At 55.9% G+C, this 54,326-nt stretch carries 62 protein-coding genes and 12 pseudogenes (1 of these 74 running past the window's edge); 45 read left to right on the plus strand and 29 right to left on the minus strand.

Features of this window, described 5'->3' with window-relative positions:
* The 6 genes and pseudogenes from repA (at position 1) to QUE74_RS28635 (ending at position 2,912) form a co-directional block, all read left to right on the plus strand.
* Positions 1-873, plus strand: coding sequence for an incFII family plasmid replication initiator RepA (gene repA / locus QUE74_RS28615; protein ID WP_000729440.1), 873 nt, complete (start codon positions 1-3; stop codon positions 871-873).
* Between the two features lie 459 nt (positions 874-1,332).
* Positions 1,333-1,592: pseudogene (locus QUE74_RS29750) on the plus strand (replication-associated protein RepA4); the annotation flags it as partial.
* The gene (locus QUE74_RS28620) at positions 1,568-1,735 is read left to right on the plus strand and encodes a hypothetical protein (RefSeq protein WP_000841010.1); all 168 of its coding nucleotides are present in this window, start codon (positions 1,568-1,570) and stop codon (positions 1,733-1,735) included. The pseudogene QUE74_RS29750 and the gene QUE74_RS28620, both read left to right, overlap by 25 nt.
* Positions 1,736-1,821: 86 nt before the next feature.
* A complete protein-coding gene (locus tag QUE74_RS28625; protein ID WP_001139207.1) occupies positions 1,822-2,073 on the plus strand; it encodes a type II toxin-antitoxin system Phd/YefM family antitoxin in 252 nt (83 codons plus the stop codon).
* Complete coding sequence (locus tag QUE74_RS28630) at positions 2,070-2,357, plus strand: type II toxin-antitoxin system RelE family toxin (protein WP_000222775.1); 288 nt, start codon at positions 2,070-2,072, stop codon at positions 2,355-2,357. Before QUE74_RS28625 ends, QUE74_RS28630 begins: the two co-directional genes overlap by 4 nt.
* 9 nt (positions 2,358-2,366) lie before the next feature.
* Positions 2,367-2,912, plus strand: a complete 546-nt coding sequence (locus QUE74_RS28635) for a hypothetical protein (RefSeq protein ID WP_000926984.1) — start codon at positions 2,367-2,369, stop codon at positions 2,910-2,912.
* A gap of 651 nt (positions 2,913-3,563) precedes the next feature.
* On the opposite strand, the gene QUE74_RS28640 is transcribed toward QUE74_RS28635, so the two are convergent.
* Complete coding sequence (locus QUE74_RS28640; protein WP_000517694.1) at positions 3,564-4,166, minus strand: ProQ/FINO family protein; 603 nt, start codon at positions 4,164-4,166, stop codon at positions 3,564-3,566.
* A gap of 353 nt (positions 4,167-4,519) precedes the next feature.
* Between QUE74_RS28640 and QUE74_RS28645 the strand changes: the two are divergent.
* Positions 4,520-4,795, plus strand: a pseudogene (locus QUE74_RS28645) (DUF8534 domain-containing protein); the annotation flags it as partial.
* Here QUE74_RS28645 and QUE74_RS28650 read toward each other — a convergent pair.
* From QUE74_RS28650 to QUE74_RS28670, 5 genes and pseudogenes are all read right to left on the minus strand, one after another.
* Positions 4,794-7,472 (minus strand): annotated as a pseudogene (locus QUE74_RS28650) (Tn3-like element TnAs3 family transposase); the annotation flags it as partial. The pseudogenes QUE74_RS28645 and QUE74_RS28650 overlap by 2 nt on opposite strands.
* 42 nt (positions 7,473-7,514) lie before the next feature.
* Positions 7,515-8,219 (minus strand): IS6-like element IS26 family transposase, encoded by a 705-nt coding sequence (locus QUE74_RS28655; protein WP_001067855.1) that lies wholly within the window; start codon positions 8,217-8,219, stop codon positions 7,515-7,517.
* A gap of 169 nt (positions 8,220-8,388) precedes the next feature.
* A pseudogene (locus QUE74_RS28660) lies at positions 8,389-8,658 on the minus strand (IS91 family transposase); the annotation flags it as partial.
* A gap of 158 nt (positions 8,659-8,816) precedes the next feature.
* The gene (locus QUE74_RS28665; protein ID WP_000027057.1) at positions 8,817-9,677 is read right to left on the minus strand and encodes a broad-spectrum class A beta-lactamase TEM-1; all 861 of its coding nucleotides are present in this window, start codon (positions 9,675-9,677) and stop codon (positions 8,817-8,819) included.
* A gap of 182 nt (positions 9,678-9,859) precedes the next feature.
* Positions 9,860-10,198 (minus strand): annotated as a pseudogene (locus QUE74_RS28670) (recombinase family protein); the annotation flags it as partial.
* Positions 10,199-10,261: 63 nt separating this feature from the next.
* Between QUE74_RS28670 and QUE74_RS28675 the strand changes: the two are divergent.
* The 6 genes and pseudogenes from QUE74_RS28675 (at position 10,262) to QUE74_RS28700 (ending at position 15,396) form a co-directional block, all read left to right on the plus strand.
* Positions 10,262-10,966, plus strand: a complete 705-nt coding sequence (locus tag QUE74_RS28675; RefSeq protein ID WP_001067855.1) for an IS6-like element IS26 family transposase — start codon at positions 10,262-10,264, stop codon at positions 10,964-10,966.
* Positions 10,967-11,015: 49 nt separating this feature from the next.
* Positions 11,016-11,735: pseudogene (locus tag QUE74_RS28680) on the plus strand (helicase RepA family protein); the annotation flags it as partial.
* Positions 11,722-12,573: a replication protein C, IncQ-type gene (gene repC / locus QUE74_RS28685; protein ID WP_000240536.1), complete on the plus strand. Its 852-nt coding sequence runs from the start codon at positions 11,722-11,724 to the stop codon at positions 12,571-12,573. The pseudogene QUE74_RS28680 and the gene repC, both read left to right, overlap by 14 nt.
* Positions 12,574-12,880: 307 nt before the next feature.
* Positions 12,881-13,696 (plus strand): sulfonamide-resistant dihydropteroate synthase Sul2, encoded by an 816-nt coding sequence (gene sul2, locus QUE74_RS28690; RefSeq protein ID WP_001043265.1) that lies wholly within the window; start codon positions 12,881-12,883, stop codon positions 13,694-13,696.
* 60 nt (positions 13,697-13,756) lie between these two features.
* Complete coding sequence (gene aph(3'')-Ib, locus QUE74_RS28695; RefSeq protein ID WP_001082319.1) at positions 13,757-14,560, plus strand: aminoglycoside O-phosphotransferase APH(3'')-Ib; 804 nt, start codon at positions 13,757-13,759, stop codon at positions 14,558-14,560.
* Positions 14,560-15,396 (plus strand): aminoglycoside O-phosphotransferase APH(6)-Id, encoded by an 837-nt coding sequence (locus QUE74_RS28700; protein WP_000480968.1) that lies wholly within the window; start codon positions 14,560-14,562, stop codon positions 15,394-15,396. The genes aph(3'')-Ib and QUE74_RS28700 overlap by 1 nt, the downstream gene beginning before the upstream one ends.
* 60 nt (positions 15,397-15,456) lie before the next feature.
* Here QUE74_RS28700 and QUE74_RS28705 read toward each other — a convergent pair whose 3' ends face one another.
* Positions 15,457-16,161 carry an IS6-like element IS26 family transposase gene (locus tag QUE74_RS28705; protein WP_001067855.1) on the minus strand — a complete coding sequence of 235 codons (705 nt, stop codon included), beginning with the start codon at positions 16,159-16,161 and terminating at the stop codon, positions 15,457-15,459.
* Between the two features lie 150 nt (positions 16,162-16,311).
* Between QUE74_RS28705 and aph(3')-Ia the strand changes: the two genes are divergently transcribed.
* Complete coding sequence (gene aph(3')-Ia / locus QUE74_RS28710) at positions 16,312-17,127, plus strand: aminoglycoside O-phosphotransferase APH(3')-Ia (protein ID WP_000018329.1); 816 nt, start codon at positions 16,312-16,314, stop codon at positions 17,125-17,127.
* 189 nt (positions 17,128-17,316) lie between these two features.
* Here aph(3')-Ia and QUE74_RS28715 read toward each other — a convergent pair whose 3' ends face one another.
* Positions 17,317-18,021 carry an IS6-like element IS26 family transposase gene (locus tag QUE74_RS28715; protein ID WP_001067855.1) on the minus strand — a complete coding sequence of 235 codons (705 nt, stop codon included), beginning with the start codon at positions 18,019-18,021 and terminating at the stop codon, positions 17,317-17,319.
* A 64-nt stretch (positions 18,022-18,085) separates the two neighbouring features.
* Positions 18,086-19,336, minus strand: a pseudogene (locus QUE74_RS28720) (TnsB C-terminal domain-containing protein); the annotation flags it as partial.
* A gap of 44 nt (positions 19,337-19,380) precedes the next feature.
* Here QUE74_RS28720 and QUE74_RS29755 point away from each other — a divergent pair.
* A pseudogene (locus QUE74_RS29755) lies at positions 19,381-19,476 on the plus strand (NTP-binding protein); the annotation flags it as partial.
* Here QUE74_RS29755 and QUE74_RS28725 read toward each other — a convergent pair.
* From QUE74_RS28725 to QUE74_RS28755, 7 genes and pseudogenes are all read right to left on the minus strand, one after another.
* A pseudogene (locus QUE74_RS28725) lies at positions 19,471-20,118 on the minus strand (EAL domain-containing protein); the annotation flags it as partial. The pseudogenes QUE74_RS29755 and QUE74_RS28725 sit on opposite strands and share 6 nt — an antisense overlap.
* Entirely contained in the window at positions 20,115-20,351 is a 237-nt protein-coding gene (gene merE, locus QUE74_RS28730) for a broad-spectrum mercury transporter MerE (protein ID WP_000993386.1), read from the minus strand. The gene merE and the pseudogene QUE74_RS28725, both read right to left, overlap by 4 nt.
* Complete coding sequence (gene merD, locus QUE74_RS28735; RefSeq protein WP_001277456.1) at positions 20,348-20,710, minus strand: mercury resistance co-regulator MerD; 363 nt, start codon at positions 20,708-20,710, stop codon at positions 20,348-20,350. Before merD ends, merE begins: the two co-directional genes overlap by 4 nt.
* Before the next feature lie 17 nt (positions 20,711-20,727).
* Positions 20,728-22,422, minus strand: a complete 1,695-nt coding sequence (gene merA / locus QUE74_RS28740; RefSeq protein ID WP_000105636.1) for a mercury(II) reductase — start codon at positions 22,420-22,422, stop codon at positions 20,728-20,730.
* Between the two features lie 51 nt (positions 22,423-22,473).
* Positions 22,474-22,896 (minus strand): organomercurial transporter MerC, encoded by a 423-nt coding sequence (gene merC / locus QUE74_RS28745; RefSeq protein ID WP_001340589.1) that lies wholly within the window; start codon positions 22,894-22,896, stop codon positions 22,474-22,476.
* A 35-nt stretch (positions 22,897-22,931) separates the two neighbouring features.
* Positions 22,932-23,207: a mercury resistance system periplasmic binding protein MerP gene (gene merP, locus QUE74_RS28750; RefSeq protein WP_000732292.1), complete on the minus strand. Its 276-nt coding sequence runs from the start codon at positions 23,205-23,207 to the stop codon at positions 22,932-22,934.
* Between the two features lie 13 nt (positions 23,208-23,220).
* Positions 23,221-23,571: a mercuric transport protein MerT gene (locus QUE74_RS28755; protein ID WP_001294663.1), complete on the minus strand. Its 351-nt coding sequence runs from the start codon at positions 23,569-23,571 to the stop codon at positions 23,221-23,223.
* Positions 23,572-23,642: 71 nt separating this feature from the next.
* On the opposite strand from QUE74_RS28755, the gene merR reads away from it, so the two are divergent.
* Entirely contained in the window at positions 23,643-24,077 is a 435-nt protein-coding gene (gene merR / locus QUE74_RS28760) for a mercury resistance transcriptional regulator MerR (protein WP_000429836.1), read from the plus strand.
* Between the two features lie 1,002 nt (positions 24,078-25,079).
* Positions 25,080-25,322 (plus strand): transposase, encoded by a 243-nt coding sequence (locus QUE74_RS28765; protein ID WP_000844627.1) that lies wholly within the window; start codon positions 25,080-25,082, stop codon positions 25,320-25,322.
* 31 nt (positions 25,323-25,353) lie between these two features.
* On the opposite strand, the gene tetR(A) is transcribed toward QUE74_RS28765, so the two are convergent.
* Positions 25,354-26,004 (minus strand): tetracycline resistance transcriptional repressor TetR(A), encoded by a 651-nt coding sequence (tetR(A), locus tag QUE74_RS28770; RefSeq protein WP_000164043.1) that lies wholly within the window; start codon positions 26,002-26,004, stop codon positions 25,354-25,356.
* A gap of 105 nt (positions 26,005-26,109) precedes the next feature.
* Here tetR(A) and tet(A) point away from each other — a divergent pair, with 105 nt between their 5' ends.
* Entirely contained in the window at positions 26,110-27,309 is a 1,200-nt protein-coding gene (tet(A), locus tag QUE74_RS28775) for a tetracycline efflux MFS transporter Tet(A) (protein WP_000804064.1), read from the plus strand.
* Between the two features lie 31 nt (positions 27,310-27,340).
* Here the strand turns inward: tet(A) and QUE74_RS28780 are convergent, their stop codons facing one another.
* Complete coding sequence (locus QUE74_RS28780) at positions 27,341-28,225, minus strand: DMT family transporter (protein ID WP_000058717.1); 885 nt, start codon at positions 28,223-28,225, stop codon at positions 27,341-27,343.
* 137 nt (positions 28,226-28,362) lie between these two features.
* Positions 28,363-28,755, minus strand: coding sequence for a cysteine hydrolase family protein (locus QUE74_RS28785; RefSeq protein ID WP_001351729.1), 393 nt, complete (start codon positions 28,753-28,755; stop codon positions 28,363-28,365).
* Between the two features lie 3 nt (positions 28,756-28,758).
* On the opposite strand from QUE74_RS28785, the pseudogene QUE74_RS28790 reads away from it, so the two are divergent.
* Both QUE74_RS28790 and QUE74_RS28795 read left to right on the plus strand, forming a co-directional pair.
* Positions 28,759-30,510 (plus strand): annotated as a pseudogene (locus QUE74_RS28790) (Tn3-like element TnAs1 family transposase); the annotation flags it as partial.
* 465 nt (positions 30,511-30,975) lie between these two features.
* Positions 30,976-32,250 (plus strand): colicin Ia central receptor-binding domain-containing protein, encoded by a 1,275-nt coding sequence (locus QUE74_RS28795; RefSeq protein WP_024174015.1) that lies wholly within the window; start codon positions 30,976-30,978, stop codon positions 32,248-32,250.
* Positions 32,251-32,267: 17 nt separating this feature from the next.
* Here the strand turns inward: QUE74_RS28795 and QUE74_RS28800 are convergent, their stop codons facing one another.
* Positions 32,268-32,615, minus strand: coding sequence for a colicin E1 family microcin immunity protein (locus tag QUE74_RS28800; protein WP_000762572.1), 348 nt, complete (start codon positions 32,613-32,615; stop codon positions 32,268-32,270).
* A 118-nt stretch (positions 32,616-32,733) separates the two neighbouring features.
* Here QUE74_RS28800 and QUE74_RS28805 point away from each other — a divergent pair, with 118 nt between their 5' ends.
* Positions 32,734-33,081: a DUF6404 family protein gene (locus QUE74_RS28805; protein ID WP_000142445.1), complete on the plus strand. Its 348-nt coding sequence runs from the start codon at positions 32,734-32,736 to the stop codon at positions 33,079-33,081.
* 19 nt (positions 33,082-33,100) lie between these two features.
* Here QUE74_RS28805 and QUE74_RS28810 read toward each other — a convergent pair.
* The 6 genes and pseudogenes from QUE74_RS28810 to QUE74_RS28835 form a co-directional block, all read right to left on the minus strand.
* Positions 33,101-33,286: pseudogene (locus tag QUE74_RS28810) on the minus strand (hypothetical protein); the annotation flags it as partial.
* Between the two features lie 406 nt (positions 33,287-33,692).
* A complete protein-coding gene (locus QUE74_RS28815; protein WP_001245884.1) occupies positions 33,693-33,995 on the minus strand; it encodes a hypothetical protein in 303 nt (100 codons plus the stop codon).
* The gene (locus tag QUE74_RS28820; RefSeq protein WP_000587689.1) at positions 33,992-34,618 is read right to left on the minus strand and encodes a ParA family plasmid-partitioning AAA ATPase; all 627 of its coding nucleotides are present in this window, start codon (positions 34,616-34,618) and stop codon (positions 33,992-33,994) included. The genes QUE74_RS28815 and QUE74_RS28820 overlap by 4 nt, the downstream gene beginning before the upstream one ends.
* A 187-nt stretch (positions 34,619-34,805) precedes the next feature.
* Positions 34,806-36,077 carry a Y-family DNA polymerase gene (locus QUE74_RS28825; RefSeq protein ID WP_100031419.1) on the minus strand — a complete coding sequence of 424 codons (1,272 nt, stop codon included), beginning with the start codon at positions 36,075-36,077 and terminating at the stop codon, positions 34,806-34,808.
* Complete coding sequence (gene umuD / locus QUE74_RS28830; protein ID WP_000109071.1) at positions 36,077-36,514, minus strand: translesion error-prone DNA polymerase V autoproteolytic subunit; 438 nt, start codon at positions 36,512-36,514, stop codon at positions 36,077-36,079. The genes QUE74_RS28825 and umuD overlap by 1 nt, the downstream gene beginning before the upstream one ends.
* The gene (locus tag QUE74_RS28835) at positions 36,511-36,759 is read right to left on the minus strand and encodes a DinI-like family protein (RefSeq protein ID WP_000618110.1); all 249 of its coding nucleotides are present in this window, start codon (positions 36,757-36,759) and stop codon (positions 36,511-36,513) included. Before QUE74_RS28835 ends, umuD begins: the two co-directional genes overlap by 4 nt.
* 393 nt (positions 36,760-37,152) lie before the next feature.
* On the opposite strand from QUE74_RS28835, the gene QUE74_RS28840 reads away from it, so the two are divergent.
* The 22 genes from QUE74_RS28840 (at position 37,153) to QUE74_RS28945 (ending at position 51,738) form a co-directional block, all read left to right on the plus strand.
* Positions 37,153-38,079: a DUF1281 domain-containing protein gene (locus QUE74_RS28840; protein WP_023352048.1), complete on the plus strand. Its 927-nt coding sequence runs from the start codon at positions 37,153-37,155 to the stop codon at positions 38,077-38,079.
* Positions 38,076-38,387, plus strand: a complete 312-nt coding sequence (locus tag QUE74_RS28845; protein WP_014640311.1) for a hypothetical protein — start codon at positions 38,076-38,078, stop codon at positions 38,385-38,387. Before QUE74_RS28840 ends, QUE74_RS28845 begins: the two co-directional genes overlap by 4 nt.
* Positions 38,388-38,462: 75 nt before the next feature.
* The gene (locus QUE74_RS28850) at positions 38,463-39,146 is read left to right on the plus strand and encodes a DNA methylase (RefSeq protein WP_023352049.1); all 684 of its coding nucleotides are present in this window, start codon (positions 38,463-38,465) and stop codon (positions 39,144-39,146) included.
* Positions 39,147-39,368, plus strand: coding sequence for a YubE family protein (locus QUE74_RS28855; RefSeq protein ID WP_001104879.1), 222 nt, complete (start codon positions 39,147-39,149; stop codon positions 39,366-39,368).
* 13 nt (positions 39,369-39,381) lie between these two features.
* On the plus strand, positions 39,382-39,816 hold the full coding sequence (locus QUE74_RS28860; protein WP_097427763.1) for a DUF1380 family protein: 435 nt from the start codon (positions 39,382-39,384) through the stop codon (positions 39,814-39,816).
* Between the two features lie 44 nt (positions 39,817-39,860).
* On the plus strand, positions 39,861-40,631 hold the full coding sequence (locus QUE74_RS28865) for a YubG family protein (protein WP_137463357.1): 771 nt from the start codon (positions 39,861-39,863) through the stop codon (positions 40,629-40,631).
* Between the two features lie 411 nt (positions 40,632-41,042).
* Entirely contained in the window at positions 41,043-41,468 is a 426-nt protein-coding gene (locus QUE74_RS28870; protein ID WP_001482475.1) for an antirestriction protein, read from the plus strand.
* A 46-nt stretch (positions 41,469-41,514) separates the two neighbouring features.
* Positions 41,515-41,937: a hypothetical protein gene (locus tag QUE74_RS28875; protein WP_286332281.1), complete on the plus strand. Its 423-nt coding sequence runs from the start codon at positions 41,515-41,517 to the stop codon at positions 41,935-41,937.
* Positions 41,934-42,125 (plus strand): hypothetical protein, encoded by a 192-nt coding sequence (locus tag QUE74_RS28880; RefSeq protein WP_001027500.1) that lies wholly within the window; start codon positions 41,934-41,936, stop codon positions 42,123-42,125. Before QUE74_RS28875 ends, QUE74_RS28880 begins: the two co-directional genes overlap by 4 nt.
* A gap of 71 nt (positions 42,126-42,196) precedes the next feature.
* Positions 42,197-42,511, plus strand: coding sequence for a hypothetical protein (locus tag QUE74_RS28885; protein ID WP_001434357.1), 315 nt, complete (start codon positions 42,197-42,199; stop codon positions 42,509-42,511).
* 383 nt (positions 42,512-42,894) lie between these two features.
* Positions 42,895-43,422 carry a single-stranded DNA-binding protein gene (locus QUE74_RS28890; RefSeq protein WP_001276114.1) on the plus strand — a complete coding sequence of 176 codons (528 nt, stop codon included), beginning with the start codon at positions 42,895-42,897 and terminating at the stop codon, positions 43,420-43,422.
* Positions 43,423-43,479: 57 nt separating this feature from the next.
* Positions 43,480-43,713 carry a DUF905 domain-containing protein gene (locus QUE74_RS28895; RefSeq protein WP_000006025.1) on the plus strand — a complete coding sequence of 78 codons (234 nt, stop codon included), beginning with the start codon at positions 43,480-43,482 and terminating at the stop codon, positions 43,711-43,713.
* Positions 43,714-43,771: 58 nt separating this feature from the next.
* Complete coding sequence (locus tag QUE74_RS28900) at positions 43,772-45,730, plus strand: ParB/RepB/Spo0J family partition protein (RefSeq protein ID WP_100031421.1); 1,959 nt, start codon at positions 43,772-43,774, stop codon at positions 45,728-45,730.
* Between the two features lie 54 nt (positions 45,731-45,784).
* Entirely contained in the window at positions 45,785-46,219 is a 435-nt protein-coding gene (gene psiB / locus QUE74_RS28905) for a conjugation system SOS inhibitor PsiB (protein ID WP_000845897.1), read from the plus strand.
* Positions 46,216-46,935, plus strand: a complete 720-nt coding sequence (locus tag QUE74_RS28910; protein WP_001276263.1) for a plasmid SOS inhibition protein A — start codon at positions 46,216-46,218, stop codon at positions 46,933-46,935. The genes psiB and QUE74_RS28910 overlap by 4 nt, the downstream gene beginning before the upstream one ends.
* A complete protein-coding gene (locus QUE74_RS28915; protein WP_000978012.1) occupies positions 46,932-47,528 on the plus strand; it encodes a hypothetical protein in 597 nt (198 codons plus the stop codon). Before QUE74_RS28910 ends, QUE74_RS28915 begins: the two co-directional genes overlap by 4 nt.
* Before the next feature lie 462 nt (positions 47,529-47,990).
* Positions 47,991-48,491: an antirestriction protein ArdA gene (locus QUE74_RS28920; RefSeq protein WP_000117622.1), complete on the plus strand. Its 501-nt coding sequence runs from the start codon at positions 47,991-47,993 to the stop codon at positions 48,489-48,491.
* A 729-nt stretch (positions 48,492-49,220) separates the two neighbouring features.
* Complete coding sequence (locus QUE74_RS28925) at positions 49,221-49,655, plus strand: hypothetical protein (protein ID WP_000218850.1); 435 nt, start codon at positions 49,221-49,223, stop codon at positions 49,653-49,655.
* Positions 49,656-49,747: 92 nt separating this feature from the next.
* Positions 49,748-50,014 carry a hypothetical protein gene (locus tag QUE74_RS28930; protein WP_001247861.1) on the plus strand — a complete coding sequence of 89 codons (267 nt, stop codon included), beginning with the start codon at positions 49,748-49,750 and terminating at the stop codon, positions 50,012-50,014.
* Between the two features lie 190 nt (positions 50,015-50,204).
* The gene (locus QUE74_RS28935) at positions 50,205-50,594 is read left to right on the plus strand and encodes a hypothetical protein (RefSeq protein WP_001317525.1); all 390 of its coding nucleotides are present in this window, start codon (positions 50,205-50,207) and stop codon (positions 50,592-50,594) included.
* On the plus strand, positions 50,591-51,517 hold the full coding sequence (locus QUE74_RS28940) for an Rpn family recombination-promoting nuclease/putative transposase (protein ID WP_000038345.1): 927 nt from the start codon (positions 50,591-50,593) through the stop codon (positions 51,515-51,517). The genes QUE74_RS28935 and QUE74_RS28940 overlap by 4 nt, the downstream gene beginning before the upstream one ends.
* Positions 51,517-51,738 (plus strand): hypothetical protein, encoded by a 222-nt coding sequence (locus QUE74_RS28945; RefSeq protein WP_009453089.1) that lies wholly within the window; start codon positions 51,517-51,519, stop codon positions 51,736-51,738. The genes QUE74_RS28940 and QUE74_RS28945 overlap by 1 nt, the downstream gene beginning before the upstream one ends.
* Positions 51,739-51,768: 30 nt before the next feature.
* Here QUE74_RS28945 and QUE74_RS28950 read toward each other — a convergent pair whose 3' ends face one another.
* Positions 51,769-52,020 (minus strand): helix-turn-helix domain-containing protein, encoded by a 252-nt coding sequence (locus tag QUE74_RS28950; RefSeq protein ID WP_000148285.1) that lies wholly within the window; start codon positions 52,018-52,020, stop codon positions 51,769-51,771.
* Positions 52,021-52,053: 33 nt separating this feature from the next.
* Positions 52,054-52,251, minus strand: a pseudogene (locus QUE74_RS29760) (hypothetical protein).
* 347 nt (positions 52,252-52,598) lie between these two features.
* Between QUE74_RS29760 and QUE74_RS28955 the strand changes: the two are divergent.
* Positions 52,599-53,447: a DUF4942 domain-containing protein gene (locus tag QUE74_RS28955; RefSeq protein ID WP_001077046.1), complete on the plus strand. Its 849-nt coding sequence runs from the start codon at positions 52,599-52,601 to the stop codon at positions 53,445-53,447.
* An 84-nt stretch (positions 53,448-53,531) separates the two neighbouring features.
* Here QUE74_RS28955 and QUE74_RS28960 read toward each other — a convergent pair whose 3' ends face one another.
* Entirely contained in the window at positions 53,532-53,867 is a 336-nt protein-coding gene (locus QUE74_RS28960) for a hypothetical protein (protein ID WP_000157096.1), read from the minus strand.
* 232 nt (positions 53,868-54,099) lie between these two features.
* On the opposite strand from QUE74_RS28960, the gene mobA reads away from it, so the two are divergent.
* Positions 54,100-54,326, plus strand: the 5' portion of a protein-coding gene (gene mobA / locus QUE74_RS28965; protein ID WP_001291058.1) for a plasmid mobilization protein MobA. Its footprint extends 106 nt past the window's final position; only the first 227 of its 333 coding nucleotides appear in the window; its start codon is at positions 54,100-54,102; its stop codon lies beyond the right edge, outside the window.

Here is a 54,326-nt window from a genome sequence, read left to right on the forward strand (position 1 = left end):
GTGGCGGCCCTGAACCAGACCTCATTTACTGAAAGCACATACCGTCAGGTAAAGAACCCGAATCCGGTGTTCACACCCCGTGAAGATGCCGGAACGCTGAAGTTCTGCGAAAAACTGATGGAAAAGGCGGTGGGCTTCACCTCCCGTTTTGATTTTGCCGCGCATGTGGCGTATGCCCGTTCGCGCGGCCTGCGCCGGCGTATGCCGCCGGTGCTGCGCCGCCGGGCGATTGATGCGCTGCTGCAGGGGCTGTGTTTCCACTATGATCCGCTGGCCAACCGCGTCCAGTGCTCCATCACCACGCTGGCCATTGAGTGCGGACTGGCGACGGAGTCTGAGGCCGGGAAACTCTCCATCACCCGTGCCACCCGTGCCCTGAAGTTCCTGTCTGAGCTGGGGCTGATAACCTACCAGACGGAATACGACCCGACAATTGGCTGTAACATCCCGACCGACATCACGTTCACGCCGGCACTGTTTTCCTCACTCGATATATCAGAAGAGGCGGTGGCTTCCGCACGCCGCAGCCGCGTGGAATGGGAAAACAAGCTGCGCAAAAAGCAGGGGCTGGATGCGCTGGGTATGGATGAACTGATAGCGAGAGCCTGGCGTTTTGTGCGCGAGCGTTTCCGTAGTTATCAGGCAGAGCTTAAGTCCCACGGCATGAAACGTGCCCGTGCGCGCCGCGATGCAGGCAGGACCCGTCAGGACATTGTCACCCTGGTGAAACGGCAGCTGACACGTGAAATCGCGGAAGGGCGTTTCCGCGGAAGCCTGGAGGCCGTGAAGCGCGAAATCGACCGTCGCGTGAAGGAACGCATGATAATGTCGCGGAACAACAACTACACACGGCTGGCCACTGCCTCACCCTGAGTTTGACCTCATCTGAATAATCCGGCCTGCGCCGGAGGCTTCCGCACGTCTGAAGCCCGGCGACGCACAAAAAAGCAGCACAGCACACAAAAAACAGCCTCATCATCTGCCTTCCGGCTCGCCTTGCTCCCCCTGTTTTTCACGCAAAACACGTCTCACAGACGGGGAATTCTGTTTATCCACATTTAACTGCAAGGGACTTCTCCGTAAGGTTACAACCGTTAATGCTATAAAGCGCCAGCCGCAGGCGTTACAGGGTGCAATGTTTCTTTTAAACCCCAGTACTGTATTTCCTTTAAACTACTTAATTACTTCCATTTGAAAAGAAAACCTATTCAGTGCCTGTCCTGTGGACAAGCAAATATGCACCTCCCACGCTAACGCGCGGGCCCCGAACCTCACCGTTCTGAAACCACAGCAAAAAGACATCAGGAATAAAAACATCACACAAACGCAGCACCGTGCTCACCTCTCATAACTGAAAAGCGAGGCCGCCCCCGCCCGAAGGGCGGGAACAACATCGCTTTTAATTATGAATGTTGTAACTAAACATCATCATCGCTGTTAGTCTTCTGGCTGGACGTACTGAATACACGCTCGTAAGCGGCCCTGACGGCCCGCTAACGCGGAGATACGCCCCGACTTCGGGTAAACCCTCGTCGGGACCACTCCGACCGCGCACAGAAACTCTCTCATGGCTGAAAGCGGGTATGGCTTAGCAGGGCTGGGGATGGGTAAGGTGAAATCTATCAATCAGTACCGGCTGACGCCGGGCTTCGGCGGTTTTACTCCGGTATCATATGAAACAACTGAGTGCCGCCTTATATGCCGCTGGCGCGGCATCAGGATAACTGAAGAGTGACAGTACACATTAACATCAAACAGACTTGTTAAGCAGTCTTTCAGGGTGTAAGGTGAAGACCTGTTAAACAGTCTCAGAGGTGTGTTATGCCCAGTATCATTTTGTCTGACACCAGTGCAAGTGTCAGTGAACTGAAAAAAAATCCAATGGCGACAGTCAGTGCCGGAGAGGGGTATCCTGTTGCCATTCTTAACCGGAATCAGCCTGCATTCTACTGTGTTCCTGCTGAATTGTATGAAAGGATGCTTGATGCTATGGATGACCAGGAGCTGGTGAAACTGGTTACTGAACGCAGCAATCAGCCACTACATGATGTGGACCTGGATAGTTATTTATGACTTATACGGTTAAATTCAGGGATGATGCCCTCAGGGAATGGCTGAAACTGGATAAATCCGTTCAACAACAGTTCGCAAAAAAACTAAAAAAATGCAGCGAAAATCCTCATATACCTTCAGCAAAACTACGAGGATTAAAAGATTGCTACAAAATAAAACTTCGCGCATCAGGTTTTCGTCTGGTCTATCAGGTGATTGATGACATGTTAATTATTGCGGTTGTCGCAGTAGGTAAACGTGAACGTAGTCATGTTTACAATCTCGCCAGCGAGAGAATGAGATAGGGGGTGTAAATGCTTTTAAGTTTTAGTGAGTTAGATGTTCTTATTTATCAGGGGAAGGTTGGGGGTTTATTTCGTGAAAGAAAAAACGAAAGGGTTGCTACAGACATTGATTCCAGAAACAAGTCATCATCAAGCAGTCATGAATATGATTCAGTTTTATCATTTCAATTTATTTGTGATAATGGCAAAGAAATAAATGTGAATTTAACAAATTGGAACATTAACATATTTCCAGGTCAAGAGCTTATTATTTATTTTGTGGAAAACTCAAAGAAAAATAAAAAAATACCATACATGATAAAAAACAAAAGCACATCGGAAGTGACTAATAATGTTCAAGAAATGTATAAAGAGTTTTTTTATACATCATACTTCAAACTGATAATACCTTTCCTGTTAATCATTTCTTACTTTATGTCATCCATATCTGTGGCTATCATGTCATTCGTTTTATATGTCATAATCAGAAGAAGAATAGGAAAAGATTTCTTTTCAGAAATAAAAATGAAAAGGTTAAAAAAAGAAGATATCATGGGGTTAGAGCACGTAATATAGGGGCGACTGGTTCTTATAAGGGACCGTCTAGTTATCGCGGTAGGGTGTACTCCCGCGCTATACGGTGTTTTCAGACCGCCCGTTGAAGCAGGAACCAGACGCTGAGCAATCAGCCGTCACCCACTAATGGGAATCCCCCTCCTGAGTCACGAAGTGCGAAGGTGGGGGAGGATGTCAAGTGTGCAGTATCAAAAAACTGTATCACTGGTATAATCCAGTAAAGAGCATATTGAGAACTTATTATGTCGTCACGCAACTCTGTACATGATTTTATAATGCTGCTCCCGGTGCTACTGTTGGTCGGGTGGGTAGTTTTTGTGATAATTCTCATGTTTCGGGATGATAAATGTGACAAAACTTACCGTGAAGGTTCGTTTCCCGAATTTATTTGTCTCCATTCTGATCGCTCGTCACTTCGAGAAACCGATTCTGAGAAACTCATTGTCAACTATACAGAAATACAGGTATACAATCAGGAGAATAGGTAAAATCCATAATACTATAGCTAAAAAAATATATACGGGGATCAGGCGTCTGTATGCCCGTTCATGTTTATTCAGGATGAATAAAATCTTCTCCGCTTCTGAATCACACATAACATTCTCTTCCCATTTTTTCTGATACGTAATGTCCACCTGTTATCAGGAGTGTTTATTGCCCAGAAATATTCTCCTGCTGTGCCTGCATCCTGAGCCACTTTTGTTCTAATGTCGCCAGTCTGCGACCGGCACTCTGTGCTTCAGAGTCTGAGACCTGCCCTTTGGGGTGACCATCCAGGCCATAACGTGGGACGCCGGCGACAGCTGTCCGCTGCAGATATACGCGGCGGGATGTGATGCAGGACACTGCACAGAGCCATTCGTCCATGGTCAGTTCTGTCTCCGGGTGTTCTGCCAGAAATGCTGAAATATCATTGTTTATGCCAATTTTCAGGGGAATAAATCCACCACCTTCAGCACGAAGATGAGGAAACAGGGCCTTTATTTTTTCCACGCACTCGTGAGTATACTCACGGGTCCAGTGGGAGGGACGTGGAAAACGGTGTCTTTTCTTTTTCTTCTTCCTGGCTGGCGCTTCGGGGATATGTGTTTCGACGGCAGATGAATTTATTCCGGCGGGGGCTGATTCTGCCGTCTGTTCAGTAAATACAGGTGCGATAATATCTGTTTTTTCGGATAAGGACGGTGGCGAAAAAGTACGACGTTTTTTCACCACAATGACGGGAGTTTTCCTTTCTTCCTGATTTTTTCCCATAAATACCTCGGCTGGCTGGTTTTACTCTTTAATAATATCACAATTCATAAATTAGTAAATTTCCCATCAGGTGATTTTTCATGGCTAATAAGTCCGTTCTCTGAGTATTTATACTCGAGGTAGTAACAGTTATGGCGTGACAGTCGAATTGATATTCTACTGAACCCTGACAGAAACATGGTTGATATATTCTCTCACTTTAATGTTGTCATGATATAAATAAAAACAATTCATTTGAAAGGATATCAGAAGAAGATATCGGGGCGCACAGTTCATCTCTGCCTTTGTTTCATGGGGTGTTCTTTGTATATTTTACTTACTGTTTAAGCATGTACATAAGGAGTGCTTTCATTATGCCAATGATACTTGTAAAGAAGAATCCCCGGGGCAAAGTGATTCGGGAGCTTAGCAGTGAGGAAGAGACTGCAGTAAAGACGGTCTGTGGACTGAAAAAGCCAGCAACCATGGCACTACATAACCTGGCCAATGATATTCTCCGGGAAATGCGTGAGTATGATGCATGGTTACAGTGTGACTGTATTCCGGGAGATTCGCCGGCCATGAATTTTGCTGCTCTTAAAAACAATACGGGTAGGGGTCGTCTCAGAAAACGGAAAATAAAGCACGCTAAGCCGGTTGCAGAGGCCGTAGCGGCCTGAACTTCCCCGCGCCGATCTTGGCGCTGCTGCGCCATAGGTAATCACCGGTCAGGTTGATGTGCTCCCAGCCGAGTGGCGACAGGTACTGCAATAGCGAGTCATCGACGGCATGACCATTGCCGCGCAACGCATGCGCCGCACGCTCCAGGTAGACCGTGTTCCACAGCACGATGGCCGCCGTCACCAGGTTGAGGCCGCTGGCCCGGTAGCGCTGCTGCTCGAAACTGCGGTCACGGATTTCACCAAGGCGGTTGAAGAACACGGCACGGGCCAGCGCATTGCGCGCCTCGCCCTTGTTCAGCCCGGCATGCACGCGGCGGCGTAGCTCGACGCTTTGCAGCCAGTCGAGGATGAACAGCGTGCGCTCGATGCGGCCCAACTCGCGCAGCGCGACGGCCAAGCCGTTCTGGCGCGGGTAGCTGCCGAGTTTCCTGAGCATCAGCGAGGCCGTCACCGTGCCCTGCTTGATCGAGGTGGCCAGCCGCAGGATTTCGTCCCAATGGGCGCGGACGTGCTTGATGTTGAGCGTGCCGCCGATCATCGGCTTGAGCGCGTCATAGGCGGCATCGCCCTTCGGGATGTAGAGCTTGGTGTCGCCCAGGTCGCGGATGCGCGGCGCGAAGCGGAAGCCCAAGAGGTGCATCAGGGCGAAGACGTGATCGGTGAAGCCCGCCGTGTCGGTGTAGTGCTCCTCGATCCGCAGGTCGGATTCGTGGTACAGCAGGCCGTCGAGCACGTAGGTTGAGTCGCGCAGGCCGACATTGACCACCTTGGTGTGGAATGGCGCGTATTGGTCGGAGATGTGGGTGTAGAAAGTCCGTCCTGGGCTGCTGCCATATTTTGGGTTGATGTGCCCCGTGCTCTTTGCCTTGCTAGCGGTTCGGAAATTCTGTCCGTCCGATGATGATGTGGTGCCATCGCCCCAGTGCCCGGCAAAGGGATGCCGAAACTGAGCGTTGACCAGTTCAGCCAACGCTGTCGAGTACGTTTCGTCGCGGGTATGCCAGGCTTGCAGCCAAGCGAGCTTCGCGTAGGTCGTGCCGGGGCAGGACTCGGCCATCTTGGTCAGGCCCAGGTTGATCGCGTCGGCCAGGATCGTGGTCAACAACAGGTTCTTGTCCTTGGCCAGATCGCCCGATTTCAAGTGCGTGAAGTGCCGGGTGAAGCCCGTCCACTCATCGACTTCGAGCAGCAGTTCGGTGATCTTGACGTGCGGCAGGACCATGGCTGTCTGGTCTATCAGCGCCTGCGCGGTGTCGGGCACCGCCGCATCCAGCGGCGTGATCTTCAAGCCCGACTCGGTGATGATGGCATCCGGCAGGTCGTTGGCTGCCGCCATGCGGTTGACGGTGGCAAGTTGTGCTTCCAGCAGCGTCAGCCGCTCATGCAGATATTGTTCGCAGTCGGTGGCCACGGCCAGCGGCAATTCGCTGGACTGCTTGAGGCTGGTGAACTTCTCGGGCGGTACCAGGTAGTCCTCGAAGTCCTTGAACTGGCGTGAACCCTGCACCCAGATGTCGCCCGAGCGCAGGGAGTTCTTCAACTCGGACAGCGCGCACAGTTCGTAGTAGCGCCGGTCGATGCCGGCGTCGGTCATCACCAGTTTCTGCCAGCGCGGCTTGATGAAGCCGGTCGGTGCATCGGCTGGCAGCTTGCGGGCGTTGTCGGTGTTCATGCCGCGCAGCACCTCAATGGCATCAAGCACGTTTTTGGCGGCGGGCGCGGCCCGCAGCTTGAGCACGGCAAGGAATTCCGGTGCATAGCGGCGCAGGGTGGCGTAGCTCTCGCCGATGCGATGCAGGAAATCGAAGTCATCGGGTTGCGCGAGCTTCTGCGCCTCGGTGACGCTCTCGGCAAAGGAATCCCAGGACATGACGGCCTCGATGGCGGCAAACGCATCGCGGCCTGATTGCTTGGCGTCGATCAGCGCCTGACCGATGCGCCCGTACAGACGTACCTTGGCGTTGATGGCCTTGCCTGACGCCTGGAACTGCTGCTGATGCTTATTCTTGGCAGCGTTAAACAGCTTACCCAGGATGCGGTCGTGCAGGTCGATGATTTCGTCGGTGACGGTGGCCATGCCCTCGGTGGCCAGCGCCACGAGAGTGGCGTAGCGCCGTTGCGGCTCGAATTTGGCCAGGTCGGCGGGTGTCATCTGGCCGCCCTCGCGGGCAATCTTGAGCAGGCGGTTCTGGTGAACCAGCCGCTCGATGCCGGTAGGCAGATCGAGTGCCTGCCATGCCTTGAGGCGTTCGATGTGTTCCAGCATATGCCGCGAATTTGGCTTGGCCGGAGACTGGCGCAACCAAGCCAACCAGGTCGTCTTGCCGTTGTCCCGGCGCTTGAGCAGATCGTCGAGGCGGCGGCGATGCGCGTCCGCCAGTGGTTCGGCCAAGGCGTCGTAGATGCGCCGGTTAGCACGGGTGATCGCCTCGGCACTCGCCCGCTCGACGGCGTTGAGGGCGGGCAGAATGACCGACTGCCGCCGCAGGTGCCCGATCAAGGCGCTGGCCAGCACGATGCCTTTGTCGGTTTGCATCGCCAGCTCGGTCAGCATCTGGACGGCCTGCCGGTAATGGCTCATGGTGAAGGGCCGGAAACCGAACACGGTTTGCAGCTCGCTCAGGTGCTCGCGCCGGCACTGTTGCAAAGTTAGCGATGAGGCAGCCTTTTGTCTTATTCAAAGGCCTTACATTTCAAAAACTCTGCTTACCAGGCGCATTTCGCCCAGGGGATCACCATAATAAAATGCTGAGGCCTGGCCTTTGCGTAGTGCACGCATCACCTCAATACCTTTGATGGTGGCGTAAGCCGTCTTCATGGATTTAAATCCCAGCGTGGCGCCGATTATCCGTTTCAGTTTGCCATGATCGCATTCAATCACGTTGTTCCGGTACTTAATCTGTCGGTGTTCAACGTCAGACGGGCACCGGCCTTCGCGTTTGAGCAGAGCAAGCGCGCGACCATAGGCGGGCGCTTTATCCGTGTTGATGAATCGCGGGATCTGCCACTTCTTCACGTTGTTGAGGATTTTACCCAGAAACCGGTATGCAGCTTTGCTGTTACGACGGGAGGAGAGATAAAAATCGACAGTGCGGCCCCGGCTGTCGACGGCCCGGTACAGATACGCCCAGCGGCCATTGACCTTCACGTAGGTTTCATCCATGTGCCACGGGCAAAGATCGGAAGGGTTACGCCAGTACCAGCGCAGCCGTTTTTCCATTTCAGGCGCATAACGCTGAACCCAGCGGTAAATCGTGGAGTGATCGACATTCACTCCGCGTTCAGCCAGCATCTCCTGCAGCTCACGGTAACTGATGCCGTATTTGCAGTACCAGCGTACGGCCCACAGAATGATGTCACGCTGAAAATGCCGGCCTTTGAATGGGTTCATGTGCAGCTCCATCAGCAAAAGGGGATGATAAGTTTATCACCACCGACTATTTGCAACAGTGCCATATCAAGCGACTTCTCCTATCCCCTGGGAACACATCAATCTCACCGGAGAATATCGCTGGCCAAAGCCTTAGCGTAGGATTCCGCCCCTTCCCGCAAACGACCCCAAACAGGAAACGCAGCTGAAACGGGAAGCTCAACACCCACTGACGCATGGGTTGTTCAGGCAGTACTTCATCAACCAGCAAGGCGGCACTTTCGGCCATCCGCCGCGCCCCACAGCTCGGGCAGAAACCGCGACGCTTACAGCTGAAAGCGACCAGGTGCTCGGCGTGGCAAGACTCGCAGCGAACCCGTAGAAAGCCATGCTCCAGCCGCCCGCATTGGAGAAATTCTTCAAATTCCCGTTGCACATAGCCCGGCAATTCCTTTCCCTGCTCTGCCATAAGGGGTCTGACGCTCAGTGGAACGAAAACTCACGTTAAGGGATTTTGGTCATGAGATTATCAAAAAGGATCTTCACCTAGATCCTTTTAAATTAAAAATGAAGTTTTAAATCAATCTAAAGTATATATGAGTAAACTTGGTCTGACAGTTACCAATGCTTAATCAGTGAGGCACCTATCTCAGCGATCTGTCTATTTCGTTCATCCATAGTTGCCTGACTCCCCGTCGTGTAGATAACTACGATACGGGAGGGCTTACCATCTGGCCCCAGTGCTGCAATGATACCGCGAGACCCACGCTCACCGGCTCCAGATTTATCAGCAATAAACCAGCCAGCCGGAAGGGCCGAGCGCAGAAGTGGTCCTGCAACTTTATCCGCCTCCATCCAGTCTATTAATTGTTGCCGGGAAGCTAGAGTAAGTAGTTCGCCAGTTAATAGTTTGCGCAACGTTGTTGCCATTGCTGCAGGCATCGTGGTGTCACGCTCGTCGTTTGGTATGGCTTCATTCAGCTCCGGTTCCCAACGATCAAGGCGAGTTACATGATCCCCCATGTTGTGCAAAAAAGCGGTTAGCTCCTTCGGTCCTCCGATCGTTGTCAGAAGTAAGTTGGCAGCAGTGTTATCACTCATGGTTATGGCAGCACTGCATAATTCTCTTACTGTCATGCCATCCGTAAGATGCTTTTCTGTGACTGGTGAGTACTCAACCAAGTCATTCTGAGAATAGTGTATGCGGCGACCGAGTTGCTCTTGCCCGGCGTCAACACGGGATAATACCGCACCACATAGCAGAACTTTAAAAGTGCTCATCATTGGAAAACGTTCTTCGGGGCGAAAACTCTCAAGGATCTTACCGCTGTTGAGATCCAGTTCGATGTAACCCACTCGTGCACCCAACTGATCTTCAGCATCTTTTACTTTCACCAGCGTTTCTGGGTGAGCAAAAACAGGAAGGCAAAATGCCGCAAAAAAGGGAATAAGGGCGACACGAAAATGTTGAATACTCATACTCTTCCTTTTTCAATATTATTGAAGCATTTACCAGGGTTATTGTCTCATGAGCGGATACATATTTGAATGTATTTAGAAAAATAAACAAATAGGGGTTCCGCGCACATTTCCCCGAAAAGTGCCACCTGACGTCTAAGAAACCATTATTATCATGACATTAACCTATAAAAATAGGCGTATCACGAGGCCCTTTCGTCTTCAAGAATTTTATAAACCGTGGAGCGGGCAATACTGAGCTGATGAGCAATTTCCGTTGCACCAGTGCCCTTCTGATGAAGCGTCAGCACGACGTTCCTGTCCACGGTACGCCTGCGGCCAAATTTGATTCCTTTCAGCTTTGCTTCCTGTCGGCCCTCATTCGTGCGTTCTAGGATCCTCCGGCGTTCAGCCTGTGCCACAGCCGACAGGATGGTGACCACCATTTGCCCCATATCACCGTCGGTACTGATCCCGTCATCAATGAACCGGACTGCCACGCCCTGAGCGTCAAATTCCTTTATCAGTTGGATCATATCGGCGGCACTGTTGCAAATAGTCGGTGGTGATAAACTTATCATCCCCTTTTGCTGATGGAGCTGCACATGAACCCATTCAAAGGCCGGCATTTTCAGCGTGACATCATTCTGTGGGCCGTACGCTGGTACTGCAAATACGGCATCAGTTACCGTGAGCTGCAGGAGATGCTGGCTGAACGCGGAGTGAATGTCGATCACTCCACGATTTACCGCTGGGTTCAGCGTTATGCGCCTGAAATGGAAAAACGGCTGCGCTGGTACTGGCGTAACCCTTCCGATCTTTGCCCGTGGCACATGGATGAAACCTACGTGAAGGTCAATGGCCGCTGGGCGTATCTGTACCGGGCCGTCGACAGCCGGGGCCGCACTGTCGATTTTTATCTCTCCTCCCGTCGTAACAGCAAAGCTGCATACCGGTTTCTGGGTAAAATCCTCAACAACGTGAAGAAGTGGCAGATCCCGCGATTCATCAACACGGATAAAGCGCCCGCCTATGGTCGCGCGCTTGCTCTGCTCAAACGCGAAGGCCGGTGCCCGTCTGACGTTGAACACCGACAGATTAAGTACCGGAACAACGTGATTGAATGCGATCATGGCAAACTGAAACGGATAATCGGCGCCACGCTGGGATTTAAATCCATGAAGACGGCTTACGCCACCATCAAAGGTATTGAGGTGATGCGTGCACTACGCAAAGGCCAGGCCTCAGCATTTTATTATGGTGATCCCCTGGGCGAAATGCGCCTGGTAAGCAGAGTTTTTGAAATGTAAGGCCTTTGAATAAGACAAAAGGCTGCCTCATCGCTAACTTTGCAACAGTGCCGGTAAATCCATGCTGGCCCTGCAACTGGCCGCACAGATTGCAGGCGGGCCGGATCTGCTGGAGGTGGGCGAACTGCCCACCGGCCCGGTGATCTACCTGCCCGCCGAAGACCCGCCCACCGCCATTCATCACCGCCTGCACGCCCTTGGGGCGCACCTCAGCGCCGAGGAACGGCAAGCCGTGGCTGACGGCCTGCTGATCCAGCCGCTGATCGGCAGCCTGCCCAACATCATGGCCCCGGAGTGGTTCGACGGCCTCAAGCGCGCCGCCGAGGGCCGCCGCCTGATGGTGCTGGACACGCTGCGCCGGTTCCACATCGAGGAAGAAAACGCCAGCGGCCCCATGGCCCAGGTCATCGGTCGCATGGAGGCCATCGCCGCCGATACCGGGTGCTCTATCGTGTTCCTGCACCATGCCAGCAAGGGCGCGGCCATGATGGGCGCAGGCGACCAGCAGCAGGCCAGCCGGGGCAGCTCGGTACTGGTCGATAACATCCGCTGGCAGTCCTACCTGTCGAGCATGACCAGCGCCGAGGCCGAGGAATGGGGTGTGGACGACGACCAGCGCCGGTTCTTCGTCCGCTTCGGTGTGAGCAAGGCCAACTATGGCGCACCGTTCGCTGATCGGTGGTTCAGGCGGCATGACGGCGGGGTGCTCAAGCCCGCCGTGCTGGAGAGACAGCGCAAGAGCAAGGGGGTGCCCCGTGGTGAAGCCTAAGAACAAGCACAGCCTCAGCCACGTCCGGCACGACCCGGCGCACTGTCTGGCCCCCGGCCTGTTCCGTGCCCTCAAGCGGGGCGAGCGCAAGCGCAGCAAGCTGGACGTGACGTATGACTACGGCGACGGCAAGCGGATCGAGTTCAGCGGCCCGGAGCCGCTGGGCGCTGATGATCTGCGCATCCTGCAAGGGCTGGTGGCCATGGCTGGGCCTAATGGCCTAGTGCTTGGCCCGGAACCCAAGACCGAAGGCGGACGGCAGCTCCGGCTGTTCCTGGAACCCAAGTGGGAGGCCGTCACCGCTGATGCCATGGTGGTCAAAGGTAGCTATCGGGCGCTGGCAAAGGAAATCGGGGCAGAGGTCGATAGTGGTGGGGCGCTCAAGCACATACAGGACTGCATCGAGCGCCTTTGGAAGGTATCCATCATCGCCCAGAATGGCCGCAAGCGGCAGGGGTTTCGGCTGCTGTCGGAGTACGCCAGCGACGAGGCGGACGGGCGCCTGTACGTGGCCCTGAACCCCTTGATCGCGCAGGCCGTCATGGGTGGCGGCCAGCATGTGCGCATCAGCATGGACGAGGTGCGGGCGCTGGACAGCGAAACCGCCCGCCTGCTGCACCAGCGGCTGTGTGGCTGGATCGACCCCGGCAAAACCGGCAAGGCTTCCATAGATACCTTGTGCGGCTATGTCTGGCCGTCAGAGGCCAGTGGTTCGACCATGCGCAAGCGCCGCCAGCGGGTGCGCGAGGCGTTGCCGGAGCTGGTCGCGCTGGGCTGGACGGTAACCGAGTTCGCGGCGGGCAAGTACGACATCACCCGGCCCAAGGCGGCAGGCTGACCCCCCCCACTCTATTGTAAACAAGACATTTTTATCTTTTATATTCAATGGCTTATTTTCCTGCTAATTGGTAATACCATGAAAAATACCATGCTCAGAAAAGGCTTAACAATATTTTGAAAAATTGCCTACTGAGCGCTGCCGCACAGCTCCATAGGCCGCTTTCCTGGCTTTGCTTCCAGATGTATGCTATTCTGCTCCTGCAGCTAATGGATCACCGCAAACAGGTTACTCGCCTGGGGATTCCCTTTCGACCCGAGCATCCGTATGAGACTCATGCTCGATTATTATTATTATAGAAGCCCCCATGAATAAATCGCTCATCATTTTCGGCATCGTCAACATAACCTCGGACAGTTTCTCCGATGGAGGCCGGTATCTGGCGCCAGACGCAGCCATTGCGCAGGCGCGTAAGCTGATGGCCGAGGGGGCAGATGTGATCGACCTCGGTCCGGCATCCAGCAACCCCGACGCCGCGCCTGTTTCGTCCGACACAGAAATCGAGCGTATCGCGCCGGTGCTGGACGCGCTCAAGGCAGATGGCATTCCCGTCTCGCTCGACAGTTATCAACCCGCGACGCAAGCCTATGCCTTGTCGCGTGGTGTGGCCTATCTCAATGATATTCGCGGTTTTCCAGACGCTGCGTTCTATCCGCAATTGGCGAAATCATCTGCCAAACTCGTCGTTATGCATTCGGTGCAAGACGGGCAGGCAGATCGGCGCGAGGCACCCGCTGGCGACATCATGGATCACATTGCGGCGTTCTTTGACGCGCGCATCGCGGCGCTGACGGGTGCCGGTATCAAACGCAACCGCCTTGTCCTTGATCCCGGCATGGGGTTTTTTCTGGGGGCTGCTCCCGAAACCTCGCTCTCGGTGCTGGCGCGGTTCGATGAATTGCGGCTGCGCTTCGATTTGCCGGTGCTTCTGTCTGTTTCGCGCAAATCCTTTCTGCGCGCGCTCACAGGCCGTGGTCCGGGGGATGTCGGGGCCGCGACACTCGCTGCAGAGCTTGCCGCCGCCGCAGGTGGAGCTGACTTCATCCGCACACACGAGCCGCGCCCCTTGCGCGACGGGCTGGCGGTATTGGCGGCGCTAAAAGAAACCGCAAGAATTCGTTAACTGCACATTCGGGATATTTCTCTATATTCGCGCTTCATCAGAAAACTGAAGGAACCTCCATTGAATCGAACTAATATTTTTTTTGGTGAATCGCATTCTGACTGGTTGCCTGTCAGAGGCGGAGAATCTGGTGATTTTGTTTTTCGACGTGGTGACGGGCATGCCTTCGCGAAAATCGCACCTGCTTCCCGCCGCGGTGAGCTCGCTGGAGAGCGTGACCGCCTCATTTGGCTCAAAGGTCGAGGTGTGGCTTGCCCCGAGGTCATCAACTGGCAGGAGGAACAGGAGGGTGCATGCTTGGTGATAACGGCAATTCCGGGAGTACCGGCGGCTGATCTGTCTGGAGCGGATTTGCTCAAAGCGTGGCCGTCAATGGGGCAGCAACTTGGCGCTGTTCACAGCCTATCGGTTGATCAATGTCCGTTTGAGCGCAGGCTGTCGCGAATGTTCGGACGCGCCGTTGATGTGGTGTCCCGCAATGCCGTCAATCCCGACTTCTTACCGGACGAGGACAAGAGTACGCCGCAGCTCGATCTTTTGGCTCGTGTCGAACGAGAGCTACCGGTGCGGCTCGACCAAGAGCGCACCGATATGGTTGTTTGCCATGGTGATCCCTGCATGCCGAACTTCATGGTGGACCCTAAAACTCTTCAATGCACGGGTCTGATCGACCTTGGGCGGCTCGGAACAGCAGATCGCTATGCCGATTTGGCACTCATGATTGCTAACGCCGAAGAGAACTGGGCAGCGCCAGATGAAGCAGAGCGCGCCTTCGCTGTCCTATTCAATGTATTGGGGATCGAAGCCCCCGACCGCGAACGCCTTGCCTTCTATCTGCGATTGGACCCTCTGACTTGGGGTTGATGTTCATGCCGCCTGTTTTTCCTGCTCATTGGCACGTTTCGCAACCTGTTCTCATTGCGGACACCTTTTCCAGCCTCGTTTGGAAAGTTTCATTGCCAGACGGGACTCCTGCAATCGTCAAGGGATTGAAACCTATAGAAGACATTGCTGATGAACTGCGCGGGGCCGACTATCTGGTATGGCGCAATGGGAGGGGAGCAGTCCGGTTGCTCGGTCGTGAGAACAATCTGATGTTGCTCGAATATGCCGGGGAGCGAATGCTCTCTCACATCGTTGCCGAGCACGGCGACTACCAGGCGACCGAAATTGCAGCGGAACTAATGGCGAAGCTGTATGCCGCATCTGAGGAACCCCTGCCTTCTGCCCTTCTCCCGATCCGGGATCGCTTTGCAGCTTTGTTTCAGCGGGCGCGCGATGATCAAAACGCAGGTTGTCAAACTGACTACGTCCACGCGGCGATTATAGCCGATCAAATGATGAGCAATGCCTCGGAACTGCGTGGGCTACATGGCGATCTGCATCATGAAAACATCATGTTCTCCAGTCGCGGCTGGCTGGTGATAGATCCCGTCGGTCTGGTCGGTGAAGTGGGCTTTGGCGCCGCCAATATGTTCTACGATCCGGCTGACAGAGACGACCTTTGTCTCGATCCTAGACGCATTGCACAGATGGCGGACGCATTCTCTCGTGCGCTGGACGTCGATCCGCGTCGCCTGCTCGACCAGGCGTACGCTTATGGGTGCCTTTCCGCAGCTTGGAACGCGGATGGAGAAGAGGAGCAACGCGATCTAGCTATCGCGGCCGCGATCAAGCAGGTGCGACAGACGTCATACTAGATATCAAGGGCACTGTTGCAAAGTTAGCGATGAGGCAGCCTTTTGTCTTATTCAAAGGCCTTACATTTCAAAAACTCTGCTTACCAGGCGCATTTCGCCCAGGGGATCACCATAATAAAATGCTGAGGCCTGGCCTTTGCGTAGTGCACGCATCACCTCAATACCTTTGATGGTGGCGTAAGCCGTCTTCATGGATTTAAATCCCAGCGTGGCGCCGATTATCCGTTTCAGTTTGCCATGATCGCATTCAATCACGTTGTTCCGGTACTTAATCTGTCGGTGTTCAACGTCAGACGGGCACCGGCCTTCGCGTTTGAGCAGAGCAAGCGCGCGACCATAGGCGGGCGCTTTATCCGTGTTGATGAATCGCGGGATCTGCCACTTCTTCACGTTGTTGAGGATTTTACCCAGAAACCGGTATGCAGCTTTGCTGTTACGACGGGAGGAGAGATAAAAATCGACAGTGCGGCCCCGGCTGTCGACGGCCCGGTACAGATACGCCCAGCGGCCATTGACCTTCACGTAGGTTTCATCCATGTGCCACGGGCAAAGATCGGAAGGGTTACGCCAGTACCAGCGCAGCCGTTTTTCCATTTCAGGCGCATAACGCTGAACCCAGCGGTAAATCGTGGAGTGATCGACATTCACTCCGCGTTCAGCCAGCATCTCCTGCAGCTCACGGTAACTGATGCCGTATTTGCAGTACCAGCGTACGGCCCACAGAATGATGTCACGCTGAAAATGCCGGCCTTTGAATGGGTTCATGTGCAGCTCCATCAGCAAAAGGGGATGATAAGTTTATCACCACCGACTATTTGCAACAGTGCCCTCTGATGTTACATTGCACAAGATAAAAATATATCATCATGAACAATAAAACTGTCTGCTTACATAAACAGTAATACAAGGGGTGTTATGAGCCATATTCAACGGGAAACGTCTTGCTCGAGGCCGCGATTAAATTCCAACATGGATGCTGATTTATATGGGTATAAATGGGCTCGCGATAATGTCGGGCAATCAGGTGCGACAATCTATCGATTGTATGGGAAGCCCGATGCGCCAGAGTTGTTTCTGAAACATGGCAAAGGTAGCGTTGCCAATGATGTTACAGATGAGATGGTCAGACTAAACTGGCTGACGGAATTTATGCCTCTTCCGACCATCAAGCATTTTATCCGTACTCCTGATGATGCATGGTTACTCACCACTGCGATCCCCGGGAAAACAGCATTCCAGGTATTAGAAGAATATCCTGATTCAGGTGAAAATATTGTTGATGCGCTGGCAGTGTTCCTGCGCCGGTTGCATTCGATTCCTGTTTGTAATTGTCCTTTTAACAGCGATCGCGTATTTCGTCTCGCTCAGGCGCAATCACGAATGAATAACGGTTTGGTTGATGCGAGTGATTTTGATGACGAGCGTAATGGCTGGCCTGTTGAACAAGTCTGGAAAGAAATGCATAAGCTTTTGCCATTCTCACCGGATTCAGTCGTCACTCATGGTGATTTCTCACTTGATAACCTTATTTTTGACGAGGGGAAATTAATAGGTTGTATTGATGTTGGACGAGTCGGAATCGCAGACCGATACCAGGATCTTGCCATCCTATGGAACTGCCTCGGTGAGTTTTCTCCTTCATTACAGAAACGGCTTTTTCAAAAATATGGTATTGATAATCCTGATATGAATAAATTGCAGTTTCATTTGATGCTCGATGAGTTTTTCTAATCAGAATTGGTTAATTGGTTGTAACACTGGCAGAGCATTACGCTGACTTGACGGGACGGCGCTTCCCTACCCTCATGGCCGCCTCCCAGGAATCGACCCAGGTGCTTATCGTGGACATAATCCTTTACTCATAAATTGGCACTGTTGCAAAGTTAGCGATGAGGCAGCCTTTTGTCTTATTCAAAGGCCTTACATTTCAAAAACTCTGCTTACCAGGCGCATTTCGCCCAGGGGATCACCATAATAAAATGCTGAGGCCTGGCCTTTGCGTAGTGCACGCATCACCTCAATACCTTTGATGGTGGCGTAAGCCGTCTTCATGGATTTAAATCCCAGCGTGGCGCCGATTATCCGTTTCAGTTTGCCATGATCGCATTCAATCACGTTGTTCCGGTACTTAATCTGTCGGTGTTCAACGTCAGACGGGCACCGGCCTTCGCGTTTGAGCAGAGCAAGCGCGCGACCATAGGCGGGCGCTTTATCCGTGTTGATGAATCGCGGGATCTGCCACTTCTTCACGTTGTTGAGGATTTTACCCAGAAACCGGTATGCAGCTTTGCTGTTACGACGGGAGGAGAGATAAAAATCGACAGTGCGGCCCCGGCTGTCGACGGCCCGGTACAGATACGCCCAGCGGCCATTGACCTTCACGTAGGTTTCATCCATGTGCCACGGGCAAAGATCGGAAGGGTTACGCCAGTACCAGCGCAGCCGTTTTTCCATTTCAGGCGCATAACGCTGAACCCAGCGGTAAATCGTGGAGTGATCGACATTCACTCCGCGTTCAGCCAGCATCTCCTGCAGCTCACGGTAACTGATGCCGTATTTGCAGTACCAGCGTACGGCCCACAGAATGATGTCACGCTGAAAATGCCGGCCTTTGAATGGGTTCATGTGCAGCTCCATCAGCAAAAGGGGATGATAAGTTTATCACCACCGACTATTTGCAACAGTGCCCATCGGCGTAGTAGTGGATGTGGTCGATGACAAAGCCGGTGCGGGTCAGCGTGCGCCGGAGGATCGGCAGAAAATCGACCAGGAACGAAGTAGCGCGTGTGACGACGGCCGGTACGCCGACACGCGCCACGGCCTCGGCCCAGCGCGCGGCCGGCGGTTGGAGCAGGCCGTTGTGCACCGAACCGTGGTAGGTGCCGACCGCCAATGTGAGCCAGCGCTCTAGCTCGCGCAGCGTCAGGGCGGCCTTGTTTTCGGAATCGTAGTCGCCGCGCTGGTCAGGGTTGGAGAAGGTCGTTCCCGGCAGTTCGTCGTGAATCATCTGCATCGCCGTGCCGATGATCCGTTCCACGATGCCGCCATAGTGCGGCTGTCCCAGCGGGCGATAGTCCAGCCGGATGCCATGCTGCTCGCAACCCCGGCGCAGGGCCTCGCTCTTGAACTCGGCCGCGTTGTCTAGGTAGAGCAGCAAGGGCTTGCCGCTCATCTGCCAATCCATTTCCACGTTCAGTCCTTCCAGCCAAGGGCGCTTGTCGCAGGCGACATGCACGAGGCACAGGCCAACCGAAACGGCAGACGGCGCTTCCAGCGTGACGACCATGCCGAGCACGCAGCGGGTGAACACGTCGATGGCGAGGGTCAGGTACGGGCGGCCAATAGGTTGCCGGTCGCGGTCATCGACCACGATCAGGTCGATGACCGTATGGTCTATCTGCACCTGCTCCAGCGGCGCGGTCACGGCAGGAGGCTCGCCGCCCACACCTTGTAGGTCACGAGCGGCATCCTGGCCTTCCCGCCGGCGGATGACCTTGCGCGGGTCAAGGCTAGCGATCCGTAAGGCCACGGTATTGCGCGCCGGCACTCGCAGTTTTTGAGCCTTGCACACCTGAGTGACTTCGCGGTGAAAGGCCGCTAGGCTGCGCTTCTGCTTGGTCAGGAACCGCTTTTGCAGTAGCTCGTGGATGACGCGCTCGACCGGTTCCGGCAAGCGCCCCTTACCTTTACCTCCACCGGACTGGCCGGGCACCAGATCCGTCACGAGGCCGCTGCCTTGCCGGGCACGCCGGATCAGAACGTATACCTGGCGCCGAGACAAGCCCAGCGCCTGAGCCGCCATATCGGCCGCTTCGTGCCCGACCGTCTCCGACTGCGCCAACGGACTGATGATCTCCGCACGACGGCGCGCACGCTCCCAAGCCTCATCAGGCAGAGTGGCCACGCCTTGTTCTGGAATCCGTGGGGTGTCCGTCGCCATGCTCACCTCGCTTTGGTGCACACGAGTATTGAGCATAGTCGAGATTGGTGCAGATCACTTCTGATATTGAACTGTCAGGAGCTGGCTGCACAACAGCCATTACGCCCAATCAACTGGTGCAGTCGTCTTCTGAAAATGACATCCATGCCCAGCCCGTGCGCGAGCTGGATCACCGCCCGCACGATAGTTTGGTCACGGGCATCATCCGGGAGCCTGGCGACAAAGGATTGGTCGATTTTCAATGTGGTGATGGGGCAGCATTTCAGATGTTGCAGGCAGGAATAGCCGGTGCCGAAGTCGTCGGCGGCGAAGCGCACGCCGATGGCGCGCAAGGCGTCGAAACTGGCGAACAGGGCTGGATTGCCGAATGCGACCGATTCGGTCAGTTCGATCTCCAGAAGCTCGGCGGGCAGGGCCATATCGGCCAGCACCCGCTTTACCTCGTCGTCGAACGTTGGCCCAACCTGGCTGGCGGACACATTGATGGCAAGACGGAACGGTTGCCATGCCGGTCCTTGCCACTTGTGCATCTGGCGACAGGCCTCGCCCAGCACCCACGCGCCTATTTCCGGCATCAGGCCGAACGACTCGGCCAGCGGCAGGAACTGGCCGGGCGGCAACAGGCCAAGCCTCGGATGCCGCCAGCGCATCAACGCTTCCGCGCCAGCGATCCGGTGATCGCGCAGATCGACCAGCGGCTGGTAATGCAGGTCAAGCTGTCCGCGCGCCGCCGCCTGCGCCAACTCGGCCGCCGTCCATCCGGCGGGCTGCGAACTCGTCATGATCCGCCCCGGAAGGCGCGCAGCAGCCGCGTTACGGCCAGAACGAACAAGCCGGTCAGCGCGAGCGCGGCAACACCCCAATGCTCGCCAAGGAAGGCACCGGCGGTCGTCCCGGCCAGCACGGCGGCGAGAATCGGCAGATGGCAGGGGCAGGTCAACACGGCCAGCGCACCCCACAGGTAGCCGGAAACGGGTTGGCGCGTCTCGGGCGGCAGTTTGTCAGGGGCGTTCACGGCAATGCCTCCTCGTGCGCCCGCTCGGCTGGCATGGAGGCCAGTTGCGCGTCCAGATGGGCCAACGCCGCGCGCCGCCGCTCGACCAACTGGCGCAGCACGGCAAGCTGCGCTGCGGCTTGTGCGCCGTCCGCTGCGTCGAGCGCACGGCACAGCCGCGCCAGGGCATCCAGGCCGATACCCGCCTCGAAGGCCGCGCGCACGAAGCACAGCCGTTGCAAGGCCGCATCGTCGAACACGCCGTAGCCGCCCGTGGTGCAGGCCACCGGCCGTAACAAGCCGCGCACCAGGTAGTCGCGCACGATATGTACGCTCACCCCAGCGTTATGGGCCAGTTGCGATACCGTGTAGGCGCTCATCGCACACCTCCTTGTCCTCACCCGGCGCAGCAGGAAAGCTGCTTCACATCCTTGTTGAAGGTCTGCGCCGCGAGCTTCAACCCTTCGACCATCGTCAGGTAGGGGAACAACTGGTCGGCCAGTTCCTGCACCGTCATCCGGTTGCGAATCGCCAGTGCGGCCGTCTGGATCAGTTCGCCCGCTTCCGGGGCCACTGCCTGCACGCCGATCAGTCGTCCGCTGCCTTCTTCAACCACCAGTTTGATGAAGCCGCGCGTGTCGAAGTTGGCGAGCGCGCGCGGCACGTTGTCCAGCGTTAGCGTGCGACTATCAGTTTTGATGCCGTCATGGTGCGCTTCCGCCTCGCTGTAGCCTACGGTCGCCACTTGCGGGTCGGTGAACACCACGGCCGGCATCGCGGTCAGGTTCAGGGCCGCGTCACCGCCGGTCATGTTGATCGCGGCGCGAGTGCCGGCCGCTGCCGCCACATAGACGAACTGCGGCTGGTCGGTGCAGTCGCCTGCGGCGTAGATGTGTTCCACGCTTGTACGCATGCCGGGGTCGATGACGATAGCGCCTTGCGGGGTGAGCGTGACGCCCGTCGCATCCAGTGCCAGCTTGCGTGTGTTGGGCGCGCGGCCGGTGGCGACCAGCAGCTTGTCGGCGCGCAGTTCGCCGTGCGCCGTGGTGAGCACGAATTCGCCGTCCCCTTCACCATTGATATACGCGACCTGGCTGGCCTGGGTGTGTTCCCTCACCTCGATGCCCTCCATGCGGAATGCGGCCGTGACGGCTTCGCCTATAGCTGGGTCTTCGCGGAAGAACAGCGTGCTGCGAGCCAGGATCGTCACCTTCGCTCCGAGTCGGGCGAACGCCTGCGCCAGCTCCAGCGCCACCACTGATGAGCCAATCACGGCCAGGCGCTTAGGAATCGTCTCGCTGACCAGCGCTTCAGTGGAAGTCCAGTACGGAGTGTCTTTCAGGCCGGGAATCGGCGGCACGGCCGGGCTCGCGCCGGTGGCGATCAGGCAGCGGTCGAATGCCACCACGCGCTCGCCGCCGTCGTTGAGTTGCACGATCAGGTTGCGATTGTCCTTAAAGCGGGCGGAGCCGTGCAGCACAGTGATCGCCGGATTGCCCTCCAAGATGCCTTCGTACTTGGCGTGGCGCAGTTCATCGACGCGGGCCTGCTGCTGGGCCAGCAGCGCCGTGCGCTGGATGGTCGGCGTGGTAGCGGCGATGCCGCCATCGAACGGGCTTTCCCGGCGCAGATGGGCGATATGGGCGGCGCGGATCATGATCTTGGACGGCACACAACCGACATTGACGCAGGTGCCGCCGATGGTGCCGCGCTCGATCAGCGTGACACGTGCGCCTTGCTCGACGGCCTTCAGCGCCGCTGCCATCGCGGCCCCGCCGCTGCCGATGACGGCGATATGCAATGCGCCGCTGCTACCCGTCTTGTCGTTTCTGCCCAGCAGATCGCGCATCTTGTCGAGCAATCCGCCCGGCGTCGAAACTGAGGGGGCATCGGCCAGCGTGGCCCGATAACCGAGTCCAGCTACAGCGGCCGTCAGCGCGTCGGGTGACGTGCCGACCTCAATGGCGAGCTTGGCGCTGCCCTTGGCGTAGGAGACATCCGCTGATTGCACGCCGGGCACTTTCTCCAGGGCGTCCTTGACATGCACTGCGCACGAGTCGCAAGTCATGCCGGTGATTTTGAGAGTGCTCATACCATCGTTCCTTATTCGTGTGGGCCGCCGTGTCGCACGGTCAGCCGTCTTTCACAAGCGCTTGGCGGGGAGTTCGCAGCCGTCCGGTCCGCAACGGCGATGCGCCGGCGACACGAAGTCCCAGATCGACACCCCAATCATCAAGGCCAGGCCGACGTACATCAGGTTCGCCGTCCACCAGTTGCCGAGCAGCCAGACCGTGGCCGCAAACACGATGGCCGGGCCGATCATGCCGAGCAGACTGCGCAGCCATTGCCGATGACTGAACCAACCCAGCGCGTTCGCCAGGAAGGCCAGCGCGGCAAACAGCGGCAGCAGGCGGCTGATGAACAGTCCCTCGTACTGGCTCAAGAAGCCCAGCCCGATGGCCGCGCCGAAGCTGGCGAGGGCTGGAAAGCAGGCGGCGCAGCCCATCGCGGAAACGACGCTGCCGAGCGCGCCGGTTTTATCGGCAATGCGTGTCATCAGTCCCATGAAGCGGCTCTCGCTGTTGTCGTTGGCTTGCTGGCTCACTGCTTGACGCTGGACGGATAGCCGGCGTCTGCGGTGGCCTTGGTCAGCTTCTGTACGCTGGCCTTGGTGTCGTCAAAAGTGACGACGGCCTCGCGCTTCTCGAAGCCCACATCGACCTTGCTCACGCCTTCGACCTTGGAGAGCGCTTTCTTGACTGTGATCGGGCAGGCGGCGCAAGTCATGCCGGGAACCGCTAGCGTGACGGTCTGGGTAGCGGCCCACACCGGGGCAACAGCGGCGGCGAGGGCAAGGGAGGCAAACAGTTTCTTCATGATGAACTCCTGGTTAATAGAAAAATGGAACGACATAGGGAAATCCAAGCGCGACCAGGACCAGCACGGCCACGATCCAGAAAATCAGCTTGTAGGTGGCGCGCACCTGCGGAATCGCGCAGACCTCACCTGGCTTGCATGCCTGCACGGGCCGGTAAATCCGCTTCCAGGCGAAGAACAGCGCCACTAGCGCCGCGCCGATGAACAACGGTCGATAGGGTTCCAGCACCGTCAGGTTGCCGATCCAAGCACCGGAGAAGCCCAGGGCGACCAGTACTAGCGGCCCCAGGCAGCAGGTCGATGCAAGAATGGCGGCCAGCCCGCCGGCGAAGAGCGCACCGCGCCCGTTTTGTGGTTCAGACATACGTTGGCCCTTTTGAATTTGGATTGGATAGCGTAACCTTACTTCCGTACTCATGTACGGAGTCAAGCGATATGGAAAATAATTTGGAAAACCTGACCATTGGCGTTTTTGCCAAGGCGGCCGGGGTCAACGTGGAGACAATCCGCTTCTATCAGCGCAAGGGCCTGTTGCGGGAACCGGACAAGCCTTACGGCAGCATCCGCCGCTATGGGGAGGCGGACGTGGTTCGGGTGAAATTCGTGAAATCGGCACAGCGGCTGGGGTTCAGTCTGGACGAGATTGCCGAGCTGTTGCGGCTCGACGATGGCACCCACTGCGAGGAGGCCAGCAGCCTGGCCGAACACAAGCTCAAGGACGTGCGCGAGAAGATGGCCGACTTGGCGCGCATGGAAACCGTGCTGTCTGAACTCGTGTGCGCCTGCCATGCACGAAAGGGGAATGTTTCCTGCCCGTTGATCGCGTCACTACAGGGCGAAGCAGGCCTGGCAAGGTCAGCTATGCCTTAGCGTGCTTTATTTTCCGTTTTCTGAGGTGCCCCCTAATTGAGCATTTCCAGGCGCTTGCGCCTGGTCAACGAAAGAGTCAGCGCCGTAGGCGCTGCCATTTTTGGGGTGAGGCCGTTCGCGGCCGAGGGGCGCAGCCCCTGGGGGGATGGGAGGCCCGCGTTAGCGGGCCGGGAGGGTTCGAGAAGGGGGGGCACCCCCCTTCGGCGTGCGCGGTCACGCGCACAGGGCGCAGCCCTGGTTAAAAACAAGGTTTATAAATATTGGTTTAAAAGCAGGTTAAAAGACAGGTTAGCGGTGGCCGAAAAACGGGCGGAAACCCTTGCAAATGCTGGATTTTCTGCCTGTGGACAGCCCCTCAAATGTCAATAGGTGCGCCCCTCATCTGTCAGCACTCTGCCCCTCAAGTGTCAAGGATCGCGCCCCTCATCTGTCAGTAGTCGCGCCCCTCAAGTGTCAATACCGCAGGGCACTTATCCCCAGGCTTGTCCACATCATCTGTGGGAAACTCGCGTAAAATCAGGCGTTTTCGCCGATTTGCGAGGCTGGCCAGCTCCACGTCGCCGGCCGAAATCGAGCCTGCCCCTCATCTGTCAACGCCGCGCCGGGTGAGTCGGCCCCTCAAGTGTCAACGTCCGCCCCTCATCTGTCAGTGAGGGCCAAGTTTTCCGCGAGGTATCCACAACGCCGGCGGCCGCGGTGTCTCGCACACGGCTTCGACGGCGTTTCTGGCGCGTTTGCAGGGCCATAGACGGCCGCCAGCCCAGCGGCGAGGGCAACCAGCCCGGTGAGCGTCGGAAAGGCGCTGGAAGCCCCGTAGCGACGCGGAGAGGGGCGAGACAAGCCAAGGGCGCAGGCTCGATGCGCAGCACGACATAGCCGGTTCTCGCAAGGACGAGAATTTCCCTGCGGTGCCCCTCAAGTGTCAATGAAAGTTTCCAACGCGAGCCATTCGCGAGAGCCTTGAGTCCACGCTAGATCTATCTCATCTGCGCAAGGCAGAACGTGAAGACGGCCGCCCTGGACCTCGCCCGCGAGCGCCAGGCGCACGAGGCCGGCGCGCGGACCCGCGCCACGGCCCACGAGCGGACGCCGCAGCAGGAGCGCCAGAAGGCCGCCAGAGAGGCCGAGCGCGGCCGTGAGGCTTGGACGCTAGGGCAGGGCATGAAAAAGCCCGTAGCGGGCTGCTACGGGCGTCTGACGCGGTGGAAAGGGGGAGGGGATGTTGTCTACATGGCTCTGCTGTAGTGAGTGGGTTGCGCTCCGGCAGCGGTCCTGATCAATCGTCACCCTTTCTCGGTCCTTCAACGTTCCTGACAACGAGCCTCCTTTTCGCCAATCCATCGACAATCACCGCGAGTCCCTGCTCGAACGCTGCGTCCGGACCGGCTTCGTCGAAGGCGTCTATCGCGGCCCGCAACAGCGGCGAGAGCGGAGCCTGTTCAACGGTGCCGCCGCGCTCGCCGGCATCGCTGTCGCCGGCCTGCTCCTCAAGCACGGCCCCAACAGTGAAGTAGCTGATTGTCATCAGCGCATTGACGGCGTCCCCGGCCGAAAAACCCGCCTCGCAGAGGAAGCGAAGCTGCGCGTCGGCCGTTTCCATCTGCGGTGCGCCCGGTCGCGTGCCGGCATGGATGCGCGCGCCATCGCGGTAGGCGAGCAGCGCCTGCCTGAAGCTGCGGGCATTCCCGATCAGAAATGAGCGCCAGTCGTCGTCGGCTCTCGGCACCGAATGCGTATGATTCTCCGCCAGCATGGCTTCGGCCAGTGCGTCGAGCAGCGCCCGCTTGTTCCTGAAGTGCCAGTAAAGCGCCGGCTGCTGAACCCCCAACCGTTCCGCCAGTTTGCGTGTCGTCAGACCGTCTACGCCGACCTCGTTCAACAGGTCCAGGGCGGCACGGATCACTGTATTCGGCTGCAACTTTGTCATGCTTGACACTTTATCACTGATAAACATAATATGTCCACCAACTTATCAGTGATAAAGAATCCGCGCGTTCAATCGGACCAGCGGAGGCTGGTCCGGAGGCCAGACGTGAAACCCAACAGACCCCTGATCGTAATTCTGAGCACTGTCGCGCTCGACGCTGTCGGCATCGGCCTGATTATGCCGGTGCTGCCGGGCCTCCTGCGCGATCTGGTTCACTCGAACGACGTCACCGCCCACTATGGCATTCTGCTGGCGCTGTATGCGTTGATGCAATTTGCCTGCGCACCTGTGCTGGGCGCGCTGTCGGATCGTTTCGGGCGGCGGCCGGTCTTGCTCGTCTCGCTGGCCGGCGCTGCTGTCGACTACGCCATCATGGCGACGGCGCCTTTCCTTTGGGTTCTCTATATCGGGCGGATCGTGGCCGGCATCACCGGGGCGACTGGGGCGGTAGCCGGCGCTTATATTGCCGATATCACTGATGGCGATGAGCGCGCGCGGCACTTCGGCTTCATGAGCGCCTGTTTCGGGTTCGGGATGGTCGCGGGACCTGTGCTCGGTGGGCTGATGGGCGGTTTCTCCCCCCACGCTCCGTTCTTCGCCGCGGCAGCCTTGAACGGCCTCAATTTCCTGACGGGCTGTTTCCTTTTGCCGGAGTCGCACAAAGGCGAACGCCGGCCGTTACGCCGGGAGGCTCTCAACCCGCTCGCTTCGTTCCGGTGGGCCCGGGGCATGACCGTCGTCGCCGCCCTGATGGCGGTCTTCTTCATCATGCAACTTGTCGGACAGGTGCCGGCCGCGCTTTGGGTCATTTTCGGCGAGGATCGCTTTCACTGGGACGCGACCACGATCGGCATTTCGCTTGCCGCATTTGGCATTCTGCATTCACTCGCCCAGGCAATGATCACCGGCCCTGTAGCCGCCCGGCTCGGCGAAAGGCGGGCACTCATGCTCGGAATGATTGCCGACGGCACAGGCTACATCCTGCTTGCCTTCGCGACACGGGGATGGATGGCGTTCCCGATCATGGTCCTGCTTGCTTCGGGTGGCATCGGAATGCCGGCGCTGCAAGCAATGTTGTCCAGGCAGGTGGATGAGGAACGTCAGGGGCAGCTGCAAGGCTCACTGGCGGCGCTCACCAGCCTGACCTCGATCGTCGGACCCCTCCTCTTCACGGCGATCTATGCGGCTTCTATAACAACGTGGAACGGGTGGGCATGGATTGCAGGCGCTGCCCTCTACTTGCTCTGCCTGCCGGCGCTGCGTCGCGGGCTTTGGAGCGGCGCAGGGCAACGAGCCGATCGCTGATCGTGGAAACGATAGGCCTATGCCATGCGGGTCAAGGCGACTTCCGGCAAGCTATACGCGCCCTAGGAGTGCGGTTGGAACGTTGGCCCAGCCAGATACTCCCGATCACGAGCAGGACGCCGATGATTTGAAGCGCACTCAGCGTCTGATCCAAGAACAACCATCCTAGCAACACGGCGGTCCCCGGGCTGAGAAAGCCCAGTAAGGAAACAACTGTAGGTTCGAGTCGCGAGATCCCCCGGAACCAAAGGAAGTAGGTTAAACCCGCTCCGATCAGGCCGAGCCACGCCAGGCCGAGAACATTGGTTCCTGTAGGCATCGGGATTGGCGGATCAAACACTAAAGCTACTGGAACGAGCAGAAGTCCTCCGGCCGCCAGTTGCCAGGCGGTAAAGGTGAGCAGAGGCACGGGAGGTTGCCACTTGCGGGTCAGCACGGTTCCGAACGCCATGGAAACCGCCCCCGCCAGGCCCGCTGCGACGCCGACAGGATCTAGCGCTGCGTTTGGTGTCAACACCAACAGCGCCACGCCCGCAGTTCCGCAAATAGCCCCCAGGACCGCCATCAATCGTATCGGGCTACCTAGCAGAGCGGCAGAGATGAACACGACCATCAGCGGCTGCACAGCGCCTACCGTCGCCGCGACCCCGCCCGGCAGGCGGTAGACCGAAATAAACAACAAGCTCCAGAATAGCGAAATATTAAGTGCGCCGAGGATGAAGATGCGCATCCACCAGATTCCCGTTGGAATCTGTCGGACGATCATCACGAGCAATAAACCCGCCGGCAACGCCCGCAGCATCGCGACCGTCATCGGTGAGAAGTTCGGCAGGTATTGGGTGGTGACAATGTAGGTGCTGCCCCAAATGGCAGGTGCTATCGCTGTGAACAATAAATCGGGCGTGCGTAATGACATGCGATTACAAGACCTCCGCTACGGCGATGGGTTTTTGAGAGTTGCAGGCGCCGCGATGACCGCACCCTGACTTGGACTGGCCCTGCCTCGCACCAATCCACCTGCGGCTATGGCCGCGATCATGCGAGGCCCGAAAATTACACGACCTGTACACGTCCGCCGAACCCGGAACGCAACAGAGCTTCGTGGGCATCCCGATCCGGGTCGTAGCAGCAGTCCTGGACCAAACGCACGTCGTAGTCCGCATCACTAGCCCAGGCGACGCTTGAAAGAACAACGCCGGTGGTGCTTATCCCGGCCATGACAAGCGTGCTTACGCCGCGCGTCCGAAGGTCGGCGTCGAGCGCCGTGCCATAAAAGACGCTGGCTCGCGGACATGCATAGAAAAGGTCGCCCCGTTCGATCGCAAGCCCTTCGACGGGCAGACCGGTGCGAAATCGTCCGCTCGGGAGATACGGTGAGATTTGGCGATTCGTCGCCGGCGGCGCATGTTCATACTCTTCGCCGAGCGAAAAGTTGGGGAACAGCACGGGCCGGCCGCGCAAGGCGTGCTGGCAGCCGTGCAGACCCTGCGTGAGATGAACGCCGACAACCTGCGCAAGGTGCCGGCCGATGCACCCACGGCCTTCATCAAGCCGCGCTGGAAGCCGCTGGTGATCACCCCGGAAGGCCTCGACCGGAAATTCTACGAAATCTGCGCCCTGTCCGAGCTGAAGAACGCCCTGCGCTCCGGCGACATCTGGGTCAAGGGCTCGCGGCAGTTCCGCGACTTCGACGACTACCTGCTGCCGGCCGAGAAGTTCGCCGCACTCAAGCGCGAGCAGGCCCTGCCCCTGGCGATCAACCCGAACAGCGACCAGTACCTGGAAGAGCGTTTGCAGCTGCTGGACGAGCAGTTGGCCACCGTCACCCGCCTGGCCAAGGACAACGAGCTGCCCGATGCCATCCTCACCGAGTCAGGGCTGAAAATCACCCCGCTGGATGCGGCGGTGCCGGATCGGGCGCAGGCGCTGATCGACCAAACCAGCCAGTTACTGCCGCGCATCAAGATCACCGAACTGCTGATGGACGTGGACGACTGGACGGGCTTCAGCCGCCACTTCACCCACTTGAAGGACGGGGCCGAGGCCAAAGACAGGACGTTGCTGCTGTCCGCAATCCTCGGTGATGCGATCAACCTCGGGCTGACCAAGATGGCCGAGTCGAGCCCTGGCCTGACCTACGCCAAGCTGTCCTGGCTGCAAGCCTGGCACATCCGCGACGAAACCTATTCGGCGGCCTTGGCCGAGCTGGTCAACCACCAGTATCGCCACGCCTTTGCCGCCCACTGGGGCGACGGCACGACCTCATCCTCCGATGGCCAGCGCTTCCGCGCGGGTGGCCGGGGCGAGAGCACCGGGCACGTCAACCCGAAGTACGGTAGCGAGCCGGGACGGCTGTTCTATACCCATATCTCCGACCAGTACGCGCCGTTCAGCACCCGCGTGGTGAATGTCGGCGTCCGCGATTCCACCTATGTGCTCGACGGCCTGCTGTACCACGAGTCCGACCTGCGGATCGAGGAGCACTACACCGACACGGCCGGCTTCACCGATCACGTCTTTGCCCTGATGCACCTGCTAGGCTTCCGCTTCGCGCCGCGCATCCGCGACCTCGGCGAAACCAAGCTGTACGTGCCGCAGGGCGTGCAAGCCTACCCGACGTTGCGCCCGCTGATCGGCGGCACCCTGAACATCAAGCACGTGCGTGCCCACTGGGACGACATCCTGCGCCTGGCCAGCTCGATCAAGCAGGGCACCGTCACCGCCTCGCTGATGCTGCGCAAGCTCGGCAGCTACCCGCGCCAGAACGGACTGGCCGTGGCCCTGCGCGAGCTGGGCCGGATCGAGCGCACGCTGTTCATCCTGGACTGGCTGCAAAGTGTTGAACTGCGCCGCCGCGTGCATGCCGGCCTGAACAAAGGTGAGGCGCGCAACTCGCTGGCCAGGGCGGTGTTCTTCAACCGCCTTGGGGAAATCAGGGATCGGAGCTTCGAGCAGCAGCGCTACCGGGCCAGCGGCCTCAACCTGGTGACGGCGGCTATCGTGCTGTGGAACACGGTGTACCTGGAACGCGCCACCCAGGGGTTGGTCGAGGCCGGCAAGCCGGTGGACGGCGAGCTGCTGCAATTCCTGTCGCCGCTGGGCTGGGAGCACATCAACCTAACCGGCGATTACGTCTGGCGGCAGAGCCGCAGACTGGAAGACGGGAAGTTTCGGCCCTTACGGATGCCCGGAAAACCTTAGCGTACGATTTTTTCCGAATTCTGCGGGCTCCCCGAGTGGGTCGATGATTCCCCAACCCGAAGTGATATCGAAAAAAGGGACAAGGAAATCACAGCGTACAAAAACACGCTCAGCGCGCAGCAGAAAGAAAATGAGAATAAGCGCACTGAAGCCGGAAAACGCCTCTCTGCGGCGATTGCTGCAAGGGAAAAAGATGAAAACACACTGAAAACACTCCGTGCCGGAAACGCAGATGCCGCTGATATTACACGACAGGAGTTCAGACTCCTGCAGGCAGAGCTGAGAGAATACGGATTCCGTACTGAAATCGCCGGATATGACGCCCTCCGGCTGCATACAGAGAGCCGGATGCTGTTTGCTGATGCTGATTCTCTTCGTATATCTCCCCGGGAGGCCAGGTCGTTAATCGAACAGGCTGAAAAACGGCAGAAGGATGCGCAGAACGCAGACAAGAAGGCCGCTGATATGCTTGCTGAATACGAGCGCAGAAAAGGTATTCTGGACACGCGGTTGTCAGAGCTGGAAAAAAATGGCGGGGCAGCCCTTGCCGTTCTTGATGCACAACAGGCCCGTCTGCTCGGGCAGCAGACACGGAATGACAGGGCCATTTCAGAGGCCCGGAATAAGCTCAGTTCGGTGACGGAATCGCTTAACACGGCCCGTAATGCATTAACCAGAGCTGAACAACAGCTGACGCAACAGAAAAACACACCTGACGGCAAAACGATAGTTTCCCCTGAAAAATTCCCGGGGCGTTCATCAACAAATCATTCTATTGTTGTGAGCGGTGATCCGAGATTTGCCGGTACGATAAAAATCACAACCAGCGCAGTCATCGATAACCGTGCAAACCTGAATTATCTTCTGACCCATTCCGGTCTGGACTATAAACGCAATATTCTGAATGACCGGAATCCGGTGGTTACAGAGGATGTGGAAGGTGACAAGAAAATTTATAATGCTGAAGTTGCTGAATGGGATAAGTTACGGCAACGATTGCTTGATGCCAGAAATAAAATCACCTCTGCTGAATCTGCGATAAATTCGGCGAGAAATAACGTCAGTGCCAGAACAAATGAACAAAAGCATGCAAATGACGCTCTTAATGCCCTGTTGAAGGAAAAAGAGAATATCCGTAGCCAGCTTGCTGACATCAATCAGAAAATAGCGGAAGAGAAAAGAAAAAGGGATGAAATAAATATGGTAAAGGATGCCATAAAACTCACCTCTGATTTCTACAGAACGATATATGATGAGTTCGGTAAACAAGCATCCGAACTTGCTAAGGAGCTGGCTTCTGTATCTCAAGGGAAACAGATTAAGAGTGTGGATGATGCACTGAACGCTTTTGATAAATTCCGTAATAATCTGAACAAGAAATATAGCATACAAGATCGCATGGCCATTTCTAAAGCCCTGGAAGCTATTAATCAGGTCCATATGGCGGAGAATTTTAAGCTGTTCAGTAAGGCATTTGGTTTTACCGGAAAAGTTATTGATCGTTATGATGTTGCTGTGGAGTTACAAAAGGCTGTAAAAACGGACAACTGGCGTCCATTTTTTGTAAAACTTGAATCACTGGCAGCAGGAAGAGCTGCTTCAGCAGTTACAGCATGGACGTTTTCCGTCATGCTGGGAACCCCTGTAGGTATTCTGGGTTTTGCAATTATTATGGCGGCTGTGAGTGCGCTTGTTAATGATAAGTTTATTGAGCAGGTCAATAAACTTATTGGTATCTGACACATAATGATGCCCTTTCATTTTCCTGAAAGGGCTTTGCAGAATATAAAAATTAAGTAAATGGCAACCACAGGAACTGATATAACGAAACAGAATAATTCAAATATTGCAGTTAAGCTTCCGCCAACTGGATTTGTAAAGAAGTCTTTTTGCCAGAGTTCTTTCCCTGTAAACTTTATTACCATTTTCTGTATTATCCTCATTGAAAAAGGAAAAGTAATGGCATTGATAATGCATCCGATGAACGCATAAAACATTCTTGCATTTTCCTGGTTATCTTTCCATCCCAGATAAAAAACTGTAAGAATAATGAGGCTTGGTATCAGGCTTTTCAGTAAATACTTTACAGATATATCCAGTTTCATCTGGTTTCTCCTTTATTGTTATCGTGTACCGGTGCGTGATAACATAATCACAGCATGATAATAATAATCAATAACAATAAGCTGTGTCACGTTTACATCATGGAACGGAGGTGCTCCTGTGACCTTTGAGCAGAAAAAAGCCCGGGCCATTGCCCTGATGGACAGCAAAAAGATGTGGCGGAGCAATTATGCCCCTCCTCTTCTGCGTATTCTATGGCGGCTGGGTATCCGGCTTCCGCCATTACCCTTTATGCCGTTCTGGCAGGTCACGGTGCTGATGGGGGGCTTATGGGGCATTTCCTGGGGATGTGCAATGTGGTTTATCTACTGGGGGCCGTCAGGAATGGTGGCAGGTGAGGCCATTATTATAAGTATCACGGGTGGTTTTTTGTTCGGACTGTGCATGGCCTCTTTCCACTGGTGGCGCAGGAAAGTTAACCGGCTGCCACCATGGGATGATGTGTAAACCGTGCACAGGCGTGTTCTTACGGAGCGGCACTTTCATTTATCTGTACGCGAACTTCTATTCCTGCGTCATGACAGGCCAGCAGCCACTGCGCCACTTCCAGCGGATCGCCCTCCCGGCGTACCACCCTGCCTTCTTTATTCCATAACTGCAGACAGGTGCTGCCGTCGAGACGCACCACAAAATCCCCACGGCAGGCCTGATAGGGGTCCGCTTGGAATTCGGAAAATAAACCACGTTAAGACTATTTTTTAGTCAAAGGACTTTCAGGAATCGCCAGAATGTCGGGACAACAGCGGTTTTGGTGTCCGAAATCGTACAATTCTGTACATCTACGCAAGGGAATGTACGGAAGTAAGCCAAACGGTTATCGGACGGCCGGAACATTTCGTACAGCCTTTACGTTCAGTGAGTTAGCTGGCCTGGATGTAACCACTCGTTCAACTCAATTCTCTTAGCGTGGGAAAATTTCCCTTTTCCAAGCGGACCCCTATTAATATTTGTTTTGTTTTAGGTTCTATTCAACATAGGTCATCCTAAAATACATTGAAGATAACAAGATAACAAGATAACAAGATAACAAGATAACAAGATAACAAGATAACAAGGTGTTATCTTTGTTTTACTTCTGCTATCAATCGTGATACCTCTGTTTTTGATAGTGTTTTAAGTGCTTCTACCGCCGCCCTGACAACATCAGAACGATTCACTCTGCCTTTACCTGAAACCATCTCAGCCGTTATAAGGGCATCAATGTCTTTTAGGTTTTCTTCAAAAAAAGAAATACTCACTGGTTTTGCTTTGCTTACAACCGATGATTTATCTGATGACTTTTTGGTATTATCAAGGCCAGCCGTGCCACCGTTAATAAATGCTGCCTCGTCACGAGGTGAAGTGTTTGCTCTATTTCTCACAGAATAACCTCTTTCACTAACGCTTCGATTTCTTGCTGGGCTTTATCATTTTGCGTTTCAAAAATTGTCATTGATTCGGCCCAAGCATCTCGATGTGCTTTACGATCACATACCCGGGAGTTTGCCAGATGCATTTCAGGGTAATCCTTAAGTACTTCAGCTGCCTCATTGGCTTCATTAACAAACATATTTGTGGGCGTCATGTTTAAAACGAGATATCCCCGAACATCCTCATTAAAATCTTTTGCTGCTGTAAAAACGGAGCATGTATGAGGCACAACATCCAGGTCCATCTGAGATGGGCGCAAAGGAGAAATGAATACATCTGCGGCCATCAATCCACTACGCATTTCTGCGCTATCACGGCCAGCACAGTCTGCAATAACAAAATCATAGGATTTTTCGTGTTCCTTTAACATGGCTTTGATGTTACCTGTCGCGCCTGTAACCGGAATATGAGGGAGATCTTCAGGGCGATTGTTGTACCAGGTTAATACTGATTTCTGGTCATCTGCGTCGACAATAATCACTCTATTGCCTAGTGACATCAGATACGCAGCTATAGATACCGCCAGTGTACTTTTACCTACCCCACCCTTTTGACTACCTAATACTATTATCATTATAGCCCCATATTAAGTTGTTAAGTTAACAACTTAATATTGCCATCTGAACGCGAATCATGCAATTATTTTTGTTATATTAACAACTTAATAAGTTGTTAAGTATTTGATTTATAGATTAATTAAGATAACAAGATAATAAGATAATAAGATAACAAGATAGCAATATTATGGGTGGATTACATATTCATAACTGGGCTACTGGCAAATCTGTCCATCTGGTGGTATACGCAGGAGAAAGCATTTCCCGTTTCATTTGCCACTCAGGGGCGGTTCCTCGCCCCGCAAACCACACTTTCCCTTTTCCCGACTGGTTCAGTTCATCGAGTGTTTTCATTAACTTTTCACTGTTTTTACGGGGCTGGATTTCATCAAATAATCCCGGCTGTGCTATACCCGATGGTGTGAAATCAGCCAGCATGACTCCTGCCTTCATATAGCGGTACCCTTCACGCCAGACATGGTTTAAGGCCCTGCATGCGGCGGCAATAATGTCCCGGCTGTCCTGTGTGGGCAATGAAAGCTTTTCCACAGCGGCATTGCTGTAACAGGGTTCTTTTACTGCAAAGGGGGATGTCCGTACAAATGTCGTCACCTGCCGGCAATACTGACGTTCCCCACGTAGTTTCTCTGCAGCCCGCTCTGCATACTGAACAACAGCCTGGTGCATGGCATCTTTGTCTGTGATTCGTTCACCAAAACTGCGACTACAGACAATCTGTTGTTTTGCCGGTGGTGCTTCTTCCAGGGATATGCAGGACTCGCCGTTGAGTTCGCGTACCGTACGCTCAAGAATGACGCTGAAGTTTTTCCGGATGAATGCCGTGTTAGCCTGCGCCAGCTGCAGTGCTGTGTTAATACCCAGCGCATTCAGCTTTTCCGTCAGTCTGCGTCCTACTCCCCAGACCTCACCAACTGGCTGCAGCCCCAGTAGCTTCAAGATCCGATTACGGTTTTCTGCCGTCAGCGCGACCACACCGGAAAACTGTGGCCATTGCTTTGTTGCCCACTGTGCACTTTTAGCCAGCGTTTTTGTAGGCGCAATGCCCACCCCCATGGTGAGTCCTGTCCAGCTTTTTACCTGTTCCCTGAGCTGATGACCAAAAAACTCCGGAGAGATGCAATGATTTATCCCCCGCAAATCAATGAACATTTCATCAATTGAGTAGGGCTCAACTGCGGGAGAAAGCGACTCCAGAACAGCCATAACCCGTTGGCTCATGCTGTGGTACAGCGCATAATTGCTGGAAAATACATGTATTTTCTTCTCCAGGCGCATTTGTCTCACCTGAAACCAGGGCTGCCCCATTCTGATGCCAAGGGCTTTTGCCTCCGGGCTGCGCGCGATCACACAGCCATCGTTATTGCTGAGTACGATGACCGGTTCGTTGCGAAGGTCCGGGCGGAAAATTTTTTCACATGAGGCGTAGAAACTGTTGATATCAGCCAGTGCAAACATCAGCGTAACTCCCGCGTCCTGTGTATCACGTGAGTGACAACACCAAAAATACAGATGTTTTCCGGATACAGTGTGCGGAACTCCGGGCTGTCTGAAACCGGCTCCAGTGCCGGGCGTGGGCGCAACAGCAGTCGTTTGACGGTGAACTCACCGTCGATCTCAGCGATAACGATGTCCCCGTGTTGTGGTTTTTCGGCCCTGTCCACTACCAGCAGATCACCATTCTGCACGCCAGCCTGGTTCATCGATTCACCGCTGGCGCGCAGAAAGAAGGTGGCTGCAGGTCTGCTGATGCAATAGCTGTTCAGATCCAGTTCCTGCTCAGCATAATCAGTGGCAGGCGAAGGAAAACCGGCCTGGCAACGATCGGCAAACAACGGTCGCACGTAACTGTCATCGCCTGAAGGGTCAGCCGGACGGTGATAAACGGTACTCATGCTGCAGGCAGCCAGCTGTCGTCCTGCCAGATTTCTTCCAGCAGAGACAGGATACGTTCTTTATCCTTGTCGTTGCGGGCTCCTGTGACAGATACAGACGGGGCGCTGCCCTGGTCTATACGCAGCCAGATTTCCGGGTAGTGTGGTTTCAGACGTTGTTCGATTTCATTCTGTAGCGCCTGAAGTGTGCCTGATTTGAGGTTTTTTGTGCTCTGGCGGTCGAAAAGAATTTCAATGCGGATCATGTTCTCATCTCCCTTTTCTTTTGCTGTATGTATATACAGTATTCTAATAACTGAATCCACACACAGTCAAATGTCATTATTGTGACTAAAAAACGCTCAATTCTCTGAGCGTGTGGCTGTATGCCTGCTGTGGACTGCTGTGTCCAGCTTATCCACAGCATTTTGCGCACGGTTCTGTGGACAAAATACCTGGTTACCCAGGCCGTGCCGGCACGTTAACCGGGCTGCATCCGATGCAAGTGTGTCGCTGTCGCCGGCCTCCTCACCCGGTCACGTTTCGTCGTTCCTCCTCCACGCGCTGCGGCTTCGGGGCCGCACCTGCATTCGTATGCGGTCGCCCGGTTACAGGTGCGGCACGGCCTGATGGAGGCCGCATGTGAGAGGAGAATTCCCATGCCAAACTGGTGCTCGAATCGTATGTATTTTTCTGGTGAACCAGCACAGATCGCTGAGATTAAACGACTGGCCAGCGGTGCAGTCACACCGCTTTATCGCCGCGCCACAAATGAAGGTATTCAGCTGTTTCTGGCCGGAAGTGCCGGACTTCTGCAGATCACTGAAAATATCCGCTCTGAGCAGTGCCCCGGAGTGACGGCTGCCGGACGTGGTGCTGTATCACCGGAAAATATCGCGTTCACCCGCTGGCTGACACACCTGCAGAACGGTGTACTGCTGGATGAGCAAAACTGCCTGATGCTGCATGAACTCTGGCTGCAGAGCGGTACTGGACAGCGTCGCTGGGAAGAGTTACCGGATGATGTCAGGGAAACTATCACTGTGCATTTCACCGCAAAAAGAGGTGACTGGTGTGACATCTGGGGTAACGAGGATGTATCGGTGTGGTGGAACCGTCTGTGTGACAACGTACTGCCGGAAAAAACCATGCCGTTTGACCTGCTGACGGTTTTGCCGACCCGCCTGGATATTGAAGTGAATGGCTTTAACGGCGGTGTTCTGAACGGTGTTCCTTCTGCATATCACTGGTATACAGAACGGTATGGCGTGAAGTGGCCTTGTGGGTATGACCTGAATATCAGTAGTCAGGGAGACAACTTCATTCAGGTTGATTTCGACACGCCGTGGTGTCAGCCGGAAAGCGACGTTATTGCAGAATTAAGCCGCCGTTTCAGCTGCACGCTGGAGCACTGGTATGCCGAACAGGGCTGTGATTTCTGTGGCTGGCAGTTGTATGAGCGCGGAGAGCTCGTTGATGTGCTGTGGGGGGAACTGGAATGGTCTTCCCCGACAGATGACGATGAGCTGCCGGAAGTCACCGGACCTGCGTGGATAGTCGACAATGTGGCGCATTATGGCGGATGAAGTATGACGGAGACGGGCGGGAAACCGCCCGTTTCTTTTCCGACAAAGGATGTCGCCGTGCTCCTCTTTTTACTGCGCCGGCTGACGCGGCGCGGCATAAACGCTGCCTGTGGTCAGTGTCCCGCGTCCGGCGGGCACGGGACGGGCGCTTTTACCGCTCCCGGCTGGCGTCGGTGACAGTGTACGCCAGCCCGTCGCCCTTTTCTGATGAACGCCCTTCAAGCCGCTTTCGCGGCATAACCTTGCCGTCAGAAAGACGACGGCTGCGGTATTCCACGGTCGGCCTGACCCGTTACCGGACGCGGTGAACAGCCCACAGGCAGCGGGGAACGGGCACCACAGGGGTGCCCTCCCGGTGCCCTCTGTAAGAGAAGGAGTTTCGTATGTCCCGTTTTGTCCTCGGTAACTGCATCGATGTTATGGCCCGTATTCCTGATAACGCCATTGATTTCATCCTCACCGACCCGCCATATCTCGTCGGTTTCCGTGACCGTTCCGGGCGCACCATCGCCGGCGATAAAACCGATGAGTGGCTGCAACCGGCCTGTAATGAAATGTTCCGCGTGCTGAAAAAAGACGCGTTAATGGTGAGCTTCTACGGCTGGAACCGCGTCGATCGCTTTATGGCCGCCTGGAAAAATGCGGGATTCAGCGTTGTTGGTCACCTGGTCTTCACCAAAAACTACACATCGAAGGCCGCATATGTGGGCTATCGCCACGAATGCGCCTACATCCTGGCAAAAGGCCGTCCACGTCTGCCACAAAACCCGCTGCCGGACGTGCTGGGCTGGAAATATTCGGGCAATCGCCATCACCCGACGGAAAAGCCCATTACCAGCCTGCAACCGCTGATTGAGAGCTTCACACACCCGAACGCAATTGTGCTGGACCCGTTTGCAGGCAGCGGCTCAACCTGCGTCGCCGCCCTCCAGTCCGGACGCCGGTATATCGGTATCGAGCTGCTTGAGCAGTATCACCGTGCCGGGCAGCAACGCCTTGCCGCCGTGCAACGGGCCATGCAGCAGGGGGCCGCGAATGATGACTGGTTTATGCCGGAGGCTGCGTAAATGAACTATGCAGGACACGAAAAACTGCGCGCCGAAGTGGCGGAGGTGGCCAATGCCATGTGCGACCTGCGTACAACCATGAATGAGATGGAGCAGCGGTACAGCTTTAATGCCGACACCCTGCCGGAACGTCTGGTGCGTCAGACGCTGTTTCGCGCAAACCGCCTCCTGATGGAGGCATATACCGAAATTCTGGAACTGGATGCGTGCTTTAAAGATTGAGAAGGAGACGAGAATGTACGGAACATGCGAAACGCTATGCCGGGAGCTGGCAGTAAAGTATCCGGGAGACATGCCGCTGATGCTGGTTATCTGGTCCCCGGAAGAGATTCAGGCCCTCGCTGACGGAATGGATATTTCCCTGTCCGATCATGAAATCAGGACCGTCCTGGCGCGCCTGGAGGACATCCCGGAAGACCAGCGAATTGAGTCCGGTATTTCTTCCGCCGCGGCGATGGAGATTATCAGCAACGTGAGCGAAAACCGCCAGGTGACCGTTCCGGCTGAACTGCTGGCGTCCCTGATTCAGACCGCTGAACAGGCATTGTGGAAACGTGAATGGGCCGCCCGGGATCATGGCCTCGCCGTCCCGGAATGCGTCACCCGCCGTCAGGCGGTGGTTAATCAGGCCCGCACCCTGCTGAAAAACAACACACGCGAAAACGACTGATGTTATCGCCGCCTGCGGGCGGCGATTCAGGGAGACCATGAATCATGAACGAAACGCTGAATGCACTGATTTGTCGTCACGCCCGCAACCTGCTGCTGGCGCAGGGCTGGCCGGAAGAGACGGATGTTGACCAGCGTAACCCGAAGTATCCGGGCTGGATCAGCATTTATGTTCTGCTGGATGCGCCCCGGCTGGCGACCTTACTCGTTAACCGCCACGATGGCGTACTGCCGCCGCTCCTGGCCTCCGCCATTCAGAAACTGACCGGAACCGGAGCGGAACTTGTTCTGTCCGGCAGTCAGTGGCAGTCGCTGCCGGTACTTCCGGCAGACGGAACGCAGGTGTCTTTCCCGTATGCCGGTGAGTGGCTGGCAGAGGACGAAATCAGGGTAGTTCTTGATGCGGTGCGCGATGCAGTATGCAGTGTCAGTTGCCGGGTGGCAGAAGATGCGCGGCGTATCCGGGCGGCGCTGACCACAACCGGTCAGACGTTACTGACCCGCCAGACGCGCCGCTTTCGCCTGGTCGTGAAGGAAAGCGATCACCCCTGCTGGCTCGATGAGGACGACGAAAACCTGCCCGTGGTGCTTGACGCCATCCTGAACCGGGGCGCACGTTTTTCGGCGGTGGAAATGTATCTGGTCAGCGATTGTATTGAACATATCCTGTCCAGTGGGCTGGCCTGCGATGTGCTGCGTATACCTGATGAACCGCCCCGCCGGTGGTTTGACCGTGGTGTTCTGCGGGAAGTTGTCCGGGAAGCCCGGGCCGAAATCCGCAGCATGGCGGATGCCCTGGCAAAAATCAGGGGCTGATGATGGCGGGGAAAATCCCCGCTTTTTTCTGCCGGTCCCCGGACAGAGCACAAAGGAAGTCGCCGCCGGCTCCGCTTTACCCGGCCATGCAGGCATGGCCTTGTGGGTTTTCAGTTATGTGGCCACCGTGTCGTGTGCGGGCTGTGCCGTGCCTCCATCTTAGCCGGGCTGGCGGGGATGCAAGGGTAAAATGAACGCTGCGGTCACCCGGTCCCTCCTTCCCGTCTGCCGTGATTTTCCGGTCGTTCACCCGCTCAGGTTTCGCGGTCTCACCCTCCAACTCCCGCCAGCCGTGTGCGTCAGGCTGCGGCTTCCCTTGCGCCCTGTGCATCCCCGCCTTATCGCCCGGCTTTTATGGAGGCACGGCACCGCCCGGTGTCGCGGAATATGTGAACAACGGAGGAAAACATCATGCAATATGCGAAACCTGTCACTCTGAATGTTGAAGAGTGCGACCGTCTCTCCTTTCTGCCTTACCTGTTTGGCCTGGATTTTCTGTATGCCGAGGCATCTGTGTACGCGCTGGCGAAAAAAATGATGCCGGAATATGAAGGCGGATTCTGGCACTTCATCCGCCTGCCGGACGGTGGCGGTTACATGATGCCGGATGGCGACCGTTTTCATCTGGTCAACGGTGAAAACTGGTTTGACCGTACGGTCAGCGCCGATGCCGCAGGCATCATTGTGACTTCCCTTGTGATTAACCGTCAGTTGTGGCTGTACCACGACAGCGGTGATGCAGGACTGACTCACCTGTACAGGATGCGCGATGCGCAGTTGTGGAGCCACATCGAATTTCACCCCGAATGTAACGCGATTTACGCGGCGCTGGACTGATTAACGGACGGGGCGGCAATGCCGCCCCTGTAAAGGAGATGAGAACATGTACTGCACTGTTAAAGAAATTATCCGCGAAGTGCTGGATACAGACGTGCCGGACAGTGAATGCGTTTTTGCCGTGGTGCTGACCCGTGGGGATGTGCGCCACATAGCCCAGGACTGGAACCTGTCAGACGATGAGCTGGAAACCGTCATGCAGCGGCTGGACGATGCCTTTGAATATGGTGCGGATGTCAGCATTGTTCACGACGTTGTTCGTGAGCTGATGGAAGAAAAGCGTGCCAGCCGTCAGGTGACAGTCCCGGCGGTGATGCTGGAAAAAGTGTTGGCGCTGGCAGGCAGTGAAATGAAGCGCCTGTATGCCGTCGGGAGTGAGAACGGGGGCGACGGTGACGTATTCGTCAGGGAAGAACGCGAAGCAATGGACGTTGTGTTACAGGCGCTGGACGGGGAGTACATGTCATGAATATCAGCACAGAAACCCGCGAAATTCTGCGCAATTACAAAGCCGTGATTAATGCGCGGCGTCGTGAAATGGGGCAGAAACCGCTTACCACCGCGCAGATTGTTGATGAAATCTGCGATTTTGTGGTGAATCAGCAGGCTGTTTTCCTCGGCGGTCACTACATCTTACAGGGCAGCAGAAACAGGTGATACAGGGGCAGGCGGTGGAGGCCGCCTGTCAGCCCGCGCGAAAACCCCTGGCAGGCTGACGCCTGCCGGAAATGCGGGGTGCAGCGCCTGCGGCGCTGCCGGCCCGGCTTTCCGGTCAGAAGGTAGTGTATGGCTGTATGCAGGGAACAGGTGTGATATTCCGTGACACTGTCACCGTTTCTGGCTGTCTTTTATTGCGCCCACTTCGGCTCCCGGCTGCCTGGCGGCATCCGGTCGTCAGGCCCGACTCCGACAGGCAGCTGCTGGCGCACCCGCCAGTCTCCGCCGAACCCGCTGGCGCGGTTTCGGGCTGCCGCTACGGTCCGATGCGTGAAAACCCGGCTTGCAGCGACCGTTCCGGTCGCGCCGCCCCTGTCGCGCCGTGACCTGCGCTCCCTGCACACCTGACGGTGTGTGAGGAAACTGCGCCTGATGGCGCAGCAGTCTTCCCTCCTGCCGCCACCCCTGCGGCCTGTTTCCCGCTGTGGACTTTCCGGGGGGCAGACGTAACCCCCTCCCGTTCCATCTGTCCAGGGTGAGATGCACCGGCCACAAAATTTTTAGCCATGAACCCGGCTAAAAATTTTGCGTCCGCCCCCGGACAGCTGTCCCGTGAGGCGGTAAACGGGCCCCCATCGGAAAGGTCCACTGCGGGGAGAAACCCCTGTGAAGTGGACGGCAGGAGGAGCTTTCGCTCCTCTGAAGGGGCACATGAACGTCCCGTCTCCGGTATCCGGTTTATCTCACATCTTTCAGTCAGGAGGTTCTTATGAGTGCACGTGGTATCAACAAGGTCATCCTCGTCGGGCGTCTGGGCAATGATCCTGAAGTCCGTTACATCCCCAACGGGGGCGCAGTGGCAAACCTGCAGGTGGCCACATCAGAAAGCTGGCGTGACAAACAGACGGGGGAGATGCGGGAGCAGACGGAATGGCACCGCGTGGTGCTGTTCGGCAAGCTCGCGGAAGTGGCAGGTGAATATCTGCGCAAGGGTGCGCAGGTCTACATCGAAGGTCAGCTTCGCACCCGTAGCTGGGAAGATAACGGTATCACCCGTTACGTCACTGAAATTCTTGTTAAGACCACGGGCACCATGCAGATGCTGGGGAGTGCACCACAGCAGAACGCTCAGGCGCAACCGAAGCCTCAGCAGAATGGGCAGCCACAGAGTGCTGACGCGACGAAAAAAGGTGGCGCGAAAACGAAAGGCCGTGGACGTAAGGCCGCGCAGCCCGAGCCTCAGCCGCAACCGCCGGAGGGGGAGGATTACGGGTTTTCAGACGATATCCCGTTCTGACTGGCCTGACTGTGATAACCGCCCCGCCCTGCGCGGGGCATCACCGGAGATATGAGGATGAGCGAATATTTCAGAATACTTCAGGGGCTGCCTGACGGCTCCTTTACCCGCGAACAGGCGGAAGCCGTTGCCGCACAGTACCGGAATGTCTTTATCGAGGATGATCAGGGAACGCATTTTCGCCTGGTTGTCCGTCAGGATGGCACGTTGATCTGGCGCTCCTGGAATTTTGAGGACGGTGCCGGGTACTGGATGAACCGGTACATCAGGGATTTCGGGATTCTTAAGTAAGAGAGGTGCCGGACGCGCGAACGTCCGGCAGGACATAAGCAATTATAAGGGGATGATTATGCCTGTAACGAAGTGTGAACCAGAAACCACCCGCAAAGCAAGCCGTAAATCTGTAAAAACTCAGGAAACCGTCCTGTCTGCCCTGCTGGCGCAGACGGCGGAAGTGAGCGTGCCGCTGGCCTCACTGATTAAGTCACCGTTGAATGTGCGCACGGTGCCGTATTCTGCGGAGTCCGTCAGCGAGCTGGCGGACTCCATTAAAGGTGTCGGCCTGTTACAGAATCTGGTTGTTCATGCCCTGCCAGGTGACCGCCACGGTGTCGCCGCAGGTGGTCGCCGACTGGCAGCACTCAACATGCTGGCAGAGCGCAACATCCTTCCGGCGGACTGGCCTGTCCGTGTGAAGGTCATTCCGCAGGAACTGGCGACTGCCGCATCAATGACTGAAAACGGTCATCGTCGGGATATGCACCCTGCCGAACAGATTGCCGGATTCCGCGCAATGGCGCAGGAAGGCAAAACACCTGCACAAATCGGTGATTTGCTGGGCTATTCACCCCGCCACGTTCAGCGAATGCTGAAACTGGCTGACCTTGCGCCTGTCATCCTCGATGCGCTGGCAGAAGACCGCATCACCACAGAGCACTGTCAGGCGCTGGCGCTGGAGAACGACACCGCGCGTCAGGTGCAGGTGTTTGAAGCTGCCTGTCAGTCGGGATGGGGCGGAAAACCGGAAGTACAGACCATTCGTCGTCTGGTGACCGAAAGTGAAGTGGCGGTGGCGGGGAACACTAAATTCCGCTTCGTGGGGGCTGATGCCTTCTCGCCAGATGAACTGCGCACTGATTTGTTCAGCGACGATGAGGGTGGCTATGTGGACTGTGTTGCGCTCGATGCCGCCCTGCTGGAAAAACTCCAGGCTGTTGCAGAGTACCTTCGGGAAGCCGAGGGCTGGGGATGGTGTGCCGGACGCATGGAGGCCGTTGGTGAGTGCCGTGAAGATGCCCGGGCATACCGCAACCTGCCGCAGCCGGAAGCAGTGCTGACGGAGGCGGAAGAAGAACGCCTGAACGAACTGATGGCACGTTACGACGCACTGGAAAACCAGTGTGAGGAATCTGACCTGCTGGAAGCAGAAATGAAGCTGATGCGCTGCATGGCGAAGGTCAGAGCGTGGACGCCGGAGATGCGTGCCGGAAGCGGTGTGGTGGTGTCCTGGCGTTATGGCAACGTGTGTGTCCAGCGTGGTGTGCAGTTGCGCAGTGAGGATGACGTGGCTGACGACGCTGACCGCACGGAACAGATGCAGGAGAAAGCGTCAGTGGAGGAAATCAGTCTGCCACTGCTGACGAAAATGTCTTCCGAACGCACGCTGGCAGTCCAGGCGGCACTCATGCAGCAACCGGACAAATCTCTGGCACTGCTGGCATGGACGCTCTGCCTGAATGTGTTTGGCAGCGGAGCGTACAGTAAACCAGCACAAATCAGCCTGGAATGTAAACATTATTCGCTGACCAGCGATGCGCCGTCAGGGAAGGAAGGTGCCGCGTTCATGGCGATGATGGCAGAAAAAGCCCGTCTTGCGGCCCTGTTACCGGAGGGATGGTCACGGGACATGACGACGTTCCTGTCACTCAGTCAGGAGGTGCTGTTATCCCTGCTCAGTTTCTGCACCGCGTGCAGCATCCACGGCGTTCAGACCCGCGAGTGTGGTCACACGTCACGCAGCCCGCTGGACACGCTGGAGAGCGCCATCGGTTTTCACATGCGCGACTGGTGGCAGCCGACAAAAGCAAACTTCTTCGGACACCTGAAAAAGCCGCAGGTTATCGCAGCCCTGAATGAGGCAGGACTGTCCGGTGCCGCACGGGACGCGGAGAAGATGAAGAAAGGTGATGCGGCTGAACATGCAGAGCACCATATGAAAGACAACCGCTGGGTGCCTGGCTGGATGTGTGCACCACATCCACAGACAGATGCCACTGAACGCACCGATAACCTGGCTGATGCCGCCTGATGAACAACCACACCGCCCCGCCGGAGACGGGGCGGCAGCAAGGGAGATACCGTGATGAAAACTGAACTGACCCTGAATGCCCTGCAGTCCATGAACGCACAGGAATATGAAGATATCCGTGCTGCGGGAAGCGATATGCGCCGTAATCTCACTCACGAGGTGATGCGTGAAGTGGACGCACCGGCTAACTGGATGATGAATGGCGAGTATGGCAGTGAGTTCGGGGGCTTTTTCCCCGTCCAGGTTCGTTTCACGCCAGCCCACGAACGTTTCCACCTGGCATTATGTTCGCCGGGAGACGTCTCTCAGCTCTGGATGCTGGTTCTGGTGAATTGTGGTGGACAGCCTTTCGCCGTCGTTCAGGTGCAACATATCTTCACGCCTGTCGCTATCAGTCACACGCTGGCGCTTGCCGCGACACTTGATGCGCAGGGGTACAGTGTTAACGATATCATCCATATCCTGATGGCAGAAGGAGGTCAGGCATGAGCGCACGTTCACGGGCACTGATCCCCCTCAGCGCAGAGCAACAGGCCGCCATGCAGGCTGTGGCTGTCACCGAACAACGTCGTCGTCAGGGACGCACACTTTCAGCATGGCCTTATGCCAGCGCTTTCTTTCGCTGCCTGAATGGCAGTCGCCGGATTTCGCTGACCGATCTCCGCTTTTTTGCTCCTGCGCTGACGAAGGAGGAATTTCATGGCAACCGTCTCCTGTGGCTGGCTGCCGTGGATAAACTGATTGAAAGTTTTGGTGAAGTCTGTGTTCTTCCCCTGCCATCCGATGCGGGGCATCGTCTGTTCCCGTCCGTTCCTTTTCGTGAAGGTGAGCGGCGTCGTCAGAAAACCACGCTGACAGAGCAGAAATACAGCCGCCAGCGGGAACGTGAGGCAGAACGACGGGAACTGGAATACCAGACATGTTTTGCTCAGGCGCAGATTGACCTTGCGTTTCATACTCCCTCCACGGTCGGAAGCTGGTTGTCCCGCTGGTCTGGTGTTGTTGAGGAGCATGATCTGGAAACGATTTTCTGGGGGTGGTGCGGGCGTTTTCCATCACTGTCATCATTTGACCGGTTTTTCTGGCAGGAGGAACCACTCTGGCGGCTGATTTTTGAAGCTGGTGAGGCCGGTCGTGGTGCACCGGTACAGGTACGTGCACTTGAGCAGTGGATGATCCCGAACAAGCTGGAGAACGCAATATGATGAAATCAGACGAACAATATCAGGTTCCCGTGTGGATGCGACCTCTGTTGCCGTTGCTCTGCAATACCGGTGGTAATGATCCGGAGGAACTGCTGAATGATACAGAAACCACCGCCAGTGCGAATATTGTCCGTTATGTACTGATAGTTGCAGTGCGGTCGCAGATTGATCTGCTGCAGCTACTGTACAGGAAAGGACTGTTGCGCACAGAGATACCAGGTGGCTTTTCACCGGAAGAAGCGCAGGAACTCCTGGATAATCTGGTGCGCAGCCATATCAGCAAGGCGCTGTCGGGTGAGCGAATGGCAGCCCGTGACAGAAATGCCGATCTGACCTGGATTCGCCAGCAACTGGTCGATGCCGCCTGGTTTGTCCGTGCCACACTGGAAGCGCATGGGATGGGCGTCGGAAATGAGAGTCCCTCTGCTCCGCCGGAGACAATGCCGGACATACAGACACGGGAACTGGTTATGTTGATCAAGCGACTGGCATCATCGCTGAAAGCGGTGAAACCCGACAGTAGCGTGGTGCGTGAAGCGCAGGACTGGCTGTGCGACAGAAAACTTGTGGATATCACAGATATTCTCCGGTGAACCAGACATGTATATTTTACGCAGGGACACGCCGATCATGATCGTTTCATATCAGGGGTGGTCTGGAGGTCATGCGGCGTGTCCTCTGCACTCGCCGGAATAAGGAAGTCGCCGGCGGCTCCGCTTTTACCCGGCCATGCGGGGCATGGCCTTGTGGGTTTTCAGCTCTGTGGCCTCAGCGTCGTGTGCGGGCTGTGCCGTGCCTCCATCTTAGCCGGGCTGGCAGGGATGCAAGGGTACGCTTCGCCGCTGCGGTCACCCGGTCCCTCCTTCCCGTCTGCCGTGATTTTCCGGTCGTTCACCCGCTCAGATTTCGCGGTCTCACCCTCCAACTCCCGCCAGCCGTGTGCGTCAGGCTGCGGCTTCCCTTGCGCCCTGTGCATCCCCGCCTTATCGCCCGGCTAAGATGGAGGCACGGCACCGCCCGGTGCCGCAGAACATGTGACTATGGAGGATTCGGGAATGTCTGTTGTTGCACCTGCTGTATACGTTGGAACCTGGCACAAATACAACTGTGGAAGCATCGCCGGACGCTGGTTTGACCTGACCACGTTTGATGATGAGCGCGACTTTTTCGCCGCCTGCCGTGCTCTTCACCAGGATGAAGCCGATCCTGAACTGATGTTTCAGGATTATGAGGGATTCCCGGGGAATATGGCCTCTGAATGCCATATCAACTGGGCCTGGGTTGAAGGCTTCCGCCAGGCACGGGATGAAGGCTGCGAAGAGGCTTATCGTCTCTGGGTGGAGGATACCGGTGAGACGGATTTTGACACCTTCCGCGATGCCTGGTGGGGCGAGGCTGACAGTGAGGAGGCTTTTGCGGTTGAGTTCGCCAGTGATACCGGCCTGCTGGCTGACGTGCCGGAGACGGTGGCGCTCTATTTTGACTATGAGGCGTATGCGCGGGATTTATTCCTGGACTCCTTCACCTTTATTGACGGTCATGTGTTCCGTCGGTGATTTACTCCCCCGCTCCGGCGGGGGTATGGCCTGCCAGGCCGCCGGAAAACCCTGGCAGGCTTACGCCTGCCTGAAATGCAGGAGGGCCGCGCCTGCGGCGCTGCCCTTCCTGCCCGTCATGGTGTGAGGCATTTTTCTGTTATGTCGTTTCTGTTGTTCTGATTTCCGGAGGCGGGGACACCTTCGGCTCCCGGCTGCCTGGCGGCATCCGGTCGTCAGGCCCGACTCCGACAGGCAGCTGCTGGCGCACCCGCCAGTCTCCGCCGAACCCGCTGGCGCGGTTTCGGGCTGCCGCTACGGTCCGATGTCTGAAAAACCAGGCTTGCAGCGACCGTTCCGGTCGCGCCGCCCCTGTCGCGCCGGAAACGGCGCTCCCTGCACACCTGACGGTGTGTAAGGCCACTGCGCCTGATGGCGCAGTCAACCCTTCCGCCGCCACCCCTGCGGCCTGTTTCCCGCTGTGGACTTTCCGGGGGCTGGAGTAACCACATCCCGTTTCAGCCGTCCAGGGGAAGATATACCGTCCACAAAATTTTTAGCCATAAACCCGGCAAAAAATTTTGCGTCCGCCCCCGGACAACTGCCCCGTGCCGTGGCTGTCGCTGCCCCATCGGAAAGGTCCACTGCGGGGAGAAACCCCGAAGAAGTGGACGGCAGAAGGGGCTTTCGCCCCTCCGGGGGAGCAACCGGTCGGCCCGGCGACCTGATTCAGCAGAAGGAGACGTTTTCATGACAGTCAGCAGCACGATTTCCGTTTTTTGCCGCGACGGGGTGTTCCGTACCGTTTACTGCCACCTGCACGGTGAGCCGACCTGGAACGGTCGCATCCTGCATACCCACTATGCCACCGGTCAGCTGGCCGAAGCCCTGGTTGAACACGGAGATATCCGTTGCCTCGGTCCCCGTTGCGACAAACCCGCCGGGCATACGCTTCAGAACCCGGTGGACGGTGTGACGGCTTATTACGGACGTGACAGTGGTTTCCGGATGGACAGTGAAGCGCGTGAGTACCGCTCTTTCAGGGAGGCTATTGCCACTGAAAGCACAGAAGAGGTGCGCTTCCATTATGTGTTCATCGACGGCTACTGGAAGGTGATGTACCGCACGCCGGAAGGCTGGAAGATGAAAGCGCTCGCGCTGGCACTGCGTCGCTGTCCGGAATGAAAAAAAGCAGGGCGATAAACCCTGCCTTTCTCTGCCGGCGCTTCCCCGTACGGAAGTCCGGCATCTCATTCACGAACTATGGAGATTATGCCATGAGACCATCAATTATCTTTGCAACGGCTGAATATGTAAAGCGTCTGCGTGAAGAGTGCCTGCGGGAGAACAAACCCCTGCACCGCCATACCCGCTTCAGACGCCAGGAACTGGCACCGGATGAGATTAACCCGGACGTCCTGGCGATGGGCGGTCATATCGCCAGACGCTGCAGTGAGCGGAAGCGGGTGCGTATCCCCGCCATGAAAGTCAGCGAGTGGGGGCACCTGCTCCGTGCGCTTGAAATTGAACGGGTCTGCCACTGATTACCCCCTGCCGTCTGTCTGTGCAGGTGGCAGGATATGTTCAGGTACTTTACCAGGAGGAACCGTGAGCAAGATGAAAAACATCATGACGTCTATGTCGCATGGTACCGGATTCCTCCTGTTCCATAAAAAAACAGAGAAGGGAAACAGGTTTTCTTTCATTCAGGGCCCGGACGGGCAGGAGATAAAAATGAAGTCTTGTTTTGACACTGACAAAGATTTTCAGATGTCATCTGATGAAGTCACTTTCAATGCTGACAGCGTTCGCTCAAAACTGGAACTATTATCCGAAGAACTAATGCACCGTTGTGGTCTTGTTTATGAGCTATATCAGCGACGTTTGAGTGCTGCTATTGATAATTTTGTGTCTACATTGCCGACAGAACAACATCTGCTGGTCCTGGAACTGGCCCGTGAGGAGTTTGATTACCTTTCCGCTGAAGAGATTGCAGAAGAAATACGCCGTGACGCAGAACGTGGCTATTGTTGTCACGGCTTTGATCGCAATTGCTGTCCTCTTGGTTGTGGGGATTTGGACGATGATTGCTGCGATGCTGCTGATTTGATGGAGGAACCGTGAGTAAGAAGAAAAACACCACAACGCCCACGCCGCATGATGCCGCGTTCCGGTCGTTCCTGGCGAACCCCGACGTCGCCAGAGATTTTCTGGAACTGCATCTTCCGGCGGAGTACCGGCAGTTGTGCGACCTGTCCACGCTGAAGCTGGAACCCGCCACCTTTGTTGAGCCGGACCTGCATCAGTACGCCAGCGATATCCTCTGGAGTGTGAAAACCACCGGGGGTGAAGACGGCTATGTTTATACGCTCATCGAGCACCAGAGCACCGAAAATCTGTACATGCCTTTCCGCATGTTACGTTACAGTGTGGCGGCGATGCAGAGACATCTGGAGCAGTACAAAACATTGCCACTGGTGATTCCGGTGCTGTTCTATCATGGTGAGCGCAGCCCGTACCCGTACAGCATGAACTGGCTGGACTGTTTTGAGAATCCGGCGCTTGCGGCTAAAATATACACAAAGCCGTTTCCGCTGGTTGATATCACTGTCGTTGATGACAATGAAATCATGAACCATCGCCGGATGGCCGCACTGACGCTGCTGATGAAGCATATCCGCCATCGTGACATGATGGAGCTGCTGGACAAACTCCCGCAGGTCATGGTGGAAATTTCAGACGAGCAGGTGCGTGTTCTGATTCATTACATCGTTAACGCAGGGGACTCTGTATCACCGGAATTTATGCGGGCGCTGGCTGAGCGTCTGCCGCAGCATGAGGATAAACTGATGACTATCGCAGAACGTCTTGAGCAAAAAGGTCGCCAGGAAGGCAGGATGGAAGGACGCATGGAAGGACGCATGGAAGGAGCGCTTGAAAAAGCCCTGGCTATTGCGTGCCAGCTTCAGAAAATGGGGATGACGCCGGAGCAGATTAAGCAGGCTACCGGACTTTCCGATGACGAACTGAAGAAAATCACTCACTGATGAGAACCACAAAGCCCGGCAAAATCCCGGGCTTTTTTGTCAGCAGGAGCAGAGCAAACAGCATGACGATTGCAGAACGTCTTATTCAAAAAGGCGCACTTGAAGTGGCGCGGGAAATAGCCTGCCGGCTTTGGAATATGGGCTGGACGCCGGAACGGATTCAGGAGGCAACCGGACTTTCCGGTGAAGAACTGAAAAAACTGTTTCCTGATGAGCAGTAGCCTGACATTCAGCCAGGCTGTGAATCACGCTCACACATCCTCTGCCGTTTCCCCCAGTTCATTTTCCAGACGCCTGATGATATCTGCCTTACGCATCCCCTGCATGTGAGGCAGCAGGTCACGGACTGAAAGAGCCTGGGTGGTCCTCCAGACGGTGACGTCCACCTGTTCCGCATTTTCCCAGGCGTGCCATGTTCTCTGCGTCACGCCAAATTCTCTGGCCGCTTTTTCGCGTGACCAGAGCATGCTTTTTCGCCAGATTCGCAGTTCCCAGCCGGTCATAAAATACCTTTGAAAAAGTGAAAAAACTTCATTTTATTTTATCACCATAATCACCAAATCAGCGCGATAAATAAGTGTGAAAAAGTGAAGAAATTTCACTTTTTTTAGTTATAGATGTCGTGCGGTTTTCTCTGTTTTCACCTGTGCGGGAGTGGTGCGCCAGTGACCACGACATGCCATTGTTGTGCCGTCGTTTTTCTTCAGTCGCGCCGTGACCTGCGCTCCCTGCACACCTGACGGTGTGTGAGGAAACTGCGCCTGATGGCGCAGCAGTCTTCCCTCCTGCCGCCACCCCTGCGGCCTGTTTCCCGCTGTGGACTTTCCGGGGGGCAGACGTAACCCCCTCCCGTTCCATCTGTCCAGGGTGAGATGCACCGGCCACAAAATTTTTAGCCATGAACCCGGCTAAAAATTTTGCGTCCGCCCCCGGACAGCTGTCCCGTGAGGCGGTAAACGGGCCCCCATCGGAAAGGTCCACTGCGGGGAAATCCCCGAAGACCCGGACGGCAGAAGGAGCTTCGCTCCTCCGGGAAATGACCGGGCTGACCCGGCAGCCGTGATGATGAGGAGACAATGTGATGAATCAGACTTTACCCACTGCTGACCTGAATACTGCCGGCACGACAGATGTTATTCCGTCTGTGGCTATCGACCGTATCATCGCGCAGCGTAACGAAGGTATTGCACTGTTCATGCAGGCGATGGAATGCCTGGCGACAGCGCGCAGGATTCTGCTTGATGCGTCAGGTGATATTTTTCTTTACGGTTTTGAAGACTGCGTGACCGACTCCGTTCGGTGCATGGATAAACCGGAAGAAGCGAAAAGGAATATCACCCGTCTTGCCGACCGTAAAATCTGGGACCGCCTGATGACGGATACGGGGATGTACACCTTCATGAGTTCATGTCAGCGTGATGAGTGGAACAGCCAGCTGATGAGAGACACCTGTCCTGAAATCACCCTGGACAATGTACTGGCAACATTCCGCCATCTGAATGCCAGCAAGATGCAGACATTTGAACAGGGACTGATTGATGTCTGGCGGAAATTGTCATGGGATTACAGAACCAATAATCCCTGCCGTCTGGGCAAGAAAATCATCATTGAAAACCTGCTGTACCGCTGGAGTAACGGGCGTGTGACGCTGGACTGCAGCGGACGGGAGGCACTGGATGACCTGGTACGTCCGTTTTATCTGCTGGAGGGGCGCAACGTTCCTGACTTCCGGAGCAGCATCGGTGCGCAGTATGGTGAATTTCTCGGGAACGGAGACAATGTCGGTAAGCTGTTAGAAGGGGAATATTTTACGGTGCGTGGCTACCAGAAAGGAACCGTACACATTGTCTTTAAGCGTCCTGACCTTGTTGAAAAACTGAATGATATTATTGCACGGCATTATCCTGGTGCATTGCCGCCACGAGTCTGATTAAACAGAAAAGCCCTGGTATTTATGCCGGGGCTTTTTCTCTGTAATCATCATAATCTCAGAATACGATGTGACATTGTCACATCAATTGTTGTTCATATCGATGCCATCATTCCTGCCTGAATCTGTCTTTTTAGGTGCTGTTTTAGAGGAAGAACGGCGGGATGGTTTTTTCGATTCTGCTTCCCGAATAATGTCACGAAGTGCCTTCTCTCCTACTTCATACCCTGCATTTTTGAGCGTGTCACGAACATCTGCCAGTGTATAACCCTTTGTCCTTACCAGGACAATAATGTCATCACGAATGGCATCAAGAAAATCACGCAATGTTTTCCGTTGAGCGGTGAGGTCCGGCAATTCTGATAAAGCAGCTTTTGCCAGCTGGATGTCATCATCTGAGTAAAATTTTTTAGAAGCCATTGGCACTTTCTCTCCGTTTCATGTTGAAGTCTGATTTTATCATCAAAAACTGACTCCTGGCAGGGCTGCGCCCTGCCTCTGCCGTCTGCATAAGACTATGATGCACAAAAATAACAGGCTATAATGGCCTGAAAAACGGGACAGGATGTGGGAATGTCGGACCGCGCACGCGCACTCAGACATTCCCCACCTGGTCAGGGCTTTGCCCCGACACCCCGGTAAGGAGCAGACCATGAGTGAGAAGAAAACCCGAACGGGCAGTGAGAACAGGAAGAGAATTGTAAAATTCACGGCGAGATTCACGGAGGATGAGGCTGAAATCGTAAGAGAAAAAGCGGAGTCAAGTGGACAGACGGTTTCAACATTTATACGAAGCTCTTCACTGGATAAGGTGGTTAACTGCCGTACTGACGACCGTATGATTGATGAGATTATGCGTCTTGGCCGCCTTCAGAAGCA

The sequence above is a fragment of the Escherichia sp. 10290 genome (genome assembly GCF_030295155.1).
In the GTDB taxonomy this organism is placed as follows: Bacteria; Pseudomonadota; Gammaproteobacteria; order Enterobacterales; family Enterobacteriaceae; genus Escherichia; species Escherichia coli_F.

Excerpts from the sequence above, each read along its gene's own strand:
- QUE74_RS28620 (WP_000841010.1), top strand. The coding sequence starts at position 1,568 with ATGGCTGAAAGCGGGTATGGCTTAGCAGGGCTGGGGATGGGTAAGGTG.
- QUE74_RS28625 (WP_001139207.1), top strand. The coding sequence starts at position 1,822 with ATGCCCAGTATCATTTTGTCTGACACCAGTGCAAGTGTCAGTGAACTG.
- QUE74_RS28630 (WP_000222775.1), top strand. The coding sequence starts at position 2,070 with ATGACTTATACGGTTAAATTCAGGGATGATGCCCTCAGGGAATGGCTG.
- QUE74_RS28635 (WP_000926984.1), top strand. The coding sequence starts at position 2,367 with ATGCTTTTAAGTTTTAGTGAGTTAGATGTTCTTATTTATCAGGGGAAG.
- QUE74_RS28640 (WP_000517694.1), bottom strand. The coding sequence starts at position 4,166 with ATGGGAAAAAATCAGGAAGAAAGGAAAACTCCCGTCATTGTGGTGAAA.
- QUE74_RS28655 (WP_001067855.1), bottom strand. The coding sequence starts at position 8,219 with ATGAACCCATTCAAAGGCCGGCATTTTCAGCGTGACATCATTCTGTGG.
- QUE74_RS28665 (WP_000027057.1), bottom strand. The coding sequence starts at position 9,677 with ATGAGTATTCAACATTTTCGTGTCGCCCTTATTCCCTTTTTTGCGGCA.
- QUE74_RS28675 (WP_001067855.1), top strand. The coding sequence starts at position 10,262 with ATGAACCCATTCAAAGGCCGGCATTTTCAGCGTGACATCATTCTGTGG.
- sul2 (WP_001043265.1), top strand. The coding sequence starts at position 12,881 with ATGAATAAATCGCTCATCATTTTCGGCATCGTCAACATAACCTCGGAC.
- QUE74_RS28700 (WP_000480968.1), top strand. The coding sequence starts at position 14,560 with ATGTTCATGCCGCCTGTTTTTCCTGCTCATTGGCACGTTTCGCAACCT.
- QUE74_RS28705 (WP_001067855.1), bottom strand. The coding sequence starts at position 16,161 with ATGAACCCATTCAAAGGCCGGCATTTTCAGCGTGACATCATTCTGTGG.
- QUE74_RS28715 (WP_001067855.1), bottom strand. The coding sequence starts at position 18,021 with ATGAACCCATTCAAAGGCCGGCATTTTCAGCGTGACATCATTCTGTGG.
- merD (WP_001277456.1), bottom strand. The coding sequence starts at position 20,710 with ATGAGCGCCTACACGGTATCGCAACTGGCCCATAACGCTGGGGTGAGC.
- merA (WP_000105636.1), bottom strand. The coding sequence starts at position 22,422 with ATGAGCACTCTCAAAATCACCGGCATGACTTGCGACTCGTGCGCAGTG.
- merC (WP_001340589.1), bottom strand. The coding sequence starts at position 22,896 with ATGGGACTGATGACACGCATTGCCGATAAAACCGGCGCGCTCGGCAGC.
- merP (WP_000732292.1), bottom strand. The coding sequence starts at position 23,207 with ATGAAGAAACTGTTTGCCTCCCTTGCCCTCGCCGCCGCTGTTGCCCCG.
- QUE74_RS28755 (WP_001294663.1), bottom strand. The coding sequence starts at position 23,571 with ATGTCTGAACCACAAAACGGGCGCGGTGCGCTCTTCGCCGGCGGGCTG.
- merR (WP_000429836.1), top strand. The coding sequence starts at position 23,643 with ATGGAAAATAATTTGGAAAACCTGACCATTGGCGTTTTTGCCAAGGCG.
- QUE74_RS28780 (WP_000058717.1), bottom strand. The coding sequence starts at position 28,225 with ATGTCATTACGCACGCCCGATTTATTGTTCACAGCGATAGCACCTGCC.
- QUE74_RS28795 (WP_024174015.1), top strand. The coding sequence starts at position 30,976 with ATGCTTGCTGAATACGAGCGCAGAAAAGGTATTCTGGACACGCGGTTG.
- QUE74_RS28800 (WP_000762572.1), bottom strand. The coding sequence starts at position 32,615 with ATGAAACTGGATATATCTGTAAAGTATTTACTGAAAAGCCTGATACCA.
- QUE74_RS28820 (WP_000587689.1), bottom strand. The coding sequence starts at position 34,618 with ATGATAATAGTATTAGGTAGTCAAAAGGGTGGGGTAGGTAAAAGTACA.
- QUE74_RS28825 (WP_100031419.1), bottom strand. The coding sequence starts at position 36,077 with ATGTTTGCACTGGCTGATATCAACAGTTTCTACGCCTCATGTGAAAAA.
- umuD (WP_000109071.1), bottom strand. The coding sequence starts at position 36,514 with ATGAGTACCGTTTATCACCGTCCGGCTGACCCTTCAGGCGATGACAGT.
- QUE74_RS28835 (WP_000618110.1), bottom strand. The coding sequence starts at position 36,759 with ATGATCCGCATTGAAATTCTTTTCGACCGCCAGAGCACAAAAAACCTC.
- QUE74_RS28840 (WP_023352048.1), top strand. The coding sequence starts at position 37,153 with ATGCCAAACTGGTGCTCGAATCGTATGTATTTTTCTGGTGAACCAGCA.
- QUE74_RS28845 (WP_014640311.1), top strand. The coding sequence starts at position 38,076 with ATGAAGTATGACGGAGACGGGCGGGAAACCGCCCGTTTCTTTTCCGAC.
- QUE74_RS28850 (WP_023352049.1), top strand. The coding sequence starts at position 38,463 with ATGTCCCGTTTTGTCCTCGGTAACTGCATCGATGTTATGGCCCGTATT.
- QUE74_RS28855 (WP_001104879.1), top strand. The coding sequence starts at position 39,147 with ATGAACTATGCAGGACACGAAAAACTGCGCGCCGAAGTGGCGGAGGTG.
- QUE74_RS28860 (WP_097427763.1), top strand. The coding sequence starts at position 39,382 with ATGTACGGAACATGCGAAACGCTATGCCGGGAGCTGGCAGTAAAGTAT.
- QUE74_RS28865 (WP_137463357.1), top strand. The coding sequence starts at position 39,861 with ATGAACGAAACGCTGAATGCACTGATTTGTCGTCACGCCCGCAACCTG.
- QUE74_RS28870 (WP_001482475.1), top strand. The coding sequence starts at position 41,043 with ATGCAATATGCGAAACCTGTCACTCTGAATGTTGAAGAGTGCGACCGT.
- QUE74_RS28875 (WP_286332281.1), top strand. The coding sequence starts at position 41,515 with ATGTACTGCACTGTTAAAGAAATTATCCGCGAAGTGCTGGATACAGAC.
- QUE74_RS28880 (WP_001027500.1), top strand. The coding sequence starts at position 41,934 with ATGAATATCAGCACAGAAACCCGCGAAATTCTGCGCAATTACAAAGCC.
- QUE74_RS28885 (WP_001434357.1), top strand. The coding sequence starts at position 42,197 with ATGCGGGGTGCAGCGCCTGCGGCGCTGCCGGCCCGGCTTTCCGGTCAG.
- QUE74_RS28890 (WP_001276114.1), top strand. The coding sequence starts at position 42,895 with ATGAGTGCACGTGGTATCAACAAGGTCATCCTCGTCGGGCGTCTGGGC.
- QUE74_RS28895 (WP_000006025.1), top strand. The coding sequence starts at position 43,480 with ATGAGCGAATATTTCAGAATACTTCAGGGGCTGCCTGACGGCTCCTTT.
- QUE74_RS28900 (WP_100031421.1), top strand. The coding sequence starts at position 43,772 with ATGCCTGTAACGAAGTGTGAACCAGAAACCACCCGCAAAGCAAGCCGT.
- psiB (WP_000845897.1), top strand. The coding sequence starts at position 45,785 with ATGAAAACTGAACTGACCCTGAATGCCCTGCAGTCCATGAACGCACAG.
- QUE74_RS28910 (WP_001276263.1), top strand. The coding sequence starts at position 46,216 with ATGAGCGCACGTTCACGGGCACTGATCCCCCTCAGCGCAGAGCAACAG.
- QUE74_RS28915 (WP_000978012.1), top strand. The coding sequence starts at position 46,932 with ATGATGAAATCAGACGAACAATATCAGGTTCCCGTGTGGATGCGACCT.
- QUE74_RS28920 (WP_000117622.1), top strand. The coding sequence starts at position 47,991 with ATGTCTGTTGTTGCACCTGCTGTATACGTTGGAACCTGGCACAAATAC.
- QUE74_RS28925 (WP_000218850.1), top strand. The coding sequence starts at position 49,221 with ATGACAGTCAGCAGCACGATTTCCGTTTTTTGCCGCGACGGGGTGTTC.
- QUE74_RS28930 (WP_001247861.1), top strand. The coding sequence starts at position 49,748 with ATGAGACCATCAATTATCTTTGCAACGGCTGAATATGTAAAGCGTCTG.
- QUE74_RS28935 (WP_001317525.1), top strand. The coding sequence starts at position 50,205 with ATGAAGTCTTGTTTTGACACTGACAAAGATTTTCAGATGTCATCTGAT.
- QUE74_RS28945 (WP_009453089.1), top strand. The coding sequence starts at position 51,517 with ATGAGAACCACAAAGCCCGGCAAAATCCCGGGCTTTTTTGTCAGCAGG.
- QUE74_RS28950 (WP_000148285.1), bottom strand. The coding sequence starts at position 52,020 with ATGACCGGCTGGGAACTGCGAATCTGGCGAAAAAGCATGCTCTGGTCA.
- QUE74_RS28955 (WP_001077046.1), top strand. The coding sequence starts at position 52,599 with ATGAATCAGACTTTACCCACTGCTGACCTGAATACTGCCGGCACGACA.
- QUE74_RS28960 (WP_000157096.1), bottom strand. The coding sequence starts at position 53,867 with ATGGCTTCTAAAAAATTTTACTCAGATGATGACATCCAGCTGGCAAAA.